A 55278-nucleotide genomic window follows, 5' to 3' on the forward strand; every position below is an offset into this window, starting at 1 on the left:
GATCTGTCTGCCAGGTTCCTGCTAAACCTGAGCCCCTGGCGCACCGCCACAACCTGGCACGTCGCCTTCTCTGGTGGCCTCGACTCCACCGTTCTGCTGCACCTTCTCGTACACCTCGCAAAAACCGAATCCCTGCCGGCGCTAAGCGCCATCCATGTTCATCATGGCCTTCAGGCTGTGGCTGATGCGTGGCCGGATCATTGTCAGTCGGTCTGTGATGCGCTGGGTGTGCCGCTGCAGGTTGTTCGCGTACAGGTTCAACCCGGCGCCAGTCTTGAGCGTGCAGCCCGGGATGCGCGATATGCCGCGTTCATCGAGGCGACTCAGGCCAATGAAGTGTTGATGACCGCCCAGCACCGTGACGATCAGGCGGAAACGTTGTTATTCCGGCTGTTGCGTGGGGCAGGGGTGAGGGGATTGTCGGGGATGCCACGCCAGCGCCCGCTCGGTAAAGGGCAGTTGCTTCGGCCATTGCTCGATGTCACTCGGGCTGAGCTTGAAGCCTATGCGGCGGAGCATCGGCTGAGCTGGATCGAAGACCCATCGAATCAGGATCGGCAATTCTCGCGAAACTACCTGCGCCATCAGGTGTTCCCGGTATTGACCAAGCGTTGGCCGCAAGCGGTAACGACCATGGCCCGCAGCGCTGCGCACCTGAGCGAAGCGCAGGGATTGCTCGATGAGCTTGCGCAAATCGACCTGGCCGGCGCCAGCACTGCCAATGATTTTGATTGGCTGGGATTGCCCTCCCTGGAACTGGGGGCATTTGAAACGATGTCCGCTGCTCGTCAGCGTAATGCCTTAAGTCATTGGCTCGAACCGCTGACGCGACTGCCGGACAGTGACCATTGGTCGGGTTGGGAGAATTTACGTGATGCCACCGGCGATGCCTGCCCGATCTGGCGGCTGGCGGATGGCGAACTGCATCGGGCAGGTGGGCGTATCTGGTGGTTGTCCGGCAGTTGGTTGCGCACGTCGCCCGCCGTCGGAAACTGGCCCGACCCCTCGCTATTGCTGGTGTTGCCGGACAACGGCGTGCTCACGCTCACCGGCCAAATCCCCGATGGCCTGCTGCATATCCGCTATCGTGAGGGAGGTGAGGTGATGAATCTGCCCGGTCGCGGCCATCGCGATCTGAAGCGTTTGCTCAATGAACGTGGTGTGCCGGCGTTCGCCCGTGGCAGATTGCCGCTGCTCTACCGAGACGAGCAATTGCTGGCGGTGGCCAACCTGCAGGGCTTGGACGGCAGTGCAAAGGACCGTTGGAATTTGCATTGGCAGCCACCGCACGAAGATCTAGGTTTGAGCTGAAAGGGGCTTTCCGGTAGACTACGCTCCCTTCTTGATACAACTTCTGTGGATTCGCCTGAATTGCAGGAGTTGCCGATTACCAAGCAGTCTTTGCTGGGCGATTCCAAAAAATGTGTAGCGAGCAACGTACCGGTGTTTCATCTTCCGGTCTGTCCCAACGCGGCGGTTTTTTTGAAAGGTGCACTGTGATTAATGCAGGTGATCGGGGGCTTCGGCCTTCCTTCGCTTTCCCCGGCGGCTCGGACCGCTTTAACGCAGACTTCTAGGGTTTTTCATGACGCGCTACATATTCGTCACGGGCGGTGTTGTTTCTTCATTGGGGAAAGGCATCGCATCGGCTTCATTGGCGGCCATCCTGGAGGCGCGGGGACTTAAGGTCACCATGCTGAAGCTGGACCCGTACATCAACGTTGACCCGGGCACCATGAGCCCGTTCCAGCACGGTGAAGTGTTCGTCACCCACGACGGCGCCGAGACCGACCTGGACCTGGGCCACTACGAGCGGTTCATCCGCACGACCATGACCCAGAACAACAACTTCACCACCGGCCGTGTCTACGAACACGTCCTGCGCAAAGAGCGCCGTGGTGATTATCTGGGCGCCACCATTCAGGTGATCCCGCACATCACCGACGAAATCAAGCGCCGGATCATCAAGGGCGCTGGCGATGCCGACGTGGCCATGGTCGAGATCGGTGGCACCGTGGGTGACATCGAATCCCAGCCGTTCCTCGAAGCGATCCGCCAATTGCGTTTCGAAGTCGGTGCCAAGCGCGCGATGCTGATGCACCTGACGCTGGTGCCGTACATCGCCACTGCCGGCGAAACCAAAACCAAGCCTACCCAGCACTCGGTCAAGGAACTGCGTTCCATCGGCCTGCAACCAGACGTGCTGGTCTGCCGTTCCGATCACCCGATCGACATCTCCTCGCGTCGCAAGATCGCTCAGTTCACCAACGTTGAAGAACGTGCGGTGATTGCGCTGGAAGACGCAGACACCATCTACAAGATCCCGGGCATCCTGCACTCCCAGGGCCTGGATGATTTCGTCGTCGAGCGTTTCGGCCTGCAATGTGGCGGTGCCGATCTGTCCGAGTGGGAAGCCGTGGTCGACGCCAAGCTCAACCCTGAGCATGAAGTCACCATCGCGATGGTCGGCAAGTACATGGAATTGCTGGACGCCTACAAGTCGCTGATCGAAGCGATGAGTCACGCCGGCATCAGCAACCGCACCAAGGTCAACCTGCGCTACATCGACTCCGAAGACATCGAAAACCAAGGCACTGCGCTGCTGGAAGGTGTCGACGCGATTCTGGTACCTGGCGGCTTCGGTCTGCGTGGCGTGGAAGGCAAGATCACCGCCGTTCAATACGCTCGCGAAAACAAGGTTCCGTACCTGGGCATCTGCCTGGGCATGCAAGTGGCCGTGATCGAGTTCGCTCGTAACGTGCTGGGCTGGAAAGACGCCAACTCCACCGAGTTCGATCGTGCCAGTGGTCATCCGGTCGTGGGTCTGATCACCGAGTGGGAAGATGCCACCGGCGCAGTCGAAACCCGTACCGAAGCGTCCGATCTGGGCGGCACCATGCGCCTTGGCGCTCAGGATTGCCTGCTGGAGCCAGGTTCCCTGGTGCACGATTGCTACGCCAAGGACGTGATCGTCGAGCGTCACCGTCACCGCTACGAAGTGAACAACAACCTGCTTCCGCAAATCATGGAAGCCGGTCTGAAAATCACCGGTCGTTCCGGTGATGGCGCCCTGGTGGAAGTGATTGAAGCCCCGGATCATCCATGGTTCGTCGCTTGCCAGTTCCACCCTGAGTTCACCTCGACACCACGCGACGGTCACCCGTTGTTCAGCGGTTTTGTTAAAGCAGCTTTGGTTCAACACCAGAAGAAGGCGTAAATCCAATGGCCCAGAAGATCATCCGCGTAGGCGATATCGAGATTGCCAACGACAAGCCAATGGTGCTTTTCGGTGGCATGAACGTGCTGGAAAGCCGAGACATGGCGATGCAGGTCTGCGAAGAGTACGTGAAGGTCACCGAGAAACTCGGTATCCCTTACGTGTTCAAGGCCAGCTTCGACAAGGCCAACCGTTCCTCCGTGACCTCTTACCGTGGCCCCGGCCTGGAAGAGGGCATGCGGATTTTCCAGGACATCAAGCAAGCGTTCGGCGTGCCGATCATCACCGACGTCCACGAGCCTGATCAGGCCGCGGTCGTCGCTGAAGTCTGCGATATCATCCAGCTGCCAGCCTTCTTGTCGCGCCAGACCGACCTTGTGGTCGCGATGGCCAAGACCGGTGCGGTGATCAACATCAAGAAAGCCCAGTTCCTCGCACCTCAGGAAATGAAACACATCCTGAGCAAATGCGTGGAAGCGGGTAACGATCAGTTGATCCTCTGCGAACGCGGATCGAGCTTCGGCTACAACAACCTGGTCGTCGACATGCTCGGCTTCGGCATCATGAAGCAGTTCGAATACCCGGTGTTCTTCGATGTGACCCACGCGCTGCAAATGCCCGGCGGTCGCTCCGATTCCGCCGGCGGTCGCCGCGCTCAGGTCACCGACCTGGCAAAAGCCGGTATGAGCCAGTCTTTGGCGGGCCTGTTCCTTGAGGCCCACCCGGACCCGGACAACGCCAAATGCGACGGCCCTTGCGCCTTGCGTCTGGACAAACTGGAGCCATTCCTGGCCCAGCTCAAAGCTTTGGACGAACTGGTGAAGAGTTTTCCGACGGTAGAAACCGCGTAATCCTCATTTCTCCGGTAAAGTACCGCACGAATTAATGCTCAGGCCCTCGGGTCTGAGCCTTATCGTCCGCAAGTCTGCCCGCTGCACATCACTTGCCGGCGATACAAGATTTCCTTCAGCTGCGTCGTTTTCGTCAACTTTGGAGTGTTTACAACAATGGCAAAAATCGTCGACATCAAAGGTCGTGAAGTTCTCGACTCCCGTGGCAACCCCACCGTGGAAGCGGACGTGCTTCTCGATAACGGCATCATCGGCAGTGCTTGCGCGCCGTCCGGTGCTTCCACTGGCTCGCGTGAAGCGCTCGAGCTGCGTGATGGCGACAAGAGCCGTTACCTGGGCAAGGGCGTACTCAAAGCCGTCGCCAACATCAACGGTCCGATCCGCGACCTGTTGAAAGGTGCAGACCCAAGCGACCAGAAAGCGCTGGATCACGCGATGATCAAGCTCGACGGCACTGAAAACAAAGGCTCCCTGGGCGCCAACGCGATCCTCGCCGTTTCCCTGGCAGCAGCCAAGGCAGCCGCACAGGACCAGGACCTGCCGCTGTACGCTCACATCGCCAACCTGAACGGCACTCCGGGTGTTTACTCGATGCCGGTTCCGATGATGAACATCATCAACGGTGGCGAGCACGCCGATAACAACGTCGACATCCAGGAATTCATGGTTCAGCCGGTTGGCGCCAAGTCTTTCTCGGAAGGTCTGCGCATGGGTACCGAGATTTTTCATCACCTTAAAGCTGTTCTGAAGGCCCGTGGCCTGAGCACTGCTGTCGGTGACGAAGGTGGTTTCGCCCCTAACCTGGCTTCCAACGAAGACGCTTTGAAAGTGATCTCCGAAGCCGTGGCCAACGCCGGTTACAAGCTGGGCACCGACGTGACCCTGGCACTGGACTGCGCTGCCAGCGAATTCTACGAAGACGGTAAATACAACCTGTCCGGCGAAGGCCAGGTGTTCACCGCTGAAGGTTTCGCTGATTACCTGAAAGGCCTGACCGAGCGTTATCCGATCATCTCGATCGAAGACGGTCTGGACGAGTCCGACTGGGCTGGCTGGAAAATCCTCACCGACAAGATCGGCGAGAAAGTCCAACTGGTTGGCGACGACCTGTTCGTAACCAACACCAAGATCCTCAAAGAAGGCATCGATAAAAAGATCGCCAACTCGATCCTGATCAAGTTCAACCAGATCGGCACCCTGACCGAAACCCTGGAAGCCATCCAGATGGCCAAGGCCGCTGGTTACACTGCTGTTATCTCGCACCGCTCCGGCGAAACCGAAGATTCGACCATTGCCGACCTGGCCGTGGGCACCTCGGCAGGCCAGATCAAGACCGGCTCCCTGTGCCGTTCGGACCGCGTTTCCAAGTACAACCAACTGCTGCGTATCGAAGAGCAGTTGAATGGCAAAGCTAAGTACAACGGTCGCAGCGAATTCCGCGGTTAATCGTTAATTGGTAAAAAGACACCGGATTGTGTCGAAAAAATCGCTACAGCGATGGATTTGCCACTAACCTGATGCCTTATAAGCACAAGCCTGGGTCTTCCAGGCTTCGTGCTATCAGAAGCTTCAAAGTTTTGGCATGGCTGTCTTTTTTCACTGGATACCTGATATTCGATGCGCAGTCCCAATTGGTTGTTCCTCGTTTTGCTCCTGCTGCTGGCTGGCCTGCAATACCGCCTGTGGGTGGGTAATGGCAGTCTGGCGCAAGTGGCCGAACTGACTCAGCAGATCGCAGATCAACACGCTGAGAACGAGGGGCTGCTTGAGCGCAATCGGGTGATGGACGCCGAAGTCAGTGAATTGAAAAAGGGCATGGAGACCGTTGAAGAGCGGGCTCGTCATGAGTTGGGCATGGTCAAGGACGGTGAAACCCTTTACCAGTTGGCTCAATGAACCCCTCGTTACCGGCCTTCTGGGCTGTAATTCCTGCCGCGGGCGTCGGTGCCCGTATGGCCGCGGACCGTCCCAAGCAATACTTGCAACTGGGTGGGCGCACTATTCTCGAACACAGCCTCGGCTGTTTCCTTGATCATCCTTCCCTGAAAGGGTTGGTGGTCAGTCTTGCTGTTGATGATCCTTATTGGCCGAACCTTGCGTGTGCTAGCGATCCGCGAATCCAGCGGGTTGAAGGTGGCTCCGAGCGTTCCGGCTCGGTACTCAATGCGTTGCTGCATTTGCATGCGCAAGGCGCTGACGATGAGGATTGGGTGCTGGTTCACGATGCCGCGCGGCCGAATCTGAGCCGTGATGATCTGGACAAGTTGCTGGGTGAACTCGCAGATGATCCTGTCGGTGGACTGCTGGCGGTTCCTGCACGCGATACCCTCAAGCGGGTCGACAAGCACGGTCGTGTGGTCGAAACCGTGGATCGCAGTGTGATTTGGCAAGCCTATACGCCGCAGATGTTTCGCCTTGGCGCATTGCATCGGGCGTTGGCCGACAGTCTGGTGGCCGATGCAGTGATTACTGACGAAGCATCAGCCATGGAGTGGTCCGGCATGGCGCCGCGCCTGATCGAAGGTCGGTCCGACAACATCAAGGTCACGCGCCCTGAAGACCTGGAATGGCTTCGTCAGCGTTGGGCTAACCGCCGTTAAAAGATCGCAGCCTCGTTTCACTCGACAGCTCCTACACATTGCGGTGAACGCAGGCAATGTAGGAGCTGCCGAGTGAAACGAGGCTGCGATCTTTTGATCTTCAAACGCTGTACTCCGGCCTCAACGCCAACCCCTCCTTCAAATAATCCACCAACTTGCGCACCTTCGGCGACAGATGCCGTTGCTGTGGATAAAGCGCCCAAACGGCCGTGTTGGGCGGTTGATGCGCATCGAGCAGCGAAATCAATTCGCCGTTTTTCAGATGCTCCAGGACGTAATAGTCCGGCAGCTGACACAAACCCACGCCCTGTAATGCCGCATCCAGCACTGCTTGCCCACTGTTGCAGCGCCAGTTTCCCTGTACCCGCTGCGAAAATTCCCGCCCGTTCTGTTCCAGTTGCCAGATGTCCGAGCTGCCGATGAGGCAGTTGTGGCGGCTTAGTTCCGACAAGCTATGCGGGCGACCATACCGTTCCAGGTAGGACGGCGATGCGCACAGGTACATTCGCCGTGGCGCCAGACGTGTCGCCACCAGTCGTGAGTCTTGCAGACGGCCAAGGCGGATCGCCAGATCCAGGCCTTCATGGACCAAATCGAGAGGGCGGTTACTCAGTTCTATGTCAACGCGCAGTTGCGGATACAACCCCATGAATCGCGTCACCAGCGGCACGATGAAGCGCTCGCCGTAAGCCACGGCGCAGGTCATGCGCAGCATGCCTTTAGGTTCGCTGGTAAGGTCGCCGACCGCCCGCAGCGCTTCCTCGCGGCCATCCTGTAGGCGCTGGCAATGTTGCAGAAAGGTTTGCCCGGCCTCGGTCAAGGTGACCCGGCGGGTGCTGCGATAAAGCAGGCGGGTTTGCAGACGCTCTTCGAGGCGTACTATTTGTCGACTGATGTGGGAGGACGAAACCCCGAGGCGTTCCGCGGCAGCCGTGAACTGGCTGCACTCGGCCACGGCGACGAACTCGTCGATACCTTCCCAGCGGTTTTCGGACATCAAGGATTATCCCTGTATGGCAATAATGTTTTGCTTTTGTTCGGATTATTCACCGTCAGGCGGTGTATTACACTCCCTGTCTCGTTTTTATTCACTGGAGAATCCACATGATCAAGTCGCGCGCTGCCGTTGCCTTTGAGGCCAAGAAACCCCTCGAGATCGTTGAAGTCGATGTCGCCATGCCCAAGGCCGGTGAAGTCCTGCTGCGAGTGGTTGCCTCCGGTGTCTGCCATACCGATGCCTACACGCTGTCGGGCGCGGACCCGGAAGGCATCTTCCCGTCGATCCTCGGTCACGAAGGTGGCGCGGTGGTTGAGGCGATTGGTGAGGGCGTGACCTCCGTCGCTGTCGGCGATCATGTAATCCCGCTGTACACCCCGGAATGCCGCCAGTGCAAATTCTGTCTGTCGGGCAAAACCAACCTGTGTCAGGCAATTCGCGCGACTCAGGGCAAAGGCCTGATGCCTGACGGTACTTCGCGCTTTTCCTACAAGGGCCAACCAATTTTCCACTACATGGGGACCTCGACGTTCTCCGAGTACACCGTGCTGCCGGAAATCTCCGTCGCCAAAATCCCAAAAGAAGCGCCACTGGAAAAAGTCTGCCTGCTGGGCTGCGGTGTCACCACCGGCATCGGGGCAGTTCTTAATACCGCCAAGGTAAAACCAGGTGATACCGTCGCCATTTTCGGCCTCGGCGGCATCGGTCTGTCGGCGGTGATCGGCGCCGTCAAAGCCAAGGCTGCGCGGATCATCGCCATCGACATCAACCCGGCCAAATTCGAGATCGCCAAGCAGTTGGGTGCAACCGATTGTGTGAACCCGAAAGATTTCGATCGTCCGATCCAGGAAGTCATCGTCGACATGACCGACGGCGGCGTCGACTTTTCCTTCGAATGCATCGGCAACGTCCAATTGATGCGTGCTGCTCTTGAATGCTGCCACAAGGGTTGGGGCGAGTCGGTGATCATCGGTGTTGCCGGTGCCGGCCAGGAAATCGCCACGCGTCCATTCCAGTTGGTGACCGGTCGCGTCTGGCGCGGTTCGGCGTTCGGTGGCGTGCGTGGCCGTACCGAGTTGCCAAGCTATGTCGAGATGGCTGAAACCGGCGAAATCCCGCTGGATACTTTCATCACCCACACCATGGGCCTGGAAGATATCAACAAGGCGTTCGACCTGATGCATGAAGGCAAGAGCATCCGTTCCGTCATCCATTTCTGAGGTCGGTCATGAGCCTGGAAAATATCTCCTGCCAGAAAAGCTTCGGCGGCTGGCACAAACGCTATCGGCACCGCTCCGATGTGCTCGGCTGCGACATGGTGTTTGCCGTGTACCTGCCGCCGCAAGCGGAGCAGGGCGGCAAACTGCCGGTGCTGTATTGGTTATCCGGCCTGACCTGCACCGACGAAAACTTCATGCAAAAGGCCGGCGCCATGCGCATGGCCGCCGAGCTGGGGCTGATCATCGTTGCCCCGGACACCAGCCCTCGCGGTCCTGATGTGCCGGGTGATCCGGATGGCGCCTGGGACTTCGGTCTCGGTGCCGGGTTTTATCTGAATGCCACGCAGGAACCGTGGTCGCGACACTATCGGATGCATGACTATGTCGTGCAGGAATTGCCCGCATTGGTCGAAGCCCATTTCCCGGCGTCGGACAAGCGCGGCATCAGCGGTCATTCCATGGGCGGCCACGGCGCGCTGGTCTGCGCGTTGCGTAATCCGGAGCGTTATCAGTCGGTGTCGGCGTTTTCGCCGATCAACAATCCGATGGACTGTCCCTGGGGGCAGAAAGCCTTTTCCCGCTACCTGGGGGAAGACCGATCGAAATGGCGCGAGTGGGATGCCTGCGTCCTGATTGCCGAAGCAAACGAGAAGTTGCCGCTGCTGGTCGACCAAGGTGATCGCGACGATTTCCTGGCCACCCAGCTCAAGCCTGAAGCGTTGCAACAGGCTGCCAAACTGGCCGGTCATCCGCTGACGTTGCGCTTGCAACCCGGCTACGACCACAGCTATTTCTTCATCGCAAGCTTCATTGATGACCACTTGCAGCATCACGCACGCGCCCTAGGCGCCTAATGCAGGTAGAATCACGCCCTGACAAAAATCGGGGCGTTTTTTTATGCGTATTGGCCACGGCTATGATGTGCACCGTTTCGCTGAAGGCGATTTCATTACTCTGGGCGGCGTGCGCATTGCACACGGCTTCGGGCTGCTCGCTCACTCCGACGGTGACGTCCTGCTGCACGCCTTGAGCGATGCCTTGCTCGGCGCCGCTGCGCTGGGTGATATCGGCAAACATTTTCCGGACACCGACCCGACATTCAAGGGCGCCGACAGCCGTGTGCTGTTGCGTCATGTCGTCGCACTGATCCACGCCAAGGGCTGGAAAGTCGGCAACGTCGATAACACCATCGTCGCCCAGGCGCCGAAAATGGCCCCGCATATCGAATCGATGCGCGCGCTGATTGCCGCGGATCTTCAAGTTGAGTTGGATCAAGTGAACGTGAAAGCTACCACCACCGAAAAGCTCGGCTTTGTCGGTCGCGAAGAAGGCATTGCCGTGCATTCCGTTGCCTTGTTGCTGCGCGCATGAACGAACTGCAATTGCTCGGCCCGCGGGCTTATGGCCAAGCCCTCGGCACCGCGGTACTGAAAGCCACTGCGGAAGATTTTCAGGTCGATGAAGTCCTCAACATCCCCCTCAGTGGCGACGGCGAACACTTGTGGATCTGGGTGGAAAAACGCGGTCTGAATACCGAAGAAGCGGCACGGCGGATCGCCAAGGCGGCGGGGGTGCCGTTGCGCACCGTCAGCTACGCGGGCCTCAAGGATCGTCAGGCGCTGACTCGCCAGTGGTTCAGCGTGCAGCTGCCGGGCAAGGCTGATCCTGATCTGTCGGCGGCGGAAAACGATACGCTGAAGATCCTCAAGACCGGCCGACACAAACGCAAGCTGCAACGCGGTGCTCACTCGGCCAATGGCTTCACATTGCGACTGACGCAATTCGCTGGCGACAAAGCGGCGATCGACGAGCGACTGCAACTGATCGCCAAGCAAGGTATTCCCAATTATTTCGGCGCCCAGCGTTTTGGGTTTGACGGCGGTAACGTGGTCGATGCCCGTGCCTGGGCGGCGCGTAAAGCCTTGCCGGAACAGCGCAACGTGCGTTCGCGTCTGCTCTCTACGGCGCGCAGTTTTCTGTTTAATCAGGTGTTGGCGGCGCGTATCGCCGATGGCAGCTGGCAGCGTGCCCAGGTTGGCGATTTGCTGGCCTTCACCGACAGCCGCAGCTTCTTTCCGGCAGGTGAAGCCGAGTGCAGCGACCCGCGTCTGGCGATTCTCGATCTGCACCCGACCGGTCCGCAGTGGGGCGAAGGTGACTCGCCGGCCACTGGCGCTGTCCATGAACTGGAGCAGGCAATCGCCACTCGCGAAGCGGACTTGCGTGATTGGTTGATTAACGCCGGTATGAGCCACGAACGTCGCATCCTGCGGCTGCCCATTGGTGGGTTGACGTGGCATTATCCCGAGCCTGACATTCTGCAACTGGAATTCGTCCTCCCGGCCGGATGCTTCGCCACCGTATTGGTGCGCGAGCTCGTTGATCTGGTGCCGGTGGGGCAGACGGACAGCCCATGCGTATTCTGATTTCTAACGACGATGGGGTAACCGCACCCGGTCTCGCCGCGCTTTATGCTGCGCTGGCGGATTACACCGAATGCGTGGTTATCGCCCCGGACCAAGACAAAAGCGGCGCCAGCAGCTCGCTGACGCTCGACCGTCCGTTACACCCGCAAACCCTGGCCAACGGCTTTATCAGCCTCAATGGCACACCGACCGATTGCGTGCACCTGGGCCTCAATGGCTTGCTGGAGCGCGAGCCGGACATGGTGGTTTCGGGCATCAACCTGGGTGCCAACCTGGGTGATGACGTGTTGTATTCCGGCACCGTGGCGGCGGCCCTTGAGGGACGTTTCCTGGCGCGGCCTTCGTTTGCCTTTTCGTTGGTCTCACGGCAAGTGGAGAACCTTCCCACAGCTGCGTACTTTGCGCGCAAACTGGTAGAGGCTCACGCGGACCTTGAACTGCCACCGCGTACGGTACTGAACGTGAACATTCCCAATTTGCCGCTGGATCACATCCGCGGTATTCAGCTGACCCGCCTCGGACATCGCGCACGTGCTGCAGCGCCGATGAAAGTGGTCGATCCGCGCGGTAAATCCGGTTACTGGATTGCGGCGGCGGGGGATGCCGAAGACGGCGGCCCGGGCACCGACTTTCATGCGGTGATGCAAGGCTATGTTTCAATCACCCCACTGCAACTGGATCGCACCTTTAATGATGCCTTCAGAAGTCTCGATGGCTGGCTGGAGGGGCTGAACTAATGGCTCGTGAACAAGACGATATTCTGCGTCGCGGCATCGGGATGACCTCACAACGGACCCGTGAGCGCCTTATTCAGCGCCTGTATGAAGAGGGAATTTGCAACGCCAAGGTGCTGGAAGTCATTCGCCGTACACCGCGTCACCTGTTCGTCGACGAGGCGCTGGCTCACCGTGCCTACGAAGACACGGCGCTGCCGATCGGCAATAACCAGACCATCTCGCAGCCTTATATGGTGGCTCGCATGAGCGAGCTGCTGCTGGAGGCAGGTCCTCTCGACAAGGTGATGGAAATCGGCACCGGCTCGGGCTACCAGACTGCGGTGTTGTCGCAACTGGTCGAGCGAGTATTTTCCGTCGAGCGCATCAAGGTTCTGCAGGATCGGGCCAAGGAACGCCTGGTGGAACTGAACCTGCGCAACGTGGTTTTCCGCTGGGGTGATGGTTGGGAAGGCTGGCCGGCGCTGGCGCCGTACAACGGCATTATCGTGACCGCGGTGGCGACCGATGTACCTCAGGCGCTGCTTGATCAATTGGCGCCGGGAGGGCGGCTGGTGATCCCGGTCGGATCGGGTGAGGTTCAACAATTGATGCTGATCATCCGGGAAGAGCAGGGCTTTTCCAGGCGTGTTCTGGGGGCTGTTCGCTTCGTCCCGTTACTCAATGGGCCGCTCGCCTGAGCATTTGTTTCAGCGCGCTGAATTCTCTTCGATTGCTCCTGTCTTACAGCGGCATCGATCAGTTAAACGGGGTTCATCGTCAGGCAGCAAACGTGTGCGCGAAGCCATTTCGCTTCATTAAAGGTAAAGCCTGCACGGCCCGTTATACTTGCGACATTTCATGCCGGAACACGGCAATCCACATTTTCAGCCACCACAAAGGGAGCGGCGGGTGAGTCTCACAGTCATTGCGCAGCGAATGGGTAAAACGAGCTTTCAGCGCCTGGTGACTGGCCTTGTCTTGAGCACCTTGCTGGTCGGTTGCTCCAGCAACAAGTCGAGTGATGTACGCGTCGTCGATCGCAATAACGCCGTCGCGCAGCGTCCGGCAGTGACCACGGGTCAATACGTCGTTCGACCTAAAGACACCTTGTTCTCCATTGCCTTTCGCTACGGCTGGGACTACAAAGCCCTCGCTGCACGCAACAACATTCCTACGCCTTATACGATCCATCCGGGTCAGACGATTCGCTTTGACGGTCGCACCGGCTCAACGCCGACGCCGGTGGTCAGCGCCACCGATTCAACGCCTTCTTCGTCGCTGAAAACCACGGTTATCCGGCGCCAGGCGAATGGCGCAACTACGAGCACAGCAGTGGTTGCACCGTCCGTCGCCAGCAAGCCGACTCCTGCTACGATGCCTCCTGCCGGTCCGGCCCCGACCGGCTGGGGGTGGCCATCTAATGGCATTCTTATTGGAAAATTCTCTTCAAACGGCAGTTTGAATAAAGGAATTGATATCGCTGGGGATTTGGGACAGCCTGTTTTAGCTGCGTCTGATGGGACGGTGGTATACGCGGGGAGTGGCTTAAGGGGCTACGGCGAATTAGTCATCATCAAACACAGCGATACCTACGTAAGTGCCTACGGACATAACCGCAGGCTGTTGGTTCGGGAGGGGCAGCAGGTCAAAGTCGGACAGACAATTGCCGAAATGGGGTCAACAGGTACAGACCGGGTGAAGCTGCATTTTGAGATTCGCCGACAAGGTAAACCTGTAGATCCGCTGCAATTCCTTCCACGTCGTTGATCGCTTTCCAGCCTGTTCCGTCGCGTAGAGGGAACAGGCTCCAGCGTTGCCAAGGATAAAGGCGCCGCTTGAGCCTGAGGTCGAACTCACCAAAGGACTATAACAATGGCTCTCAGTAAAGAAGTGCCGGAGTTTGACATCGACGATGAGGTTCTCCTGATGGAGACCGGCATCGGTACGGATTCGATGTCGAATGATGAAGGGGCTGCTCCACCTTCCGTTCGTGCCAAATCCAAACACTCCGCCTCGTTAAAGCAACACAAGTACATTGACTACACGCGTGCACTCGATGCCACGCAGCTGTACCTCAATGAGATTGGATTTTCCCCTCTGCTGTCCCCCGAAGAAGAAGTTCATTTTGCGCGCTTGTCGCAAAGTGGAGATCCGGCTGGGCGCAAACGCATGATTGAAAGTAACCTGCGGCTGGTGGTGAAAATCGCCCGGCGTTACGTCAATCGTGGCCTGTCGCTGCTGGACCTGATCGAAGAGGGCAACCTCGGGCTTATCCGGGCAGTAGAGAAGTTCGACCCCGAACGCGGCTTCCGCTTTTCGACCTACGCGACCTGGTGGATTCGTCAGACCATCGAGCGCGCGATCATGAATCAGACCCGGACCATCCGGTTGCCGATTCATGTGGTCAAAGAGCTCAACGTGTACCTGCGGGCTGCACGGGAGCTGACGCAAAAACTCGATCACGAACCCTCGCCCGAAGAAATTGCCAACCTGCTGGAAAAACCAGTGGGAGAGGTCAAGCGCATGCTCGGCCTGAACGAGCGGGTTTCTTCGGTCGACGTCTCGCTGGGTCCGGATTCGGATAAAACCCTGCTGGACACCCTTACCGATGACCGTCCAACCGATCCATGTGAACTGTTGCAGGATGACGACCTGTCCCAGAGCATCGATCAATGGCTCTCGGAGCTGACCGACAAGCAACGCGAAGTGGTGATACGCCGCTTCGGCCTGCGCGGTCACGAGAGCAGCACGCTTGAAGATGTAGGCCTGGAGATTGGCCTGACCCGGGAGCGGGTCAGACAGATTCAGGTTGAAGGCCTGAAGCGTCTTCGGGAGATTCTCGAGAAGAATGGCCTGTCGAGCGAGTCGCTGTTTCAATAAGCAATTTGCTGAGTAAGCCCTATAAAGCCCCGACTGGTTCGGGGTTTTTTATTACCTGGGAAACAGGCTGGGAGTTCCCTCCGTAATCACATCTGCTTTGTAGTCTCTCGCTGTAAGTGTTTGCTTACTCTTTCGTAAGTGTTCGCTAATTCCATGGGTAGCAGCCGTACATATTCCTACGTGAGAGATGATTAAATAATTGATTTATATGCTTATTTTTTAAGATTAATAGCTAGTGACAGCCAGTTTCAGCTAACGGGGGTGATTGCTCTTGGTAGGGAACTCTCTAGTATCTGAACTGTGTCGACGGACAGACACGCCCTTCAAGGATGAGGGGAAAGGACATCGCAGGAAGCGATTCATCAGGACGATGAAAAGGAACACAGGGAATAGGGAAAAAATGTGGGCGGGTCAAACCGCCCCTTTTTTTGCCTGCAGAAAAGCAAAAAGGCCCACAAGGGGCCTTTTCGAGAACTCGGGGGTGATCAGCGTTCGAGATCTTTGATCTTGCCTTTGACGCCATCCCACTCTTCGGCATCGGGCAACGATTCTTTCTTCTCGGTGATGTTGGGCCAGATTTCCGCCAGCTCAACGTTCAGCTGAATGAATTGCTGCATGTCTTCCGGGACTTCATCTTCGGAGAAGATGGCCACGGCAGGGCATTCTGGTTCGCACAGTGCGCAGTCGATGCACTCATCCGGGTGAATCACCAGGAAGTTCGGGCCTTCGTAAAAGCAGTCCACCGGACAGACTTCTACGCAGTCGGTGTACTTGCACTTGATGCAGTTGTCGGTGACGACGAAGGTCATTTCTAATTTTCTCCTCAGGCGGCGGCAGCGGAGCCCCTTCACGTTGGGGTCGCCAGGTTTGGGAGCGATAGTCTGCTGGTCAGGCTATAAGCCAGCAGCATCCCAAACCGCGCGAGATTCTAACAGCTTGCAGGCAAGTGCGTTAGATCCGTGTCTTTAGTGTATAGAGCATTTCTAGCGCCCGACGCGGTGTCATGTCGTCCAGATCAAGTTTGGCCAGATCATCCAGCACCGGATGCGGCAGGCTGGCGAACATGTCGCTCTGCTGCGGCGCGGCCGGTTTGCCTTTGGCCGTCTTGGGGACTTCATGAGGCAGGGCGGTCGCTTCCAACCGGCCCAGGTGTTCGCGAGCGCGCACGATCACTTCGCTCGGCACACCGGCCAACTGCGCAACCGCAAGGCCGTAGCTCTGGCTGGCAGGCCCTGGCAGCACGTGGTGCAGGAACACGATGCGTTCGTTGTGCTCGGTAGCGTTGAGGTGGACGTTCGCCACCAGCGGTTGGGCTTCCGGCAATACGGTCAGCTCGAAGTAGTGGGTTGCGAACAGCGTGTAAGCTCGCAGATGCGCCAGGCGCTCGGCGGCAGCCCACGCCAGGGACAGACCGTCAAAGGTGCTGGTGCCGCGACCGACTTCGTCCATCAACACCAGGCTGCGCTCGGTGGCGTTGTGCAGAATGTTCGCGGTTTCGCTCATTTCGACCATGAAGGTCGAGCGCCCGCCGGCCAGGTCATCGCTGGAACCGATCCGGGTAAAGATCCGGTCCACCAGAGACAACTCGCAACTGGCTGCCGGCACGAAGCTGCCGATGTGTGCCAGCAGCACGATCAGAGCGGTCTGGCGCATGTAGGTGGATTTACCGCCCATGTTCGGACCGGTGATCACCAGCATGCGGGTGTTGTCGTCGAGGCTCAGGTCGTTGGCCACGAACGGCGTGGTCAGCACTTGCTCGACCACCGGGTGACGACCCTGGCTGATGCGCATGCACGGCTCACTGACGAAGCGCGGGCAGTTCAGATCGAGGTTCAGCGCGCGTTCGGCAAGGTTGCTCAGCACATCCAGCTCGGCCAGTGCCGCGGCGGTGTCTTGTAGCGGTGGCAACTGGGCGATCAAATCTTCGAGCAGTGCTTCGTAGAGCATCTTCTCGCGCGCCAGGGCGCGGCTCTTCGCTGACAGCGCCTTGTCTTCGAACGCCTTCAATTCCGGCGTAATGAAGCGCTCGGCACCTTTCAGCGTCTGGCGACGGATATAGTCTGCCGGCGCCGACTCAGCCTGCTTGCTTGGCAACTCGATGAAGTAGCCATGAATGCGGTTGTAACCGACTTTCAGGTGCGACAGACCGGTACGGGCCTTCTCGCGTGCTTCGAGGTCGATCAGGAACTGCCCGGCGTTCTCGCTGAGCGATTGCAAATCGTCCAACTCGGCGTCGTAACCGGTTTTCAACACGCCGCCGTCACGAATGACAGCCGGTGGGTTGTCGATGATGGCTTTTTCCAGCAGGGCCGCCAGGTCCGGGTAGGTGCTGGTGGTCTTCGCCAGTTGAATGATGTGCGGAGCTTCCAGCTCAGTCATTGCCACTTGCAACTCAGGCAAGGCACCGAGCGCATCGCGTAGGCGAGCCAGGTCACGAGGACGGGCATTGCGCAGGCCGATCCGCGCCAGGATCCGCTCGATGTCGCCGATCTCCTTGAGCTGCGGTTGCAGTTTCTCGAAGCGGTAACCGTCGAGCAGGCAGGTAATCGAGGTCTGGCGCGCCAGCAATACGGTCAAATCCCGCAGCGGACGGTTCAGCCAGCGGGTCAGCAGACGGCTGCCCATGGCGGTCTGGCAGCGATCGACCACCGATTGCAACGTGTTGTCGCGACCGCCAGCCAGGTTAGTGTCCAGTTCCAGGTTGCGACGGCTCGCGCCGTCCAGCACCACGGTGTCGTCCAGGCGTTCATGACGCAGGCTGCGCAAATGGGGCAGGGCGGTGCGCTGGGTTTCCTTGGCGTAGCTGAGCAGGCAACCGGCGGCGCCGATGGCCAGGGTCAGGTTCTCGCAGCCGAAGCCTTTCAGGTCTTGGGTCGAGAATTGTTGGCAGAGACTTTTCAGTGCCGAATCACGTTCAAAATCCCACGGCGCACGGCGACGAACCCCACGACGTTTCTCCGCCGGCAGATCCTTCGGCCAGTCGTCCGGGATCATCAGCTCCACCGGATTAACGCGCTCCAGTTCTGCCAACAGGTTTTCCCAACCCTTGATCTCCAACACGGTGAAGTTGCCGCTGGTGATATCCAGCACCGCCAGGCCGAACAGACGCTCGTCACCCAGCACCGCCGCGATCAGGTTATCCCGACGCTCATCCAGCAGCGCTTCATCGCTGACCGTGCCGGGCGTGATGATCCGCACCACCTGACGATCCACCGGGCCCTTGCTGGTCGCCGGGTCGCCGACCTGCTCACAGATCACCACCGACTCGCCGAGCTTGACCAGTTTCGCCAGGTAACCTTCCGCGGCGTGGTAAGGAATCCCACACATGGGAATCGCCTGACCTGCCGACTGCCCACGGGCGGTCAGGGTGATGTCCAGCAATTTGGCGGCTTTCTTCGCGTCTTCGTAGAAGATCTCGTAGAAGTCGCCCATGCGATAGAACATCAGCTGGTCTGGGTGCTGGTTTTTCAGGCGCCAGTACTGCTGCATCATTGGCGTGTGGGAGGACAGATCGGAGAGCGCTTTATTCATCGGATAATCAGGCAAATTCGTTGAAAGGAGTAGGGCAAAGGAGGGGCATCGGCCCGGCTTTTCCGCGATGGGCGCAAGGTTAACATGGGCGGTCCACCCGACGCAGGCATGAAAGCCCTGCGATACATTTCTTCTGTCTATGCACGGCATATGCGCAATTTATGCAATTTGGCATTTGTCTTCCGCGAAAAGAACAAGCACTATGCGCTTTATGCAAAAACGCAATGTTTCTACCGTCTTAAGAGCGCTGCTCGATCAGCACGGGATCTCCCCCACGGAGCTTCACCGTCGCACCGGCGTGCCTCAATCCACTCTCTCGCGGATCCTCGGCGGGAAGATCGTCGATCCCTCGGATAAACACATCTCGAAGATCGCCGAGTACTTCGCCGTGAGCACCGACCAGTTGCGGGGCCGTGCGGATGTCGCGCCGGCAGCCAGCACCGGGCGCGATCAATTGCATTCGGAACTCAAGGACATAAGTCTGTGGGACGACGATACGCCCGTCGATGATGACGAGGTATCAGTCCCCTTTCTTCGCGAGGTTGAATTGGCTGCAGGATCAGGAAGGTTCGTCATCGAAGAGAGCGAACGCTCTAGCCTGCGCTTCGGCAAGCGGAGTCTGCGCCACAACGGCGTTCAATTCGACCAGGCCAAATGCGTGACGGTGCGCGGCAACAGTATGTTGCCCGTACTGCGCGACGGCGCCACCGTCGGCGTTAATGCCGGCAAGTGTGGGATCGGCGATATCGTGGATGGCGACCTTTATGCCATCAACCATAACGGCCAGCTGCGGGTGAAACAGCTTTATCGCCTGCCTACCGGGATACGCCTGCGCAGCTTCAATCGCGATGAACATCCGGACGAGGACTACACCTTTCAGGAAATCCAGGAAGAGCAGATTGTCATCCTCGGTCACGTCTTCTGGTGGGGCATGTACGCCCGTTAACCTCAACATTGTCAGATAAAACCCGCCACCGAGCGGGTTTTTTTTCGCCTGCCGAAAGCCGTCAGCGCCTTTGCCTGCGGGGCTTTCATGCGCCAATGCATTTTCAGCGCATAAATAAATGCGTTTATGCATTGACTGTATATGCATCCATGCATATTCTTTGTCTCAAGCAGCTCAACAAGGCAGCTCGAAACGAAGCTCTTTAGTTCCACCACAAAGGCAGCGATGAACCGGCCTCAACGGTTCAGAGGGTTGGCAACTGACCCGGGTGTGCAGCGTAAAGCACCACAAGCAGTTATCCGGCGGGCAGGGACCGCGGTCGGAAAAACAATTTGAATCGATCCGTACCGCGCCAGTAGCGCCGAAAGGTCAACGCGAAGGACCGCATTACTGAAAAGCCTGGGCGACCGGGCTTTTTGGAATGCCTGTCTACCGTCAGGTATATCAACCCCCCATTGGGGATCGACTGTGCAGCGACCGTTGCGCAATCAAGACATTCCACTTAATAGGTAAAACCATGAACGGACTCAAGAAAATCATTGCCCCGCTGATGTTGGCTTTGGCCCTTGTCGGCCTTGCTGGCAGTGCCACCGCGGCGAACCTCCTGGTCAACGGCAGCTTTGAACAACCCGGCTGCAGCGACAGCTGCGTGCTGGACACGACGGTGAAAGCCAACTTCATCACGGGCTGGACGACCTTTCTGTCGGGTGCCGAGTATTTCAACATGCGCGCTTCGATCCCTGGATCTGCGGCAGCGGAAGGCGCAGTGATCGTCGATCTGGCTAACAACGTTTACAGCAATGGTGGCGGGATTCAGCAGAACTTTGCCACCGTGATAGGGGCCAAGTACCGATTGACTTTCAGCATGGGCAATTCGATGTACGCCAACCGATCCGGCGATGGTGTCGTGCAAGTGAAAGTGGCCGGTCAGACCGCGCTCTTCAACACACCAACGGTCAAGGGTGGCGTCGTCGAGTGGAATACCGTGACTTATGACTTCACTGCTACCACGAATCAAACAACCCTGGCCTTTTCCAACGAGCAGAACCCGTACGTCAACTTCGCTTTCATCGACAACGTGATCGTTGAAAAGCTGTAGTTCTTCGTCGATCAAAACCAGGCGGCTCATTTCCGAGAGGCGCATCTCATCGATCCCCAGGAGGCGTGACATGACAAACGAGCAACAAGCGTTGCTGGACATGCCGATCTGGCTCGTCATCGTCCTCGCCCTGGTGGGCGGGGTGTCCGGCGAAATGTGGCGCGCCGACAAGGAGGGCGCCCGCGGCTGGTCATTGCTGCGGCGTCTGGCCTTGCGATCCGGGGCCTGCATGGTCTGCGGGGTCTCGGCCATCATGCTGCTGTATGCCGCCGGCGTGTCGATCTGGACGGCTTGCGCGTTCGGTTGCCTTACGGCGATGGCCGGGGCAGATGTTGCCATTGGCCTTTATGAACGTTGGGCAGCCAAGCGGATTGGCGTTTGCGAAGTGCCGCCGCGAGATACCCGCCAGGACCACTGAACACAAAGCCCAATGGAATGGCGAGCAGCGGAGCCGACCAGCATCCGACCCGCAAGGACGCGGGTTTCCCAAGGCCAGTACCTTTCACTCAAACCCGCCAACAAGCGGGTTTTTTATTGCCCGGTGAAAACACCATGAAGATCACCCCACTGGTCACCCAACTGCGTGATCACTGCCCAACCCTCGCCGGTCGCGTGGCTGCCGGCATCGACCTTGACACGCTACAAGCCAGCAATCCGCTGCAAACCCCTTGCGCCTATGTCGTACCGCTCGCCGATCTGACAAGTAAAAGCGTTGCGCAAAACCAAACCCTGCAACCGATCCGCGATCGCTTCGAAGTGACCCTGGTGCTTGACACCACCGACGCTACAAAAGCGCTGGATCTGTTGCACGACCTGCGGGCCGAACTGTGGCGGGCGCTGGTGGGTTTCAAGCCCGACAGTGATTACGACGCCATCGCCTACGACGGCGGCGAGCGGGTCTCCATCAACAGCAACCGCGTGCTGTACCGCCTGCGCTTTTATGCCGAGTTCCAGCTCGGCCGCAATCTGCCTGGTCAGCCTGCGGAGAGCTGGCACGAACGTGAACTGGATGGCTTGTCGTCCTTTACCGGGGTCACCGTGCGGCTCGATGCGATCGATCCGGCGGACCCCAATCTGCAACGCCCAGGCCCCGACGGACGCCTGGAACTGACTTTCTCTGGAGACGTAACCCCATGAGCAAACGCATCACCGTGCTGCCGGCCCCAGGCCGCGCCGTGCCGGACCCGGAAGCGGGCGATCTGTTGCCCCTCGAGGGCCGTGAAGTGCCGGACAACGCCTGGTGGCGTCGACGTCTGGCCGATGGCGATATCACTACCAAAGCCGTGAAAGCGGCGAAACCACAGGGAGCCAAATAATGGCGATCGGATTCAGCAACATCCCCGCGGACATTCGTGTTCCGCTGTTCTACGCAGAAATGGACAATTCGGCCGCCAATAGCGCGTCGTCGGCCATGCGCCGTTTGATCGTCGCTCAGGTCAACGACAACATTGCGCCGGCCGAGGTTGGCAAACTGGTGTTGGTGTCCAGCGTCGCGCTGTCCAAAAGCATTGGCGGTCAAGGCTCGATGCTCGCCTCGATGTATGAAACCTGGCGCAAGACCGACCCGATCGGCGAGATCTGGTGCCTGCCGCTGCACAACACCGAAGGCAGCATCGCCAAAGGTGTGCTGAGCCTGACCGGTGCCGCGACCCAGAGCGGTGTGCTCAACCTGTACGTCGGCGGCGTTCGCGTTCAAGCTGCCATCGTCAACGGCGCCACGGCAGCTCAGGCGGCTGCCGCGCTGGCGCTGAGAATCAACGCCTCGGCAGATCTGCCGGTCAGCGCAGCAGCCGTAGAAGGTATCGTGACCCTGAGCGCCAAATGGACTGGCGACAGCGGTAACGACATCAGCCTGCAATTCAATCGCCTGGGCAAGAGCAACGGCGAAGAAACTCCGGCCGGCCTGACCACGGCCATCACCGCCATGACCGGCGGCGCCGGTGTGCCGGATCAGGTCGCTGCGGTAGCGGCGCTGGGCGATGAGCCGTTCGAGTTCATCTGCATGCCATGGTCGGACCTGTCGACCCTCAACACCTGGCAAGCCGTCATGGATGACAGCACCGGTCGTTGGTCGTGGGCCAAGCAATTGTTCGGTCATGTCTACAGCGCCAAGCGCGGCACCATCGGTACTTTGGTCGCTGCCGGCCAGGCGCGTAACGATCAGCACATGACCATCCAGTCGCTGGAACCAGGCGTACCACAACCATTCTGGGTTCAGGCCGCTGCACTCGCTGCGCGCACGTCGGTGTTCATCTCCGCCGACGCCAGCCGTCCGACCCAAAGCGGCAGCCTGCCAGGTCTCGACCCGGCACCGGCCAGCGAGCGTTTCACCCTGACCGAGCGTCAGTCGCTGCTCAACTACGGGATCGCCACCGCGTACTACGAAGGCGGCTACGTGCGCATTCAGCGTTCGATTACCACCTATCAGAAGAACGCCTACGGCCAGGCAGACAGTTCCTACCTGGACAGTGAAACCATGCACCAGTCGGCGTTCATCGTGCGTCGTCTGCAAAGTGTGATCACCAGCAAATACGGTCGCCACAAACTGGCCTCTGACGGCACCCGTTTCGGCGCCGGCCAGCCGATCGTGACCCCGAGCACTATTCGCGGTGAGCTGATCGCCCAGTACGCCAAGCTCGAACTGGAAGGTCACGTAGAAAACGCCGAGCTGTTTGCCGAGCACTTGATCGTCGAGCGCGACGTGCAGGACCCGAGCCGGGTCAACGTGCTGTTCCCGCCGGATTACATCAACGGTCTGCGCGTGTTCGCGCTGCTCAACCAATTCCGTCTGCAGTACGACGACGCAGCCTGATCGCTGCCTTTGACTGTGTGATTTCAGCCCACCTCGCGTGGGCTTTTTATTTGAAGGGAGAAACACCATGGGTCAACTGATTGCGGGCACCTGCTACGTCAAAGTGGACGGCGCTCAACTGACTATCAATGGCGGCTGCGAAGCGCCGTTGATGGCTGTGAAACGGGAAACCGTCGTACCGGGTTTCTACAAGGAAACTGACATTTCCCCGTCGTTCAAAGTGACGGCGCTGCACACCGCGGACTTCCCGCTCAAGCAACTGATCGCCGGTTCCGACATGACCGTCACCTGCGAATTCAGCAACGGCAAAGTCTACGTACTGGCCGGCGCCTACCTGGTGGAAGAGCCGGTATCGAAAGGCGATGACGCCACCATCGAACTGAAGTTCGAAGGCATCAAGGGGACCTGGCAATGACTGGCGCCGTGAAGCTTCAGGTTGCGATCGAAGCTCACGGCGAGCCCTTGACCGAACTCAACCTGCGCCGTCCAACGGTGCAGGAAGTTCGAGCGATCAAGGCGCTGCCGTACAAGATCGACAAGAGCGAAGAAGTCAGCCTCGACATGGACGTCGCGGCCAAATACATCGCCGTGTGCGCCGGCATCCCGCCGTCGTCGGTCAATCAGTTGGATCTGGCTGACCTCAACGCGCTGAGCTGGGCTGTCGCGAGTTTTTTCATGAGTGCGGCGTCGGAGCCATCACCGACCTGATTTCAGTCGCCTATGACCTGGCCTGGTTCTGGAAGGTTGACCCCGAACAGATGATGGCCAGGCCTTTGGATGTGCTCCGCGAATCGCTGGAGCATGCGCAACGGATCAATGCGATGCAGCAGGTGCAGTGATGGCAGACATGGAAAAGGAAGATAAAAAGTCGGTCCGGCTGACGGGGATCGATGAACTGACCCCCAAGCTCGCCGGCCTTCGAGCGAGGATCGAGGGCTTCAGAACACATCTTGAACAGACGGGGCTGGGCAAGCTGGATATCAGCGGTCTGTTCAAGGGCGGCAGCGTGATCACACCCTTCGTGGACGGGATCAAGGCGTCCGCTGCGTTCAAGGGCCAATTGACCGAGGTCAATGAGGCCGCCAAAGGTGTCGATGTGCCGAGCGTGCCGACCACCGCTGCGCAAACCCTGAATGTGTTCAGTCGGTCGCTGGAGCAGGTGTCGGGTGCCGCAAACACCGCTTTACAACCCGCCGTCGCGACCGTCACGGCAGGGCTTCAGCCGCTGCTCATTGGCTTTGGCAATCTGCTCAATGACAACCCGAAGCTGGTCGAGGGACTGGCGGCCGGTGCCATTGCGTTTTCGGCGATGCAAACCGCCGTGACCGGCGCGACCCAAGTGTTCGATCTGATGAGCATGGTGCTCAAGACCCATCCCATCGTTTTAATTGCCACGGGCATCGCCCTGGCAGCCGGTTTGATCGTAGCCAACTGGACACCCATTTCGGCGTTCTTCGCCGGGCTCTGGCAAAAGATTTCTCCGGTCGTGATGCCCATGGTCGAGTTCTTCAGGACGATGTTTGCGTTCACGCCGCTGGGACAAATCATCAGCCATTGGGGACCGATCACCGCCGTGTTCGCGGCGATCTGGGACGTCATCAAAGCGGCGGCCACGCCGGTAATCGGTTTTTTCCAGACGCTTTTTTCCTGGTCGCCACTGGGTTTGATCATCAGCAACTGGACTCCGTTGACAGGTCTGTTCTCGGCCATCTGGGACTTGCTCAGAGCGCTGTCGGTGCCGGTCATGGACGTTCTGCACGGCCTGTTCGACTGGTCGCCGCGGGAGATGATCATCGCTGGTTGGGGCGCGCTCACCGAACTGTTTTCCGGGATCTGGGACAGCATCAAGGCCCCGGCACTGGTGATGTATGACACGCTGCGCAGCCTGTTTGACTGGTTTCCGCTGGAAGAGATCAAAAAGCGTTGGGAGCCGATCACCGAATGGTTCAGCCAATGGTGGGACAAGCTGCAAGAGGTCGTGGCGCCGATCAAGGAATTCTTTGCCGGTGGTTTCGGCAGCCTTGTCACCAGCGTGACCGGCAAGGTCGAAGGACTGACCGAGGCTCAAGAAAAAACCAATGCCGAAGGCAACGGTAAGTTTGCGCCGGCGTTTTTTGGCGCGGACCCAGAGCAACCACAAAGCCTGTCAGTGCTGCCCGGCAATCTGCCGCACAAACCCTCGATGCAGCCTGGCTCCCTGACACAAAACTCCAGCGCCCTGATTCAGCAAAGCGCCGCCAACAGCCGCACACAACTCGAAGGCGGCCTGACCGTGCGCTTCGAAAATGCGCCGGCCGGCATGCGCACCGATCAGCCGCAAACCAATCAACCGGCGCTGGCGCTCAATTCGCGCATCGGCTACCGCACATTGTCCCTTGGAGGTTCCAATGAGCTGGCGTGATCGTTTGATGCCGGCGTCGTTTCGCGGCGTCCAGTTCTGGGTCGATCAGGCGAAAAACCCGGTCGGCCAAAAGGGCCAGTTGCACGAGTACCCGCAGCGCGATCTGCCGTATTTCGAGGGCCTTGGCCTGCAGGCGAAGATTCACGATTTGACCGCATTTATCGTCGGCCCCGATTGCCTGGAGCAGCGCGACAAGCTGCTCAAGGCGCTGGAGCAGGGCAGTGGTGAACTGGTTCACCCGTGGCTCGGACGTCTGCAGGTCAAGGTCGGCGAATGCGACATGACCCACACCCGCCAGGACGGCGGGCTGGTGACCTTTACGCTGAAGTTTTACCCCGATCAACCGGTGCCGTTTCCGACGGCGGCGGTCAGCACGCAGAAGTTATTGCTGGTGTCGGCCGACAGCCTGCTGGGCTCCGCGGTGAAGCGCTTCGAAGACGCGATGACCTTGATCAAGGCGGCGCGGATCGGCATTGCCAACCTGCGCAACAGCATCAAGGAGGCTTACGAGGTGATTCAGCAGCACCTTCAGCCGTTGATCGATGAGTACCAGCAGATCAGCGATCTGGTCAAAGCCGTCAAGGAACTGCCCAAGGACGTGGCAGCGGAATTCAAGGGACTGATCGGCGACATCAACGAACTAAAGGACTTCGCCCGTGAAGGTTATCGTGGCGTGATTGCCAACGTCTCCCAACAGGTCGAAGCCATCAAGAAGGCCGACGCGCCGAAGCTGACCACTGGCAAGGACACCACCGCCGCGGCCCAGGCGCTGACCAACCTGGTGCAAGACACCTTGATTGTGCAAGTGGCCCAGTGGGTCGCGTCGATGCCGGTGGCTTCGCAGGCAGTCAAGCGGGTTACCAACCTGCCGGTCGGGCATCAGGCTGTGCAACCGACCACGCACCAGGACGTTCCGGTGGTCGACGATTTAGACGCCCTGCGTGCGGCACTTGAGGAAGTGTTCAAGCTGCCCGAGGCCAAGGCGGACCCCGCGCACTATCTGGCGATGAGCAATCTGCGCCAGGCGCTCCGGGCGCATTTGAAGGCGGTCGCATCGTCCGGCGTTCGACTGGTCAGCAAGTCTTTCAAGCAAAGCCTTCCGGGGCTGGTCGTGATCTATCAGCAAAGTGGAGACGCCACGCGAATCGCTGAAGTACTACAGCGCAACGGCATTATTCATCCGGGTTTTCTCCCGCTGGACGACATCAAAGTCCTGGGGGAATAGACCATGAATGAACTCGACAACCGCGTGTTGCTGGCCGTTGACGGTCTGGAGTATGGCGGCTGGAAAAGCGTTGAAATCACTGCGGATCTCGAGCGTCAGTTCCGCACCTTCAAGCTCGACATCACCTGGCAATGGCCGGGGCAGACGGTCGACCGCCCGATCCGCCCGGGGGCGCCGTGCCAAGTGCGAATCGGCTGCGACCTGGTGCTCAGCGGGTATGTGTTCAAGGCGCCGATCAGCTATGACGGGCGGCAGATCAGCCTGAGCATCGAAGGCAGTTCGAAGTCTCAGGACCTGGTGGACTGCGCCGCGATCAACACGCCCAACCAATGGCATCAGCAATCGTTACTCAGCATCGTCGAAGCGCTGGCCTCGCCTTATGCCGGGAAAGTGGTCAGTGAAATCCCCGAAACCGCGCGACTCGGCAGCCACACCATCGTGCCGGGGGAAACGGTCTTTCAATCGATCGACCGCTTGCTCACGCTGTTTCGGGTGTTTTCCACCGATGACGCCGAAGGTCGGGTGGTACTGGCCCGACCGGGCAGCGGTGGGCGAGCCAGTGATGTGCTTGAGCTGGGCAAGAACATTCTGTCGGCCAACGCGCCGATGGACTTCAGTCAGGTGTTCTCCGAGTACCGGGTGATCGGTCAGCACAAGGGCGGCGACGAGAAGAGCGGTGCGGCCGTGAGCGAAGTGTCCGGGGTTTCCACCGACCCGATTATCGGGCGCAAGCGGATCACCGTGATCAGCGAAAGCGCGCAATTGACCCCGGAACTGGCGCAGCAACGTGCCGATTGGGAAAGCGGTATTCGCGTCGGAAAGGCTGGCACCACGACCTATCGGGTACAAGGCTGGCGGCAGTCCAACGGTGATTTGTGGAAGCACAACACCTTGGTGCGGGTGATCGACAAAGTATTGGGTTTTGACCACGACATGCTGATCTCCAAGGTGACTTACTCGCTGTCCGAACAGGGCTCGGTCACCACGCTGCAAGTGGCGCCGCCTTACACATTCGATGCAAATCCGGCGCCACCCAAGAAAACCTGAGGTTGACACTAAACCTGTGGGAGCGGGCTTGCCCGCGAAGACGGCGGTTGATTCGACATCTATCTGACAGATTCACCGCCATCGCGGGCAAGCCCGCTCCCACAGTGTTCTGTGTTTGGCCCGACTCCTGAGGAAACCCAATGAGCCTACTGACACGCCTCCTGGCGCGCGGCACTGTCGTGCTCGCCAACTCGGCTACCAAGCTTCAATCCCTGCAAATGCGCCTCACCGCCGGCGAAGTGAATGACGACATGGAGCACTTCGAACCCTACGGTTTCACCAGCAATCCGCTGGCCGGCGCTGAAGGCATCGCCACGTTTCTGGGCGGTGATCGCTCTCACGCCATCGTGCTGGTGGTCGCCGACCGCCGCTATCGCCTCAAGGCACTGGCCCAGGGCGAAGTCGCGATCTACACCGACGAAGGCGACAAGATCCACTTCAAGCGTGGACGGATCATCGATATCGAAACCGCCACCCTGAACATCCGCGCCAGCGCCGCCGTAAACATCGACACACCGACCCTGACCCAGACCGGCAAGATCGTCTCGCAAGGCGATCAGATTGCCGGTGGCATCAGCCAGATCAAGCACGTGCACATCGGCGTGCAGGCGGGCAACGGCCAGACCGGCGTGCCGGCGGGAGGCCAGTGATGTTCATCAGCCAAAATCTCCACGCCGCACTGACCCGTTCAGTGCTGATCAGCCTGTTCACCTGGCGCCGCGCCGCCGATGACGATGCCCTCGATGACGAAGAACGTTTCGGCTGGTGGGGTGACACCTTTCCTACGGTCGCGGACGACCGTATCGGCTCACGCCTGTGGCTGCTGCGACGGGTCAAGCTGACCCGACAGACCCAGATGGACGCCGAGTTCTATGCCCGCGAAGCCTTGCAATGGCTGATCGACGACGGCCATTGCAGCGCCATCGACATCATCAGCGAACGCCTCGACGCCCAGCGCCTGAACCTGCGCACGGTCCTGACCCTGGCCGACGGCGAGCGCCTGGACATCAACCCTGATAACAGTTGGCAGGTGATCTATGCCGTTTGAAACCCCTTCGCTGCCGGTGCTGATCAAGCGCACCCAAAGCGACCTGGCCAGCGATTCTCTGCGCCAGTCCGATGCTCAAGTGCTGGCCCGCACCCTCGGTGGCGCCGCCTATGGCCTGTATGGCTATCTGAACTGGATCGCCGAGCAGATCCTCCCGGACAAGGCCGATGAGTCGACCCTGGAACGGATCGCCGCCCTGCGTCTGAACCAGCCGCGCAAAGCCGCACAATCGGCCAGTGGTAGCGTCAGCTTTACCGCCAGCGCTGGCGCTGTGCTGGACGGCGATACGCTGCTGCAATCGAACGACGGTCGCATTTACAAAGTCACTTCCGACCGCACCACCAGCAATGGCTTGAACAGCACCACCATCGCCGCCCTCGACGCCGGCAGCCTCGGGAATGCCGACGCCGGCATGACGCTGATTCCGGTGCAGCCGATTCTGGGCATTATCGGCAACAGCTTCACGGTGCTGGCGCCGGGGTTGACCGGCGGTATCGCTCGGGAAAGTCTGGAATCCCTGCGGTCCCGGGTGATTCGTTCTTACCGGATCATTCCTCACGGTGGTTCGGCGCAAGACTACGAAACCTGGGCGCTCGAATGTCCGGGAGTGACCCGTGCATGGTGTCGCGGCAGCTATCCCGGCCCCGGCATTGTCAGTCTGTACATCATGCGGGACGACGATGCGCAACCCGTCCCCAATCCCGAGCAACTGGCTGAAGTCCAGGCCTACATCGAACCTCTGCGCCCGGTCACCGCCGAGTTGCGTGTGCTGCCACCGGTACAAGTACCGGTCGTTTACCGACTGAGCCTGAAGCCCGACACCACGGCCGTACGCGCTGCCGTTGAGGCGCAACTGCGCGATCTGCATAACCGCGAAGGCGGCCTGGGCGACACCTTGCTGGTGAGTCACATCCGTGAAGCCATCAGCAGCGCGACCGGTGAAAGTGATCACGATCTCAAGTCGCCTACCGCCGACGTCGATGCTGCGAGCAACCAGTTGCTGACCTTCGGAGGTTGCGTATGGCAGTGATCAGAACCGCCGCGCAATACCAGGCCCAACTGCGCAGCCTGCTACCCAGCGGTCCCGCGTGGGACCCCGAGCGGGTCCCGGAACTCGAAGAAGTCCTTGAAGGCGTCGCCCAGGAACTGGCCCGCCTCGACGCTCGCGCCGCCGACCTGCTCAACGAAATGGACCCGGCCGGCGTCAGCGAACTGGTGCCGGATTGGGAGCGGGTGATGAACCTGCCCGACCCGTGCCTGGGCGCAACGCCACTGTTCGATGACCGTCGACTTGCCGTGCGCCGGCGACTGCTCGCTGTTGGCAGCCAAGCCATCAGCTACTACGTCGAAATTGCCAAGAGCCAAGGTTATCCGAACGCCACCATCACCGAGCTTGAAGTCCCGCGAATGGGGCGGGCCCGGTTTGGCCAGGCGCACTTCGGAACATGGCAGGCGCATTTCATGTGGACGCTCAACACCGGTGGCCGCCTGCTGCTGGGCCGACGTTTCGGCGCGAGTTACTGGGGAGAGCGCTTCGGCATGAACCCGGGTTCTGCGCTGGAATGCCAGATCCATCGCAGCGCACCGGCGCATACAAAGGTGCACATCAATTATGACTAGGGAGTAGAGGAATGGATTATCCGAAAAGTGTGCCCAGCGCCGGGTTGGTGAATGGGAAGTTTGTGGATGAGAACCCGTTGACCGGGACGCCGGGGTCGTTGATTCCGGCGGACTGGGGAAATGGGGTGACGCAGGAAATCATTAATGTCATCAAGGCCGGGGATCTGACTCCGGACGAGACCAGATTCGATCAACTGCTACAAGCCATCCAGAGCGTATCGGCCAAGGGCTGGAATCTGGATTCGGCATTGCCGATCGGCTCGCTGCCGCCGGCCACCGTGGCGACGGCGGATGGGCGTTTGCCAGTGACTCTGGCGGCAGTTTCGACCAGCGGGGGCCGGGTGTCGATTCCGGCGGGGGTGTTGGTCAGCATTGGCCAGGAAGTCGTCGCGGGGCAGTTGGGCAGGGCGCGGACGTTTACCACCCAAGCATGGAGCAGTGCGGATTTGTTGCCGACCTCCAGCTACTTTCTGCGGGCGCAGGTGATCGGTGGTGTGCTGACCTTCTACATGCAACGAGGAACAATCTATGACGCCGCGCCCGAAGGTTTGAAGGGCACTGTCAATGGCGGGGCGGGGGGCGGTTTTCAGTCCACATCGCTGGACATCTGCATTGCCTGGGTGGTGACGGCGGCGCCGGGTTCCGTGCCGGTCATCAGGCCGATCTACAACCGTAACCGGTTGGCATGGACGCAAACCGTCAACGGCAACGGTGTGGTTTACCTGCCTCTGGATCCTCATGCCCGGGCGGCACGTCTGGTGGTGGGGAACCCGACACCTTCGGCGACGGAGATCTCCGGGGTGTCGTTTGCGCCAACGGGTTGGGTTGGCGGCAACTACTGCTTTCTCTCACCGGCGCTGACCACCAGTTCCAATCACGATGGTGGTTGGACGAACCCGATGCCGTGCGTGATCTTTACCAATAACTTTGTCAACGACGCCACGGTCACGACCCTGACCGCCAGTTTCGACCATTCGCAATTGCGCTCGTTGTGGCAGTCCTATCAGGCCGAACACATGCTCGGTTCGACCAGCGCCGTCAGCGATGAATTGCTGTTCAGTATGGGGATCAAGAACCACCCCGTGTCTGATTACGCCACTGGAATCGCGGTCAACTTCTCGGCGGCAGTCAATGTCAGTCTTTCTTGGGAGTTGATTCGATGAACGTTATTCAAGAGCTTCATCAGTTCGAGGACGGACTACGTCCTGCACAGCCTTCTGCCGCCCATGATTGGGACGGTGACAAATGGTTTCTGGACGCCGCGAAAGTCGCCCAGCTGGAACAACAGGAAACCGAACGCCTGTGCGCCAAAGTCGATGCCGCTGCAGACAAAGCACGCACTGCTCTGGCCGGTGATCCACTCAAAGCAATGGAATATGCCCAGGCCGCCGTTGCCGCCCAGGCCTACAAGGACGTGGGCTACCCGAAAAAGGATGTGCCGATGGCCGTCTCCGCATGGGTCGTTAAAGGCCGGACGGCCAAGCAGGCCGCTGAGCAGATCCTGAGCAAAGCCGCACAGCTCAGCGACAATCTGCTGACCCTGCGCACCTTGCGCCTCAAGGCCAAAATGCAAATCCGCGCGCATGCGGTCAAGGGCAAGATAGATCTGGCCCGCAGCGCTGGCGATGAAGCATTGGTGGCTATTCGTGAGTTCGTCAGCGGTCTGGCTGACTAGACAAACGCCATTCAATTCCCCTGTTCAGGCCCACGTACTTGTGGGCCTTTTTCTTTCTTGAAAAACCGTGGGCGCTATTGCACCGCTAACTGCGTCGACACGGACCATTTGTTATTTCTGAGGAACGAAAGACGTATGGATTATCCAAAAAGCGTCCCCAGCGTCGGGCTGGTCAATGGCCGGTTTGTCGATGAAAACCCCGTGGCCGGGACGCCGGGATCGTTGATTCCGGCTGTCTGGGGCAACAACGTTACCCAAGAGATTGTGAGTGTGATCGAAGGCGGCGGACTGGTTGCCTCTGAAGTGGATACCAGCCAGTTGCTCAAGGCCATTCAGGCGATTGTCGGCAGGTCCAGCCCGACCCGTTCGGTGGTGACTCGGCTCAGTACATCCAAGCCACTGAGTGAGCAAGAACTCGGTTTGGTGCTGATCGACGGCAGCCCCGGTGCCATGACGGTCACTCTGCCCGCGGCCGATGCCGGACTTGGTGTGCGCGACGTCATTCTGCGTCGCTTGGATAACAGCGGCAATCGCCTTGTCGTCCGGGCCGTCGGCACGGATCGCATTCGATTCCATACCCAACTCTCGCCGTCCGGCTATCCCTTTCTGGTATTGATGGGAAGCGGTGACTGGTGGCATTTGCGCAGTACTGGTGATGGCAACTGGTGGCCGGTCGGGCGGCATGATGCCACCCCTCTCGGGCGGCAGGTGTTGGACACGACTGTGCTGATCAGTCCGGGCGGTTATGGCGCGCTGAATGGCAGTCTGTTGTTGCGCAGCGAATGGCCCTGGCTGTGGGACTTCGCCCTGTCGTCCGGGGCACTGATTACCGAAGCCGGTCGCGCGGGCAGGGAGGGCGGATGGACCAGTGGCGATGGCGCGCTGAACTTTCGCATTCCGGAAGTGCGTGGCGAGTTTCTGCGTGTGCTTGATGAGTCCAGAGGTCTGGATGTCGGGCGCGCAGCGGGCAGCCTTCAGGGGCATTCCCTACAAAGCCATAACCACTATCTGCCAACCAGTACGGGTTCTTCCTTTCGTCCGGCACCTGCGATTCCGGATGGCATCTGGAATGTTTCAAGTGACGTCAATTTTTACCCAACCAGTGGAACGATCGCAACGACGTACCCCAATCCGGCGTTCGATTCCGATACCTACATCGGCAACATCGGCAATTTTTCGGGAGAAACCCGCCCGCGAAACATCGCTTATCCCGGCCGTATCAAACTGATCTGAGGTACACATGTTCAATTATCTTATGGACGACAGCGGTGCGCTGTCCGGGCCTGTCGAGTTTCCGGTCGTGCCGGGTGTCGGCGTGCAACTGCCGAGCAATGCTATGGCATTGAGTATCGAACTTTCTCCACCGCCCGGCGGATTTGCCTGGGCTTATGTCAAGGGTGCCTTGCAACAGCAAGCTGACTTTCGCGGTGATGTCTATTGCACCGACACGGGTCTCAGGGAAACCTGGACAACGTTGGGAGAGTTGCCGGAAGGTTTTACCGCGCAGCCGTGGCCGGGCGGTTTTCACAGGTGGATCGATAACGCGTGGCAAGTCGATGAAGCGGCCCGGTTGATGGATCTCAAAAAAGTTATTCTCGCCCAACGCGATACTCTTCTTCGTGACGCTGTAGTGCGCATTACGCCCCTCCAATACGCCGAAGACATCGGCGATGCCAGTCATGAAGAGCAACTGCAATTGCTGGAATGGAAACTCTACAGCGTGGAGTTGAATCGCATCGAACAACAGGCCAGTTTCCCCAGTGAGATCACTTGGCCTGTTGTGCCTGGCTCGGCGGAACAAGCCTGAGTTCTACACAAGGAAAAGTGCAATGGATTATCCAAGAAGTGTACCCAGCGCCGGGTTGGTGAATGGGAAGTTTGTCGATGAAGACCCTGTGACAGGTGCGCCTGGGTCTTTAATTCCGGCAAGTTGGGGTAATGGAATAACCCAGGAAGTAGTAAGTGTTATCCAGGCCGCTGGAATAACTCCTGCGGAAGGGATCAATAATCAGCTTCTTACAGCATTGCGGGGCAGTGGTCTGTTTGTCACTGCCCCGCAATTCGACAATGACAATACCGTCGCAACAACTGAGTTTGTAACCCGTAGCGGGCTGCAATATTCAGGTTTTGCGTCTTATGGCGTGGGTACTGCGCTGACAGCGTCCAATGTGGGGGGAGTTGCCAGCTTCTCCAGTGCCGCACCGATAACGACGACGTTACCTGCGACCACCGGAATTGCGCATGCGAGTACCCTGCATGTCATCAATGCCGGGTCGGGAGCGCTGACAGTAACGACTGCTGGCGGTGCGGACATCATCAAGCTATCCAACGGGGCGACCGGCCCCATCATTCTGGGGCTGGGAGATACGGCGGAGTTCATCAAGCTGGACAATCAGTGGCGTCTGGCAGGTGGCACGATCAGCCTGAGATATTCGCCGTTGTTCTCGGGTATGACCGGCAACCCCGGTTACCAGAAGTACTCCAGCGGCAATATCGATCAATGGGGTTACGGTACGACAGATGCCAACGGGGAGGTATTTGTCAGTTTTCCGATTTCGTTTCCAACCGCCTTTGTTTCTGTCGTTGCTACACATGTCGGCGGTGATGGCGCGATGGTCATCATGTTGGCTAATACAGCCACGAAACAGGGCTGCCGATTGAAGGTTCGGGACATGGGTGGCTCTGTCAGGGCCGGATGGGGTGTCACGTATTTTGCCAAGGGCTACTAAATGAACGAGTTCAATGTTTTGTTTAGCGCGAGTACTTGCGGTGTTTACGTTCCAGGAATCAATACGTCGGATATTCCTTCCGATGTCATTGAGATTCCACAGGCGTACTGGGTTTCGCTCCTGCAGCAACTGGCAGTAACCCCGAAGTTGATTTCGGTGCGGGCCGATAATGGCTATCCCGTTCTTGTGGATACACCGCCTCTTGTGTCGGAGGAAGCAGCGAAGGCCGAGCGCCTTTGGCGCGATACTCAGTTATCGGCCAGCGACAGTTTGGTCGCCCGCGACAGGGACGAACTGGAGGACGGCGGTGGCACGACGCTGACCACCGAGCAATACGCCGAGTTGCAGGCCTATCGCCGTGCACTTCGGGAGTGGCCGCAAGGGTCGTTTTTCCCTTTCACTGAACATCGACCCACCACGCCACTTTGGCTGGCTGGATATCTTTGACACGAACCAGACGCTCATCAGGGCCTGGGGGCTATATGACCGTTACGCAGCAACAACTACAGATCGTTATGCCCAACGCCCGCTCACAAGCGGGCGTTTTCATTTCCGTCCTGAACACAGCCATGGCTCACCGCAACATCAACACCCCCAAACGCATCGCCGCCTTCCTCGCGCAAATCGGTCACGAATCGGGGCAGTTGCAGTACGTACGTGAGTTGGGCAGTACTCAATACCTGAGCAAATACGACACCGGCACCCTGGCCGCCCGTTTGGGTAACACTCCGGAACCCGATGGCGACGGCCAAAAGTACCGTGGCCGAGGCCTGATTCAGATTACTGGTCGCGACAATTACTATCAGTGCAGTCTCGGACTCTTCGGTGATGATCGTTTACTATTTTTGCCGGAACTACTGGAACAACCCCAATGGGCCGCCGAATCGGCAGCCTGGTTCTGGGACCAGAACGGCCTGAACGAACTGGCCGACCGCGACCAGTTCAACAGCATCACCCGCCGCATCAATGGCGGTCTGAACGGTTTGCAGAATCGACTTCAACTCTGGGCGCGGGCGAGGGCGGTGTTATGCCAGCCTTCGGTTTGATCCCGATGTCTTACCGCGTCATTGGTGTTGTTGTGTTTCTGGCTGTGTTGGCCGGTGGCTCGGCGGCGCTGGCCTGGCGGTTTCAGGATTGGCGTTATGGCCGGCAACTGGCGGAGCTGACCAGCGTGCAAGCTGAGACTCTGAATCAACTGACGCTGGCAGCCGCAACGCAGCAACAGACCGAGCAGGACAAGCGCCTGGCACTGGAGCAGCGTCTTTCGACCAGCGAACAAACCCATTACCGAGCGCTTAGCGATGCCCAACGTGATCAAGGTCGCCTGCGCGATCGTCTTGCCACTGCTGATGTGCGCCTGTCAGTCCTCCTCGATGCCCATGACGCTGCCTCTGTCTGTGCAGTGCCAACCGCCTCCGGAGCCAGCCGCGTGGATCATGGAGCAGCGCGCGCCCGACTTGACCCGGCGCATGCTCAACGAATTGTCGCCATCACCGACGCCGGCGACCGCGGACTGATTGCCTTGCAGGCCTGTCAGGCTTATATCAGAGCCCTCGCTCGCTAACATTTTGATCGATCCTGCGCCTTGCAAGCGCTATCCGCTCGTGTACGGTAGTTCTCATTCCGCTTGCTCAGGAGATGACCGTGAAAGAAATCACCCAACTGGCCGCTGAACTTGGCAGGCGCTTGCAGGTTCTCAATGCCCACGTCACTGCCGCCGAGTCCTGTACCGGCGGCGGGATCAGCGAGGCGATCACCCGGGTTCCGGGGAGTTCGGCATGGTTCGAGGCCGGTTATGTCACCTATTCCAATCGCCAGAAAACCGAGCAATTGAATGTCCCGGTCGAGTTGTTTGCGACGGTGGGGGCGGTCAGTCGCGAGGTGGTCGAGGCCATGGTCCGCGGCGCGCAGGAGAAAAGCCGGGCGCGATTTGCCGTGGCGGTCAGCGGTGTGGCGGGACCGGATGGCGGTTCGCCGAGCAAGCCGGTGGGCACCGTGTGGCTGGCCTGGGGCGTTGGAGAACAGGTGTTCAGCGAGGTGCAGTACTTTCCCGGCAACCGTGACGAGGTCCGCCGACAAACGGTGAAGGCCGCGCTAGAGGGGCTGCTGCGCCATGCCGCAGGAGAAATCTCAAATCAGGGGTAGGCGATCCTGAAACGCTGTGGAATAATACTGGCTACTTATACAGGTGTTGGCCGTCAGGCCTTATTGATTACGTGAGGACTTTAATGGACGACAACAAGAAGAAAGCCTTGGCTGCGGCCCTGGGTCAGATCGAACGTCAATTCGGCAAGGGTGCCGTAATGCGTATGGGCGATCAGGACCGTCAGGCGATCCCGGCTATCTCCACTGGCTCTCTGGGTCTGGACATCGCGCTCGGCATTGGCGGTCTGCCAAAAGGCCGTATCGTTGAAATCTACGGTCCAGAATCCTCCGGTAAAACCACGCTGACACTGTCGGTGATCGCCCAGGCTCAAAAAGCCGGCGCGACCTGCGCATTCGTCGATGCTGAACACGCCCTTGACCCTGAATACGCCGGCAAACTGGGCGTCAACGTCGACGACCTGCTGGTTTCGCAGCCGGATACCGGCGAGCAAGCCCTGGAAATCACCGACATGCTGGTGCGTTCCAACGCGGTTGACGTGATCATCGTCGACTCCGTGGCGGCTCTGGTTCCAAAGGCTGAAATCGAAGGCGAAATGGGTGACATGCACGTGGGCCTGCAAGCCCGTCTGATGTCCCAGGCGCTGCGTAAAATCACCGGTAACATCAAGAACGCCAACTGCCTGGTTATCTTCATCAACCAGATCCGTATGAAAATCGGCGTGATGTTCGGCAGCCCGGAAACCACCACCGGTGGTAACGCGCTGAAGTTCTACGCTTCGGTTCGTCTGGATATCCGCCGTACCGGCGCGGTGAAAGAAGGTGACGAGGTTGTCGGTAGCGAAACCCGCGTCAAGGTTGTGAAGAACAAGGTGGCTTCGCCGTTCCGTCAGGCCGAGTTCCAGATTCTTTACGGCAAGGGTATCTATCTCAATGGCGAGATGATCGACCTAGGTGTTCTGCACGGTTTCGTTGAGAAGTCCGGCGCCTGGTATGCCTATGAAGGCACCAAGATCGGTCAGGGCAAGGCTAACTCGGCCAAGTTCCTGGCAGACAATCCGGAAATCGCCGCCAAGCTCGAAAAGCAACTGCGCGACAAGTTGCTGACTCCAGCGCCGGACGTTAAAGCATCGCCAGTCAAAGAGACGGCTGATGACCTGGCTGACGCTGATATCTGATTGATCCGATGACCGCCGTACTCGATACACTCGTCGCGGTGCGGCGAACCGCAATGGACCTGCTCGCGCGACGCGAGCACGGTCGAGTCGAGTTGACGCGTAAACTGCGTCAACGCGGCGCCCTCCCTGAAATGATCGACACGGCACTCGACCGTTTGACGGAAGAAGGCCTGCTGTCCGAATCCCGTTATCTCGAAAGCTTTGTTTCCTACCGGTCCCGTTCCGGTTATGGCCCTTTGCGTATTCGTGAAGAGTTGAGCCAGCGCGGCCTGCAACGTACCGACATCGAACTTGCTTTGCGCGAGAGCGGTATCAACTGGCAGGAACAACTGGAAGACACCTGGCGGCGAAAGTTTTCCGGGCATTTACCGATAGACGCCCGGGAACGTGCCAAACAGGGCAGGTTCCTGAGTTATCGGGGATATTCCATGGAAATGATCAGCCGCTTGTTCAGCGGCCGAGGGATGGACGATTGACTGACGGCTCGCTATTTCGATAGCGGGCCGTTTTTTTATCTACGTAACCTTGGACGGTTCCCGCGAGCGCTGTTGCGCCTGGGGTTGGGATTGCGCCCAGTTTTCCGGCAGGTTGATGTAGTCCACCAATTCCCGCAGGCGTCCATGATCACGGGCGTTGAAGGTGAAGGCGAGTCGTGCAAGGTGGCTGAACTGCGGTTCGTCGTGTTCCTCTCCGCTGTAGGCATGTTGATGGAAATGATCGCTCAGACACAGGTCGGCAAATGCCTCCTGCATGTGTTCGAGCGCCTGGTCGCTGAGCTTGTGATTCATGCGAATCACGAATTGATGCTTGAGCCAGCGGCTGGAGTGGAAGTTGCTGTAGAACTGATTGATCTGCTCCACAGCCTCTTCCGCGCTGTAGACCAGACTGACGAGTTTCATATCGGTCGGCAGGATGTAGCGATTCTCCTCCAGTTGATGGTGGATGAAATCCAACGCGCCTTGCCAGAACTTACCGCCGGGAGCGTCCAGCAATATCACGGGCACCAGCGGGCTTTTGCCAGTCTGGATCAGTGTCAGCACTTCCAGCGCTTCATCCAGGGTACCGAAACCGCCAGGGCACAAGACCAGCGCATCAGCTTCCTTGACGAAGAACAGCTTGCGGGTGAAGAAGAAGTGGAAGGGCAGCAGGTTGGTGGTGCCATTCACGGTGGGATTGGCATGTTGCTCGAAGGGTAGTGTGATGTTGAATCCCAGGCTGTGTGCCAGGCCAGCACCTTCGTGGGCCGCCGCCATGATGCCGCCACCGGCACCGGTGATGACCATCAGGTCTGAGCGCGCCAGCGCGGCACCAAGTTCTCGGGCCAGACCATACAGCGGATGTTCTATCGGTGTTCGGGCCGAGCCAAAAACGGTGACCTTGCGGCGCCCCCTGAATTGCTCCAGAACACGGAAAGCGTGCTCCAGTTCACGCAGGGCTTGAAGGGTGATCTTGGCATTCCAGCGGTTGTGATCTTCCTGGGCCATGCGCAGCACGGTCAGGATCATGTCGCGGTAGATCGGGATGTTCGGGCTGTTGGGTGAAACCAGGTTGAGTTGCTCTTCGACCTTGCTGATGAGGTCGTGGCCGCTTTCTTCAAAATGACGGCTCAGGAGGTCATTCGGTTGGTAAGGCATCAACTTCTCCTTCCATACAGGCTCTGTTTTTCCCTTGGATGAAGGAAACATTCGCACTACAAGACGTGCAATGGGCAGCCCTTTCCTGCCCTGAAAATTGAACGTGAACACTATGAATCTAGACCCTCGCGGAGATTTCCGCTGATTTGATCATTGCGCCGCAAAGTCTTTCCTGGCAACCGCTTATTGGCGATTTGCAAGGTGCTTTCACCGCTCGTCTGAACGCAAGGCGAGTGTCTGACAGTCTGATTTACTAAATTACAGGCATGGCACGACAACTTTGTTGCGTCAAAGGCAGGACGCACGGTACAAGCGGTTCAAGGATTTTTCGCTCAAGCAAGGGCGAGGTGCAGGGAGGCGGGAAGCTATGACCAGAGTCATTCTGGAGATCGATACGCAACTGTATCGATTGCTGAAATCATCAGCCGAGACCAATCATTTGAGTCTCGAAGAAGAGTGCTGCCGGCGTCTGGAGGGGGCCGACCGACGTTCACGTTATTTGCAGGCGTTGTTGGCAGAACTGCGCGCCGAGGATGAACAGCGGCGCGCCACTTCCCGATGATTACTTCTTCTTGGCCGGAGCCGCTTTCGGGCAGTCCGATTCCTGATAGCTGGCCGAGCCGACTGAGCGGTTGGTCTTCACCTCAGTGAAGTCGTAACGCATGACCGCGCCCTTGGCCATCAGTTTGCGGAACGATGGGTTGTTGCATACAGAGGCGCCAAGCTGGAAATACACGGCTTTCGGGTCGGCACGCATCTTGTTGGCGTGGCTGCTTTGTACGCTTAGATGGTTGATCAGCGTGTTGCCTTCGACGGTGTAGCCCTGATCAAGAATGTCTTCGTTGATCGCCCGTGGAGTACCAACACTGCTTTGTGTGGCGACGTTTCGCAGCTCTCTGTTGAGATTCTGCTCACTCAAGGACGCAGCCTGAGCGCTGAAGGACGACGCCAGCAAAATGGCAGCGGTGGGAACGATAAGGCGCAGCATGAAACTCTCCTGGTTCAGTGACTGGTGGTTCGACCCGTCACATGACTGTGCGTTCAGTGGCGGCGAATTATAGGGGACGAGGCCTGGGCGGTACAGGCTTGCGCCGGCTGCTCTGATAAACTGCCGCTACTTTCTGCCCTGCCGAGTGTTTTTCGTGTCGATTTTCTTCCCCTGCCGGCGTTGCCTGCGATGAACCCTGCAACCCCACGCTTTGCTGCCAACGCAGTCGCCCGCTTGCGCGATGAGCGAGAGGAAGAGGGCATCAAGCCGATTCAGGCCCGAGGCTGGAGGGCACCGCGTTGCCGAGCCTGCCGCGTGATCGAGAGTCACTGTCTGTGCGCCTGGCGCCCGCAAGTCGAGGCCCGCTCTGGCGTGTGCCTGATCATGACCAACAAGGAAGTGTTCAAGCCGAGCAACACCGGTTGGCTGATCGCCGATGTGGTGCGCGACAACCATGCATTCATCTGGTCGCGTACGGAGGTTGATGAGCAATTGCTGGCGCTGCTGGCCGACCCGCAATGGCAACCTTATCTGGTGTTTCCGGGTGAGTACGTCGAACCCGAACGTGTCACAAACAGCGTCGATGCCGATAATTCGAAGCGTCCGCTGTTCATTCTCCTGGATGCCACCTGGACAGAAGCCCGGAAGATTTTCCGCAAAAGCCCCTACTTTGATCGGCTTCCGATCCTGAGCCTGTTGCCCGAGAAGTTGTCGCGGTACCGGTTGCGCCGATCGACCCGCAGCGAGCATTTATGCACAGCCGAAGTGGCGGCGTTGTGTCTCGATCTGGCGGGTGATACCGAGGCCGCGTCGGCACTGGACGCTTATTTCGACGTGTTCAGCCAACATTACCTCGATGCCAAACATCAGCTTGAAATGAATGTTTCAACACCGGCACACGCCGAGCTGATGCCTTTTGTGTAAATCGGCGCCCCTGTCACGCGCTGATTGTCGCCCATACTGCAAAAAACTGTACTGGCCATGCACCTTGACCACCCCGGCTTCGCTGGGCATGCTTGGCGCCGATTAGGGCGCGGCCAAAGTTTGATACGCCGTATTCTTTACGTGGATAGCCACGTGATTGGCGTTGAACGTGCCCTGTTGGTACAGCTCCGTGGCTGTACTTCGAGTTGTTTGAAAAACAGGATCATTTGAAAAATGGCCACATACGAAATCCTGATTGCCGATGACCACCCTCTTTTTCGTAGCGCCCTGCATCAAGCGTTGACCCTGGGTCTGGGCCCGGAAGTCCGTCTGGTGGAAGTGGCAAGCATTGCCGAGCTGGAAACCCGTCTGGACGAGAAGTCCGACTGGGATCTGGTGCTGCTGGACCTGAACATGCCGGGGGCCTACGGTTTTTCAGGGCTGGTGCTGCTGCGCGGTCAGTATCCGCAGATTCCGGTGGTCATGGTGTCGGCCCAGGAAGAAGCCTCGATCATGGTCAAGTCCCGTGAGTTCGGCGCCAGTGGCTTCATCCCCAAGTCCAGTGATCTGAGCGTCATCCAGAAAGCCGTACGCGCGGTGCTCGATGGTGATGTGTTCTGGCCGCCCCAGGCGTTCGAGGCGGTCAGCGTTTCCGCCGAAGCCAAGGCCGCGAGCGAAGGCCTTGCGAGCCTGACGCCTCAGCAGTTTCGTGTCCTGACCATGGTCTGTGAAGGCTTGTTGAATAAGCAAATTGCCTACGAGCTGAGCGTTTCCGAAGCGACGATCAAGGCCCATGTGACGGCGATTTTTCGCAAGCTGAATGTGCGGACCCGGACCCAGGCGGCGTTGCTTTTGCAACAACTTGAGTCAATTTCGAACTAATAAGGCGCGGCGCGTTCACGCTTTTTTGACTGTGCTTAATCTAGCCTTCCCACTTCATTTTTTGGTCAGTTGCCTACTTTATGTCACCTTTCAAAGGCCAAACCGGCCTAAAACGCATCCTCAACGCCTCCGGCTATTCGCTGGACGGTCTGCGTGCAGCCTTCACCGGCGAAGCGGCCTTTCGGCAACTGGTGTGGCTCAACGTGATATTGATTCCGCTGTCGTTCTTCCTGAACGTCAGTCGTGTCGAGCAGGCGTTGTTGATTGCAGTCTGCCTGTTGGCGTTGATTGTCGAATTGCTCAATTCGGCAGTGGAGGCGGCCATCGACCGCATTTCCCTTGAGTTGCACCCGTTGTCCAAGAACGCCAAGGACATGGGCAGCGCCGCTCAGTTTGTAGCCTTGAGCATGATCGCGCTGGTCTGGGCGGTCATCCTGCTTTAAGCGATGGTGGGCAGAACGATCTCGTCGCTGCGCTGAACCCCGGCGGTGAAAGCGCGGCACAGGTCGAGGAATTCACGCATCGCCGACGTCTGATATTTCTGTTTGTGCCAGATGAAATAGAACTGCCGCGCCAGATCCAGATCCGGCGTCTCCACGGGCACCAGGCTGCCGCGGCGGAATGCATCGCGCAGTGCCAGGCGAGAAATGCAGCCAATCCCCAATCCGGACTCCACCGCACGCTTGATCGCTTCGGTGTGTTCCAGTTCCAGTCGGATATTCAGCGAGCTGCGATGGTGACGCATGGCCTGGTCAAAGGTCAGACGCGTGCCAGAGCCCTGTTCACGCAGAATCCAGGCCTCGTGGGTCAGCTCTTCCATGGTCGCCGTGCCGCGCTTGGCCAGTGGATGCTGGGGCGCGCAGAACACCACCAATTCATCCTCGACCCAGCTCTGCACTTCTATGTCTGGATGACTACAGTCGCCTTCGATTAGACCCAGATCAATTTCATAGTGGGCGACCTGCTGCACAATGTTGGCAGTGTTCTGCACGTGCAGCTTCACCTGGCTTTCCGGATGGCGCTGCATGAAGCTGCCGATCAGCAAGGTGGCCAGGTAATTACCGATGGTCAGTGTCGCGCCGACCGCCAGAGAGCCGAATCCCGACTTGCCATTGAGCAAGTCTTCGATTTCTTTGGACTGGTCGAGCAGCGCCACCGCTTGCGGCAGCAGCTGTTTGCCGAGGGCGTTGAGGCTCAGCCGTTTGCCGGCGCGGTCGAACAGCTGACAGCTGGACTGACGCTCTAGCTCGGTGATCGAGGTGCTCGCCGCCGATTGCGAGAGGTTGAGCAGACCCGCAGCACGGGATACGCTTTCCTGCTGGGCGACGGCGACGAATACTTGAAGTTGACGGAGAGTAAATCGCATATCTATATAACCGATAACCCTTATCTTAATAATCCAGTTAACAGATATTGTGGCTGCCATTAGAATGCGATGCAATTGCGCACAGCAGCTCATTTTTTGCAGAGCAGGCGCAGAGCATGCGCAGACAAAATCTCCAGGAGTCCCACGTACATGAGCAACATGAACCACGAGCGTGTCCTCAGTGTTCACCACTGGAACGACACTCTGTTCAGCTTCAAGTGCACCCGCGATCCGGGCCTGCGCTTCGAGAACGGTCAGTTCGTGATGATCGGCCTGCAACAGCCCAACGGCCGGCCGCTCATGCGCGCTTACTCGATTGCCAGCCCGAACTGGGAAGAGCATCTTGAGTTCTTCAGCATTAAGGTGCCTGATGGCCCGCTGACTTCCCAACTGCAGCATCTGAAGGAAGGCGACGAAATCATCATCAGCAAAAAGCCTACCGGCACGCTGGTGCTGGATGACTTGAAGCCAGGCAAACATTTGTACCTGCTCAGCACCGGTACCGGTCTGGCGCCGTTCATGAGCGTCATCCAGGACCCGGAAACCTACGAGCGTTTCGAAAAAGTGATCCTGTGCCACGGCGTGCGTTACGTCAACGAAGTCGCTTACCGCGAGTTCATCACCGAGCACTTGCCGCAGAACGAGTTCTTCGGCGAGGCCTTGCGTGACAAGTTGATCTACTACCCGACTGTGACCCGTGAGCCGTTCGAGAACGAAGGTCGCCTGACCGACCTGATGCGCAGCGGCAAGCTGTTCAGCGACATCGGTCTGCCACCGATCAACCCGCAAGACGACCGCGCCATGCTGTGCGGCAGCCCGAGCATGCTCGACGAGACCAGCGAAGTGTTGAACAGCTTCGGCCTGAAAGTGTCGCCGCGGATGCGCGAGCCGGGTGATTACCTGATCGAGCGAGCGTTCGTCGAGAAGTAAGCACACCGCATCACTGAAAAGCCCCCATTGCCTGTGCAGGCAATGGGGGCTTTTTTATGCCCAATGCAAACCTTGTAGGAGCTGTCGAGTGAAACGAGGCTGCGATCTTTTGATCTTGTTTTTTAAAAGCAACATCAAAAGATCGCAGCCTCGTTTCACTCGACAGCTCCTACAGGTTGGAGGCGGGAATGACTTCAAGGACGCGAATTACACCCGCCTCGGGATAATGCCAGCGTACGTCCAGGTCCCAGAACTGCGCGCCGTATTCCCGTTCGGGTGTAGGAATCTGATACGCCGGACGTGGGTCTTGTGCCAGGCATTGCTCGATCAGCGCCACCAGCGGTTCTTCAAGGCGCTGAGCATGGCTGTGAGCCTGTTGCAGCGCTGAGTCCGTCCACTGCACGGGAATCAGCTGCGGCGCAGCGCTGGCGATGCTGTTGGAGGCCGTATCGATGATGTCGGCGTAAGGCACGTAGGGTTTGATGTCGAGAATCGGTGTGCCGTCCAGCAGGTCGATGCCGGATATCCACAGGCGATTGGCTTCAACCTTGTCCAGTTTGACCACTGACTGGCCGATGCCATTGGGGCGATGCGTCGCGCGGGTGGCGAACACGCCCATGGATTTGTTACCGCCGAGGCGAGGAGGGCGGACTTTCAGCCGTGGCTTTTCTTCCAGTGCCTGATGAAACAGGAACAGCAGCCACACGTGGCTGACCTGTTCCAGACCTTGCACCGCATCGCCCTGATCGAACGGCGCCACCAGTTCCAGTACGCCGCGAGCGGCCGGGGCCAGTTGTGGCTGGCGCGGGATGGCGAACTTCTCCTTGAAGCAGGAGCGCACAAAGCCGATGGGGGAGACGCTGTAGGTCATGGTCTGGGGTCGAGGCGGGGTGAGGGCGGGCATGATAACCCGAGCGACCGTCGGACCGGTGGTGCCTGTCTATCCGTCATCGCGAGCAAGCTCGCTCCCACAGGGAAACGCGGTCAAATGTGGGAGCGAGCTTGCTCGCGATGGCCGCACCGCCGACTTTAGAGACTGAACCCGCCATCCAAAGGGATGATATTGCCGGTCATGTAGGCGCCGGCCGTACTCGCCAGACTGATCGCCAGCGCCGCCATCTCTTCCTCCCGGCCCCAGCGTTTCATTGGAATCAACGCCGTGTCGTCGGCCAACGCCTGCTCATCATTGCCAATGTGCTGAGTCATCTTGCTCGGAAAACGCCCCGGTGCGATGACGTTGACATTGATGTGCTGGCTCACCAGCTCCCGCGCCAGAATCCGCGACAGTTAATGCAGGGCCGCCTTACTCGGTCCATAGGCATATGCCTGCTCGCCAAAAGATGAAATTCCCGCCACTGAACCGATATTGATAATTCGCGCCGGATTCGCTGCCGAACCGGCCTTGCGCAGCAGCGGCAAAAACTGCTGAATGCAGTTGAACACCGAGGCCACGTTCAGCTGCATGACCTTTTCCCAGCCCTTGACCGGGTAGCTCTCCAGCGGCGCACCCCACGTAGTGCCGGCGTTGTTCACCAGAATATCCAGATGAGTGATCAGCTCGCCCAGTCGCGTAGCCAGCTCAAGTACGCCTTCTTCGGTGGCCAGGTTGGCCGTCACTCCGTGGCAACGACCGAATGCGCTCAATTCATCGGCCGTTTGCTGACAGGCTTCGGCATCCCGGGCGCAGACGTATACGGTGGCGCCAGCCTCGACAAAAGCCTTGGCGATCATTTTGCCGATACCGCGGGTGCCGCCGGTCACCAGAGCGGTGCGGCCTTGCAGGGAAAAATACGGGTGCATGGCGAATCCTGAGAGCTGAGGGTCAATACACCCTAGTCGTCAGCCGCGGGAAGCGGAGCCACTATTTTTGCGAGGAATGAGGGTCTATACGGTCTTGTAGGTGCTGTCGAGTGCAACGAGGCTGCGATCTTTTGATCTTGTTTTTTAAAATCAAAGTCAAAAGATCGCAGCCTCGTTGCTCTCGACAGCTCCTACACAGTAGATCCGTCTCGCACGTTATTGCGGGCGAACGCGCAGGGTCAGGCCCTTGAGGAAGTTGCGCAGCAACTGGTCGCCGCACGGACGGTAGTTGGTGTGGCCGAACTTGCGGAACAGCGCGCTCAGCTCAGGCTTGGACACCGGGAACTCGGAGGCCTTGAGGATGGCGTGCATGTCGTCTTCTTTCAGTTCGAAAGCCACACGCAGTTTCTTCAGGATGATGTTGTTGGTCACCGGCACTTCGATCGGCTGTGGCGGACGGCTTTCGTCCTTGCCGCGCTTGAAGATCACCAGGCCATCGAGGAAATGCGCAATGACTTCATCCGGGCAGCGTACGAAGCCTTCCTCGTCTTCCTCTTTCTTGTCGAGGTACGTCACCAGGTCTTCCAGGGCCACGTCCATGCCGCCGAGCTTGATGATCTCGATGACTTTCTTGTCGCTGATGTCGAGCATGTAGCGCACGCTGCGCAGTACGTCGTTATGAATCATGGTGTGCAGTCCTGATATTCAGCAGTGGGCGCCGCATAAACAGCGGCGCCAAAATGTATGGCGGCGTGAAAAGTCTTAGAACTTCTCTTTGCCGGACAGGTAGCGCCATTGCCCCAACGGCACTTTGCCGATGGACACGCCGCCAATGCGGATGCGGCGGATGGCGACGACCTTCAGGCCTACGGCCTGGCAGAACAGGGCGATGACGCCCGGTTGTGGGTTCTTCATCGCAAAACGCAGGCGGTTTTCGTTCTGCCAGCTGGCTTTGACCGGCGGCAGTTCCTTGCCCTTGTAGGTCAGGCCGTGGTTCAGGCGGTTGAGGCCGTGAGCCACCATGTCACCTTCAACTTCGACCACATACTCTTGCTCGATCTTGGCGGAGTCGGCAGTGAGTTTGCGCAGGATCTTCCAGTCCTGGGTGAACACCAAAAGACCGCTGGCGTTGGCCTGCAGGTCGGTGCTGGCGGTCAGCCGCAGGAAGTGGCCCTTGAGCGGACGTTTGCTGAAGCGGTGTTCTTCGCTCAAGGTCTCGGCGCTGATCGTTGCCATGGCCGTTTCCGCATCCATGCCCACGGGCACGTTCAGCAGGATGGTCACCGGTTCCGGCGCCGTGGCCTTGGCTTCTGGATCAAGCTCGACTTTCTGGTTCTCGACCTTGAACTGCGGCTCGTCGATGACTTCACCGTCCACGGTGACCCAGCCGCCCTCGATGAACAGCTCAGCCTCCCGACGGGAACAGCCGACGAGTTCGATGAGGCGTTTGGAGAGACGAATCGGGTCAGTCATGACAGGGCCGTAACAAAAAAGGGGTGGGCATTGTACCTGCGTGGCGCCGGTTAATCCCGGCTCCATTTGCCGCATTTGCTTTTAATGTGGGAGCGGGCTTGCTCGCGAATGCGGTAGATCAGTCAATTTATCTGTTGAATGGCACACTGCATTCGCGAGCAAGCCCGCTCCCACATTGTTCGATGTTGTGTCAGCCATTGCGTGTCAATTGTTGTGCCCGACGCAAACGCATATGCAGCAGCGGATAAGGCTGGCCCATGCCATCGACTTCCGAGCGACCGATCACCTCAAAGCCTTGCTTGAAGTAGAACCCCAGCGCCTGCGGGTTCTGTTCGTTGACGTCCAGTTCATCGGCATTCAGGTGTTCCATCGCATAGCGTAGCAACTGCTTGCCCAGGCCCTGACCACGGTGAGCAGGGTCGATGAAAAGCATTTCGATCTTGCCCGCTGCGATCCCGGCGAACCCGGTGATGCGCTGGCGCGGGTCTTTGGTGCAGATCAGCATCACCGCATCGAGGTAGCGCGTCAGCACCAGGTTCTTCAGCAGTTCAATGTAGCTGTCCGGCAGAAAGTCATGGGTGGCGCGCACCGAGGCTTCCCAGACCTGAGTGAGTTCTTCGTAGTCGCTCTGTTTCGGCGTGTGGATGACCGAATGTTGGCGCATGGCCGGCTGCCCCTTTTGCAGTTGATGATGCGAATCCTTTCTCCTACAAAACGATAGACGTAAAAAAGCCCCGCATCTCGTCAAGAGAGCAGGGCTTTTCGTATTTTTTGCGTTTAGATCTGTTCAGCCCACAGGTCGTATTCGTCGGCGTCGGTCACTTTGCACCAGACTTTATCGCCTGGTTTGAGGTTGCTGCCGTTGTCGATGAACACATTGCCGTCGATTTCCGGGGCATCGAAGAAGCAGCGGCCGACTGCACCTTGCTCGTCGACTTCGTCGACCAATACTTCGATTTCACGGCCGACGCGCATTTGCAGACGAGCCGAACTGATCGCTTGCTGGTGCGCCATGAAGCGATCCCAGCGGTCTTGCTTGACGTCGTCCGGCACGATGGCCGCGTCCAGCAGGTTGGCCGGTGCGCCTTCGACCGGCGAATACTGGAAGCAGCCGACGCGATCGAGTTGCGCTTCGGTCAGCCAGTTCAGCAGGTACTGGAAGTCTTCTTCGGTTTCGCCAGGGAAGCCGACGATGAAGGTCGAACGGATGATCAGGTCCGGGCAGATTTCGCGCCAGTTCTTGATGCGCGCCAGGGTCTTGTCTTCGAAGGCCGGGCGTTTCATCGCTTTCAGGACTTTCGGGCTGGCGTGCTGGAAGGGGATGTCCAGGTACGGCAGGATTTTCCCGGCGGCCATCAGCGGAATCAGCTCGTCGACGTGCGGGTACGGGTAAACATAGTGCAGACGAACCCAGACGCCGAGGGTGCTCAGGGCTTCACAGAGTTCGGTCATGCGGGTTTTCACCGGCGCGCCGTTCCAGAAACCGGTGCGGTACTTCACGTCAACACCGTAAGCGCTGGTGTCTTGCGAGATCACCAACAGCTCTTTGACGCCGGCCTTGACCAGGCGCTGGGCTTCGTCCAATACATCACCGACTGGACGGCTGACCAGTTTGCCGCGCATCGACGGGATGATGCAGAAGCTGCAGCTGTGGTTGCAGCCTTCGGAAATTTTCAGGTAGGCGTAGTGGCGCGGGGTCAGCTTGATGCCTTGCGGCGGCACCAGGTCGATCAGCGGGTTGTGATCCTGACGCGGTGGCACGGCGTCGTGCACGGCGTTGACCACTTGCTCGTATTGCTGCGGGCCGGTCACGGCCAGCACACTTGGGTGCACCTTGCGAATGTTGCCTTCTTCGACGCCCATGCAGCCGGTCACGATGACCTTGCCGTTTTCCTTGATGGCTTCGCCGATCACTTCCAAAGATTCAGCCTTGGCCGAGTCGATGAAGCCGCAGGTATTGACCACCACGACGTCAGCGTCCTGATAAGTGGACACAACGTCATAGCCTTCCATGCGCAGCTGGGTAAGGATGCGCTCGGAGTCGACCAGTGCTTTGGGGCAACCCAGGGATACGAAGCCAACCTTTGGATTGGCCGGCGCAGAAGTGGTGGACATGTCTAACCTCGGTATTTGTGACGCCTCCAGCCGAAGACGGCAAGGCGACAGACGGGCGCTTTGCTGCGCCTCTGATCAAAAAGTGCGCAATTCTAGCGATGAGAGGCGCACTTGACCAGCTTTATGCAGGGAAATACGACGAGTGCTGCGCTATGCTTCGCGCCGTTACGCTTTACCGATTTTTTACAGCCAACAAAACGTCTGTAACCTTAAGTAAAACAGCGCATGCTGCACGGCAAAGCATAGTGCTTCTTATAAGAAGTCCGGGTCTGAGTAGTAGGAGTTTTGGATGGGGCAGGCAAGTAGTCAGACGGCGGGCTCTGAGCATTCGGCGGCAAAGCCGATCGGCATGCTGGTCGCGGCGGTCGGGGTGGTTTATGGCGATATCGGCACGAGCCCGCTATACACCCTCAAAGAAGTGTTTTCCAGTGCCTATGGCGTGCCCGTCAATCATGACGGCGTGCTGGGGATTCTGGCGCTGATCTTCTGGTCGCTGATCTGGGTCGTGTCGATCAAGTACATGATGTTCGTACTGCGCGCCGACAACCAGGGCGAAGGCGGGATCATGGCCTTGACCGCTTTGGCTCGACGGGCCGCAGCGGGGCATCCGAAGTTGCGTAGTTTGCTGGTGGTCTGCGGGCTGATCGGCGCGGCGTTGTTCTACGGCGACAGCATGATCACCCCGGCGATTTCCGTGCTCTCGGCGATTGAAGGCCTGGGGCTGGCATTCGACGGCATCGACCATTGGGTGGTGCCGCTGTCGTTGGTCGTGCTGGTGGCGCTGTTCCTGATTCAGAGTCACGGTACCGCGCGGATCGGCATTCTGTTCGGGCCGATCATGGTCACCTGGTTTGTGGTGCTGGGGGCGCTGGGTGTCTATGGCATTCTGCAGCACCCGGAAGTGTTGCACGCGATGAACCCTATGTGGGGCGTGCGCTTCTTCATGGACCACCCGGGCATGGGCGTGACGATCCTCGGCGCGGTGGTGCTGGCGTTGACCGGTGCCGAAGCGCTGTACGCCGACATGGGCCACTTCGGTCGCAAGCCGATCGCCCGTGCATGGTTCATCCTTGTGCTGCCGGCACTGGTGCTGAACTACTTCGGCCAGGGGGCGCTGCTGCTCGGTGATCCGGAAGCCGCGCGCAACCCGTTCTATCTGTTAGCACCGAGCTGGGCGCTGATTCCATTGGTGGGATTGTCGACCATGGCCACGGTGATTGCCTCCCAAGCGGTGATTTCCGGTGCGTTCTCCCTGACCCGTCAGGCGATCCAGCTCGGCTACATTCCGCGCATGCACATTCGACACACCTCCAGCGCCGAACAAGGCCAGATCTACATTGGCGCGGTGAACTGGGCGCTGATGGTCGGCGTGATTCTTCTGGTGTTGGGTTTCGAATCCTCCGGCGCGCTGGCCTCGGCCTATGGCGTGGCGGTGACTGGCACCATGCTGATGACCAGCATTCTGGTATCGGCGGTGATATTGCTGCTGTGGAAATGGCCTCCGGTCCTCGCGGTTCCGCTGTTGCTTGGTTTCCTGTTTGTGGACGGTCTGTACTTCGCTGCCAACGTGCCGAAAATCATTCAGGGCGGGGCGTTCCCGGTGATCGCCGGTATCGTGCTATTTGTGCTGATGACCACCTGGAAACGCGGCAAGCAACTGCTGGTCGATCGTCTCGACGAGGGTGGCTTGCCGCTGCCGATCTTCATCAGCAGCATCGCCGTGCAACCACCGCATCGCGTTCAGGGCACTGCCGTGTTCCTGACCGCTCGCCCGGATGCCGTGCCTCATGCCCTGTTGCACAACCTGCTGCATAACCAGGTGCTGCACGAGCAAGTGGTGCTGCTGACGGTGGTGTACGAAGACATCCCGCGTGTGCCTGCATCCCGGCGTTTTGAGGTGGATGCCTACGGCGAAGGTTTCTTCCGGGTGATCCTGCACTTTGGCTTCGTCGACGAGCCGGACGTGCCGCAAGCGCTGAAGCTGTGTCATCTCGATGACCTGGACTTCAGCCCGATGCGCACCACCTACTTCCTTAGCCGCGAGACGGTTATCGCCTCCAAACTCGAAGGCATGGCGCGCTGGCGCGAGGGGCTGTTCGCCTTCATGTTGCAGAACGCCAACGGTAATCTGCGCTTCTTCAATTTGCCGTTGAACCGGGTGATTGAGCTGGGGACGCAGGTAGAGATGTAAGCCACAACAAAAAGCCCCCGTGCCATTGAGGTAGCGGGGGCTTTTTTGTGGGCGGCGCATTTCCCTGAAGGCAATGAAGATCCCTTGTGGGAGCGAGCTTGCTCGCGATGGCGATCTGTCAGTCGACATCGATTGTGATTGCTAGTCCGTCATCGCGAGCAAGCTCGCTCCCACAGGGGATGTGCGGTGTTTGCACGTATTCCGTCTCTGCTCCTTTACTTGCTTTCGGGCAGCTATTTTTTAGATTCGGCTTTTGTCCGGGCAGGTGGCGCTAGCGGCGTCAGTACCTTCACCACATCATCAATCACGGCCTTACTCATTGCCGTCAGGTAATGCGCGGCCCAGGCGTGTCGGTCGGTGTCGCGGGCGTAGGCAGCATCTTTAGTCAGCTCCTTGGCAAGGAACAGAAAATCAGAGGCCATGGCTAGCGCATCGCCGAGGGGTACGTCTCGACTGACACGGAACAGTGCCTGGTTCGAGCAGTAGATGAAGGGGGTGAGGCCGATGGTTTTCAGATCTGTGGGTGTGGACGGATTTGTTTTGCTCATTGTTTCGCTCCTTAAAACGAGGAGCTGCCGCATTCGTTACCACACGAATGGGTGGCAGCTGTACGCAGGGTGGTAAACCGGAGGAGCAAAGGAGCCGGCAGACCCGAAGGTCTCCCACGCACAGCCGCCATAACACAGGATTACAGACGTAAAAACGCACGAAATCGTGATGGGAGCGGTGTTGCACTTTGCCTAACCGGGTTACCACACCCGATCGCTGAATGGTCAGCGACGTCCGGAGAGTATCCCGTCGAAGAAAAGCGCAACAAGGCATCAAAGTGCCCAAACGCGAGATTCGGAGTTTGCCTACAAGGTCTGCGGGCGTCATCCGATATTGCGACACCTTAAGTAAACGAAGTTAAACATGGCGAGAGGATTTAGAAATTGTTCGGTTCGCTTTTTTTGTAGGCGTGAAACACGCAGGTTGATCAGTTCGCGTTTTTTGCAGCTTGCCGTATGTCGAATTCGACGCAATACTCTGCGTAGAACTGTGTGTTCAAATTTGCATGATTGTGTAGAGAGGTGAGTATGACGGCATTACTGGAACGTGCTGACCAAGCGATATCGGTGACTGCAATGGTCAGGGGGTTCAGCGCAAGGCTCAAAGAGATTTCCAGCCGAGCCACCGAGCGGCTGGTCATTTTCAAGGACAATCAGCCCGCAGCGGTCATTATCAATGTCGATGCGTATCAGGAAATGCTCGATGAACTTGAAGATCTGAGGGTTGAAGCGGCCGCTCGGGAGCGACTGATCGGTTTTGATCAGAGCAAGGCAGTCAGCCACGACGATTTGCGGGCGCGGTACGCCAGGAAAGACTAAAGGAGCTGTGGATGGTTTGGGGCGTTATCTATCATCCGGAGGTTCAGAAGGATCTGGATCTGTTGGGAGCTGTGGCAGCGAACCGCATTCTTGATGTCATCGAAGAGCGGATTATCAATGGTGAGCCGGACAAGAGCGGCAAACCCCTAAGAGCCAGTCTTGCAGGCTGTAGACGGATCCGAATAGGCGACACGCGAATTGTTTATCGAGTCGATGGCAAGGCGATTCAGGTATTGATCGTTGCCGTTGGTGCTCGACGTGACGAAGAGGTCTACGGCGCGGCAGAGCGTCGTCTCTAACCAAAAAGCCCCCGCTACCGTAAGGTAACGAGGGCTTTTTCAGCAGGACTCAGATCACTCCTGAGCCGCCGTCTCCTTCGCTTGACGCTTCTCGATCACATCAACCAACCGCTGAGCCAGCGCCGGATAGTTCTCGTCGAAGTGGTGACCACCCGGCAGTTTCATCGCCTCGCCAACCGCGGTCTTGTCGGTACAGCCGCTCTCGTCGACTTCCTCTTCGCCGTAGATGCATACCACTTTCTCCGGCGGCAGTTTGGCCATTTCCGGGCCGGTGGCGGCTTCTTTGCCGGCGTTGCCGAGCCAACCCTCGACTTCGATTTCGAAGCTGCCGGTGCGGGCGAAGGCCAGCAGGATGATTGCGTCGACACGCTGCTGTTCCGATGCCTCCAGGCGGTTGTAGATCGCTGGCAGGACGTCGGCGCCGAACGAGTAACCGGTCAGGATGAAGCGCTTGGAGCCCCATTTCTGCCGGTAGTGCTGCATCAGCTCGGCGAGGTCCAGGGCGCTTTGCTCGGGGCTCTTGTGCTGCCAGTAGTAGCGCAGGGTGTCGATGCCGACCACCGGGTAGCCGATCTTCGCCATCTCGCCCGCTACGTCGCGGTCCAGGTCGCGCCAGCCGCCGTCACCGGACAGGAACAGGGTCACGGTGTCCTTGGCTTGGCCGGCGGGCACTTCGACCACCGGGATCTGCAAGCCGCCAGCGGCTTTATCGCCGCCAACGAGGATCTTGCGCAGTTCGTTGTTCAGCACTTGCGGCAGGTTGATGTCGTAGTCACTGATGCTGGTTTCGGCATTGGGTTGGTCGCGTACGAAGCCGGCGCTGGTGTCGTCCGGGTTGTCGTTCCAGGCCACCAGCCAGTGCCCGTGAGCGGCGCTTTTCGGTAGCAGGTGAGTGCAACCGGGTCTTTCCAGGGCCAGGTCCACCGAAACGGCCTGGGCCTTGTCACTCTTCTGCTCGGACAACCAGCGCCATGCCAGCACGGCGCCA

General features: G+C 58.7%; 61 protein-coding genes and 1 pseudogene (2 of these 62 running past the window's edge). 48 read left to right on the plus strand and 14 right to left on the minus strand.

What is annotated here, in order from left to right:
* The 6 genes from tilS to ispD form a co-directional block, all read left to right on the plus strand.
* Positions 1–1311, plus strand: partial view of a tRNA lysidine(34) synthetase TilS gene (gene tilS / locus E3W21_RS05750; protein ID WP_134418757.1) — the 3' portion only. It extends 18 nt beyond the left edge of the window; only the last 1311 of its 1329 coding nucleotides appear in the window; its start codon lies beyond the left edge, outside the window; its stop codon occupies positions 1309–1311.
* A gap of 274 nt (positions 1312–1585) precedes the next feature.
* A complete protein-coding gene (locus E3W21_RS05755) occupies positions 1586–3217 on the plus strand; it encodes a CTP synthase (protein ID WP_129441639.1) in 1632 nt (543 codons plus the stop codon).
* Positions 3218–3222: 5 nt separating this feature from the next.
* Positions 3223–4068, plus strand: coding sequence for a 3-deoxy-8-phosphooctulonate synthase (kdsA, locus tag E3W21_RS05760; RefSeq protein ID WP_046054578.1), 846 nt, complete (start codon positions 3223–3225; stop codon positions 4066–4068).
* Between the two features lie 156 nt (positions 4069–4224).
* Positions 4225–5514, plus strand: coding sequence for a phosphopyruvate hydratase (gene eno, locus E3W21_RS05765; RefSeq protein WP_033059918.1), 1290 nt, complete (start codon positions 4225–4227; stop codon positions 5512–5514).
* Between the two features lie 171 nt (positions 5515–5685).
* Positions 5686–5964 (plus strand): cell division protein FtsB, encoded by a 279-nt coding sequence (gene ftsB, locus E3W21_RS05770; RefSeq protein WP_008028992.1) that lies wholly within the window; start codon positions 5686–5688, stop codon positions 5962–5964.
* Positions 5961–6668 carry a 2-C-methyl-D-erythritol 4-phosphate cytidylyltransferase gene (gene ispD, locus E3W21_RS05775; protein ID WP_134418758.1) on the plus strand — a complete coding sequence of 236 codons (708 nt, stop codon included), beginning with the start codon at positions 5961–5963 and terminating at the stop codon, positions 6666–6668. The genes ftsB and ispD overlap by 4 nt, the downstream gene beginning before the upstream one ends.
* Positions 6669–6768: 100 nt before the next feature.
* On the opposite strand, the gene E3W21_RS05780 is transcribed toward ispD, so the two are convergent.
* Positions 6769–7665: a LysR substrate-binding domain-containing protein gene (locus tag E3W21_RS05780; protein ID WP_129441643.1), complete on the minus strand. Its 897-nt coding sequence runs from the start codon at positions 7663–7665 to the stop codon at positions 6769–6771.
* A 107-nt stretch (positions 7666–7772) separates the two neighbouring features.
* Here E3W21_RS05780 and E3W21_RS05785 point away from each other — a divergent pair, with 107 nt between their 5' ends.
* From E3W21_RS05785 to rpoS, 8 genes are all read left to right on the plus strand, one after another.
* Positions 7773–8885, plus strand: a complete 1113-nt coding sequence (locus E3W21_RS05785) for an S-(hydroxymethyl)glutathione dehydrogenase/class III alcohol dehydrogenase (protein ID WP_129441645.1) — start codon at positions 7773–7775, stop codon at positions 8883–8885.
* Between the two features lie 8 nt (positions 8886–8893).
* Complete coding sequence (gene fghA, locus E3W21_RS05790; RefSeq protein WP_134418759.1) at positions 8894–9739, plus strand: S-formylglutathione hydrolase; 846 nt, start codon at positions 8894–8896, stop codon at positions 9737–9739.
* A 43-nt stretch (positions 9740–9782) separates the two neighbouring features.
* Complete coding sequence (gene ispF, locus E3W21_RS05795; protein WP_010462780.1) at positions 9783–10256, plus strand: 2-C-methyl-D-erythritol 2,4-cyclodiphosphate synthase; 474 nt, start codon at positions 9783–9785, stop codon at positions 10254–10256.
* Positions 10253–11311, plus strand: coding sequence for a tRNA pseudouridine(13) synthase TruD (truD, locus tag E3W21_RS05800; protein WP_134418760.1), 1059 nt, complete (start codon positions 10253–10255; stop codon positions 11309–11311). The genes ispF and truD overlap by 4 nt, the downstream gene beginning before the upstream one ends.
* Positions 11299–12048 carry a 5'/3'-nucleotidase SurE gene (gene surE / locus E3W21_RS05805; RefSeq protein ID WP_129441651.1) on the plus strand — a complete coding sequence of 250 codons (750 nt, stop codon included), beginning with the start codon at positions 11299–11301 and terminating at the stop codon, positions 12046–12048. Before truD ends, surE begins: the two co-directional genes overlap by 13 nt.
* Before the next feature lie 41 nt (positions 12049–12089).
* Positions 12090–12725, plus strand: coding sequence for a protein-L-isoaspartate(D-aspartate) O-methyltransferase (locus E3W21_RS05810; RefSeq protein WP_177327881.1), 636 nt, complete (start codon positions 12090–12092; stop codon positions 12723–12725).
* A gap of 211 nt (positions 12726–12936) precedes the next feature.
* Positions 12937–13794 (plus strand): peptidoglycan DD-metalloendopeptidase family protein, encoded by an 858-nt coding sequence (locus tag E3W21_RS05815; RefSeq protein WP_134418761.1) that lies wholly within the window; start codon positions 12937–12939, stop codon positions 13792–13794.
* A 105-nt stretch (positions 13795–13899) separates the two neighbouring features.
* On the plus strand, positions 13900–14907 hold the full coding sequence (gene rpoS, locus E3W21_RS05820) for an RNA polymerase sigma factor RpoS (RefSeq protein ID WP_008154012.1): 1008 nt from the start codon (positions 13900–13902) through the stop codon (positions 14905–14907).
* Positions 14908–15392: 485 nt separating this feature from the next.
* Here rpoS and fdxA read toward each other — a convergent pair whose 3' ends face one another.
* Both fdxA and mutS read right to left on the minus strand, forming a co-directional pair.
* Positions 15393–15716: a ferredoxin FdxA gene (gene fdxA / locus E3W21_RS05825; protein WP_008154011.1), complete on the minus strand. Its 324-nt coding sequence runs from the start codon at positions 15714–15716 to the stop codon at positions 15393–15395.
* Positions 15717–15858: 142 nt separating this feature from the next.
* Positions 15859–18438 carry a DNA mismatch repair protein MutS gene (gene mutS, locus E3W21_RS05830; RefSeq protein WP_134418762.1) on the minus strand — a complete coding sequence of 860 codons (2580 nt, stop codon included), beginning with the start codon at positions 18436–18438 and terminating at the stop codon, positions 15859–15861.
* A 211-nt stretch (positions 18439–18649) separates the two neighbouring features.
* On the opposite strand from mutS, the gene E3W21_RS05835 reads away from it, so the two are divergent.
* The 26 genes from E3W21_RS05835 (at position 18650) to recX (ending at position 38797) form a co-directional block, all read left to right on the plus strand.
* Positions 18650–19384, plus strand: coding sequence for an XRE family transcriptional regulator (locus E3W21_RS05835; RefSeq protein ID WP_134418891.1), 735 nt, complete (start codon positions 18650–18652; stop codon positions 19382–19384).
* A gap of 517 nt (positions 19385–19901) precedes the next feature.
* On the plus strand, positions 19902–20483 hold the full coding sequence (locus E3W21_RS05840; RefSeq protein ID WP_129441657.1) for a DUF642 domain-containing protein: 582 nt from the start codon (positions 19902–19904) through the stop codon (positions 20481–20483).
* Positions 20484–20553: 70 nt separating this feature from the next.
* On the plus strand, positions 20554–20901 hold the full coding sequence (locus tag E3W21_RS05845; protein WP_056739181.1) for a phage holin family protein: 348 nt from the start codon (positions 20554–20556) through the stop codon (positions 20899–20901).
* 134 nt (positions 20902–21035) lie between these two features.
* A complete protein-coding gene (locus E3W21_RS05850) occupies positions 21036–21620 on the plus strand; it encodes a hypothetical protein (RefSeq protein WP_134418763.1) in 585 nt (194 codons plus the stop codon).
* Entirely contained in the window at positions 21617–21799 is a 183-nt protein-coding gene (locus E3W21_RS05855) for a DUF2635 domain-containing protein (protein ID WP_003198311.1), read from the plus strand. The genes E3W21_RS05850 and E3W21_RS05855 overlap by 4 nt, the downstream gene beginning before the upstream one ends.
* A complete protein-coding gene (locus E3W21_RS05860; RefSeq protein ID WP_134418764.1) occupies positions 21799–23295 on the plus strand; it encodes a phage tail sheath subtilisin-like domain-containing protein in 1497 nt (498 codons plus the stop codon). The genes E3W21_RS05855 and E3W21_RS05860 overlap by 1 nt, the downstream gene beginning before the upstream one ends.
* A gap of 67 nt (positions 23296–23362) precedes the next feature.
* Entirely contained in the window at positions 23363–23710 is a 348-nt protein-coding gene (locus tag E3W21_RS05865; protein ID WP_129441663.1) for a phage tail tube protein, read from the plus strand.
* A complete protein-coding gene (locus tag E3W21_RS05870) occupies positions 23707–24003 on the plus strand; it encodes a phage tail assembly protein (protein ID WP_046054588.1) in 297 nt (98 codons plus the stop codon). The genes E3W21_RS05865 and E3W21_RS05870 overlap by 4 nt, the downstream gene beginning before the upstream one ends.
* Before the next feature lie 130 nt (positions 24004–24133).
* Positions 24134–25696 (plus strand): phage tail protein, encoded by a 1563-nt coding sequence (locus E3W21_RS05875; RefSeq protein ID WP_134418765.1) that lies wholly within the window; start codon positions 24134–24136, stop codon positions 25694–25696.
* The gene (locus E3W21_RS05880; protein WP_134418766.1) at positions 25683–26921 is read left to right on the plus strand and encodes a DNA circularization protein; all 1239 of its coding nucleotides are present in this window, start codon (positions 25683–25685) and stop codon (positions 26919–26921) included. Before E3W21_RS05875 ends, E3W21_RS05880 begins: the two co-directional genes overlap by 14 nt.
* Before the next feature lie 3 nt (positions 26922–26924).
* Positions 26925–27968, plus strand: a complete 1044-nt coding sequence (locus E3W21_RS05885; protein ID WP_134418767.1) for a phage baseplate assembly protein — start codon at positions 26925–26927, stop codon at positions 27966–27968.
* A gap of 140 nt (positions 27969–28108) precedes the next feature.
* The gene (locus E3W21_RS05890; protein ID WP_129441671.1) at positions 28109–28618 is read left to right on the plus strand and encodes a phage baseplate assembly protein V; all 510 of its coding nucleotides are present in this window, start codon (positions 28109–28111) and stop codon (positions 28616–28618) included.
* A complete protein-coding gene (locus E3W21_RS05895; protein WP_038979177.1) occupies positions 28618–29016 on the plus strand; it encodes a phage GP46 family protein in 399 nt (132 codons plus the stop codon). Before E3W21_RS05890 ends, E3W21_RS05895 begins: the two co-directional genes overlap by 1 nt.
* Positions 29006–30046: a baseplate J/gp47 family protein gene (locus tag E3W21_RS05900; protein WP_134418768.1), complete on the plus strand. Its 1041-nt coding sequence runs from the start codon at positions 29006–29008 to the stop codon at positions 30044–30046. Before E3W21_RS05895 ends, E3W21_RS05900 begins: the two co-directional genes overlap by 11 nt.
* Positions 30037–30636 carry a YmfQ family protein gene (locus E3W21_RS05905; RefSeq protein WP_134418769.1) on the plus strand — a complete coding sequence of 200 codons (600 nt, stop codon included), beginning with the start codon at positions 30037–30039 and terminating at the stop codon, positions 30634–30636. Before E3W21_RS05900 ends, E3W21_RS05905 begins: the two co-directional genes overlap by 10 nt.
* A gap of 11 nt (positions 30637–30647) precedes the next feature.
* On the plus strand, positions 30648–31799 hold the full coding sequence (locus E3W21_RS05910; RefSeq protein WP_134418770.1) for a phage tail protein: 1152 nt from the start codon (positions 30648–30650) through the stop codon (positions 31797–31799).
* Positions 31796–32311 (plus strand): phage tail protein, encoded by a 516-nt coding sequence (locus E3W21_RS05915; RefSeq protein ID WP_134418771.1) that lies wholly within the window; start codon positions 31796–31798, stop codon positions 32309–32311. Before E3W21_RS05910 ends, E3W21_RS05915 begins: the two co-directional genes overlap by 4 nt.
* Positions 32312–32446: 135 nt before the next feature.
* Positions 32447–33544, plus strand: coding sequence for a phage tail protein (locus tag E3W21_RS05920; protein ID WP_134418772.1), 1098 nt, complete (start codon positions 32447–32449; stop codon positions 33542–33544).
* 7 nt (positions 33545–33551) lie between these two features.
* The gene (locus tag E3W21_RS05925; RefSeq protein ID WP_134418773.1) at positions 33552–34118 is read left to right on the plus strand and encodes a tail fiber assembly protein; all 567 of its coding nucleotides are present in this window, start codon (positions 33552–33554) and stop codon (positions 34116–34118) included.
* Between the two features lie 22 nt (positions 34119–34140).
* A complete protein-coding gene (locus E3W21_RS05930) occupies positions 34141–35040 on the plus strand; it encodes a phage tail protein (RefSeq protein WP_134418774.1) in 900 nt (299 codons plus the stop codon).
* Positions 35041–35487 carry a phage tail assembly chaperone gene (locus E3W21_RS05935; protein ID WP_134418775.1) on the plus strand — a complete coding sequence of 149 codons (447 nt, stop codon included), beginning with the start codon at positions 35041–35043 and terminating at the stop codon, positions 35485–35487. It abuts the gene before it with no gap.
* A 35-nt stretch (positions 35488–35522) separates the two neighbouring features.
* Positions 35523–36086: a glycoside hydrolase family 19 protein gene (locus tag E3W21_RS05940; RefSeq protein WP_134418776.1), complete on the plus strand. Its 564-nt coding sequence runs from the start codon at positions 35523–35525 to the stop codon at positions 36084–36086.
* Positions 36068–36604 carry a lysis system i-spanin subunit Rz gene (locus E3W21_RS05945; protein ID WP_134418777.1) on the plus strand — a complete coding sequence of 179 codons (537 nt, stop codon included), beginning with the start codon at positions 36068–36070 and terminating at the stop codon, positions 36602–36604. The genes E3W21_RS05940 and E3W21_RS05945 overlap by 19 nt, the downstream gene beginning before the upstream one ends.
* A gap of 80 nt (positions 36605–36684) precedes the next feature.
* The gene (locus E3W21_RS05950; RefSeq protein ID WP_134418778.1) at positions 36685–37185 is read left to right on the plus strand and encodes a CinA family protein; all 501 of its coding nucleotides are present in this window, start codon (positions 36685–36687) and stop codon (positions 37183–37185) included.
* Positions 37186–37268: 83 nt separating this feature from the next.
* Positions 37269–38321 carry a recombinase RecA gene (gene recA / locus E3W21_RS05955; RefSeq protein ID WP_007907270.1) on the plus strand — a complete coding sequence of 351 codons (1053 nt, stop codon included), beginning with the start codon at positions 37269–37271 and terminating at the stop codon, positions 38319–38321.
* 8 nt (positions 38322–38329) lie between these two features.
* A complete protein-coding gene (gene recX, locus E3W21_RS05960) occupies positions 38330–38797 on the plus strand; it encodes a recombination regulator RecX (RefSeq protein ID WP_046046277.1) in 468 nt (155 codons plus the stop codon).
* A gap of 39 nt (positions 38798–38836) precedes the next feature.
* Here recX and E3W21_RS05965 read toward each other — a convergent pair whose 3' ends face one another.
* On the minus strand, positions 38837–39955 hold the full coding sequence (locus tag E3W21_RS05965) for a TIGR00730 family Rossman fold protein (RefSeq protein ID WP_056739214.1): 1119 nt from the start codon (positions 39953–39955) through the stop codon (positions 38837–38839).
* A 367-nt stretch (positions 39956–40322) separates the two neighbouring features.
* On the opposite strand from E3W21_RS05965, the gene E3W21_RS05970 reads away from it, so the two are divergent.
* Positions 40323–40517 (plus strand): hypothetical protein, encoded by a 195-nt coding sequence (locus tag E3W21_RS05970; protein ID WP_123365876.1) that lies wholly within the window; start codon positions 40323–40325, stop codon positions 40515–40517.
* On the opposite strand, the gene E3W21_RS05975 is transcribed toward E3W21_RS05970, so the two are convergent.
* Positions 40518–40943, minus strand: coding sequence for a PA3611 family quorum-sensing-regulated virulence factor (locus E3W21_RS05975; protein ID WP_008153984.1), 426 nt, complete (start codon positions 40941–40943; stop codon positions 40518–40520).
* Positions 40944–41132: 189 nt separating this feature from the next.
* Here E3W21_RS05975 and E3W21_RS05980 point away from each other — a divergent pair, with 189 nt between their 5' ends.
* From E3W21_RS05980 to E3W21_RS05990, 3 genes are all read left to right on the plus strand, one after another.
* Positions 41133–41867, plus strand: a complete 735-nt coding sequence (locus tag E3W21_RS05980) for a tRNA-uridine aminocarboxypropyltransferase (protein WP_129441701.1) — start codon at positions 41133–41135, stop codon at positions 41865–41867.
* 234 nt (positions 41868–42101) lie between these two features.
* Entirely contained in the window at positions 42102–42749 is a 648-nt protein-coding gene (erdR, locus tag E3W21_RS05985; RefSeq protein ID WP_033053926.1) for a response regulator transcription factor ErdR, read from the plus strand.
* 80 nt (positions 42750–42829) lie between these two features.
* Positions 42830–43192 (plus strand): diacylglycerol kinase, encoded by a 363-nt coding sequence (locus E3W21_RS05990; protein ID WP_129441703.1) that lies wholly within the window; start codon positions 42830–42832, stop codon positions 43190–43192.
* Here the strand turns inward: E3W21_RS05990 and E3W21_RS05995 are convergent.
* Positions 43189–44115 carry a LysR family transcriptional regulator gene (locus E3W21_RS05995; protein ID WP_008153977.1) on the minus strand — a complete coding sequence of 309 codons (927 nt, stop codon included), beginning with the start codon at positions 44113–44115 and terminating at the stop codon, positions 43189–43191. The genes E3W21_RS05990 and E3W21_RS05995 overlap by 4 nt on opposite strands.
* Positions 44116–44265: 150 nt before the next feature.
* Here E3W21_RS05995 and fpr point away from each other — a divergent pair, with 150 nt between their 5' ends.
* Positions 44266–45045: a ferredoxin-NADP reductase gene (fpr, locus tag E3W21_RS06000; protein ID WP_003443014.1), complete on the plus strand. Its 780-nt coding sequence runs from the start codon at positions 44266–44268 to the stop codon at positions 45043–45045.
* Between the two features lie 169 nt (positions 45046–45214).
* On the opposite strand, the gene tsaA is transcribed toward fpr, so the two are convergent.
* The 6 genes and pseudogenes from tsaA to rimO form a co-directional block, all read right to left on the minus strand.
* Positions 45215–45916: a tRNA (N6-threonylcarbamoyladenosine(37)-N6)-methyltransferase TrmO gene (gene tsaA, locus E3W21_RS06005; RefSeq protein ID WP_129445120.1), complete on the minus strand. Its 702-nt coding sequence runs from the start codon at positions 45914–45916 to the stop codon at positions 45215–45217.
* 158 nt (positions 45917–46074) lie between these two features.
* A pseudogene (locus tag E3W21_RS06010) lies at positions 46075–46845 on the minus strand (SDR family oxidoreductase).
* A 216-nt stretch (positions 46846–47061) separates the two neighbouring features.
* Positions 47062–47532 (minus strand): DUF1456 family protein, encoded by a 471-nt coding sequence (locus E3W21_RS06015; RefSeq protein WP_008153972.1) that lies wholly within the window; start codon positions 47530–47532, stop codon positions 47062–47064.
* 75 nt (positions 47533–47607) lie between these two features.
* On the minus strand, positions 47608–48318 hold the full coding sequence (locus E3W21_RS06020; protein ID WP_008153970.1) for an rRNA pseudouridine synthase: 711 nt from the start codon (positions 48316–48318) through the stop codon (positions 47608–47610).
* Positions 48319–48508: 190 nt separating this feature from the next.
* Positions 48509–48982, minus strand: a complete 474-nt coding sequence (locus tag E3W21_RS06025) for a GNAT family N-acetyltransferase (protein WP_129441707.1) — start codon at positions 48980–48982, stop codon at positions 48509–48511.
* 113 nt (positions 48983–49095) lie between these two features.
* Entirely contained in the window at positions 49096–50433 is a 1338-nt protein-coding gene (gene rimO, locus E3W21_RS06030; RefSeq protein ID WP_134418779.1) for a 30S ribosomal protein S12 methylthiotransferase RimO, read from the minus strand.
* A gap of 289 nt (positions 50434–50722) precedes the next feature.
* Here rimO and E3W21_RS06035 point away from each other — a divergent pair, with 289 nt between their 5' ends.
* Positions 50723–52624, plus strand: coding sequence for a potassium transporter Kup (locus tag E3W21_RS06035; RefSeq protein ID WP_129441709.1), 1902 nt, complete (start codon positions 50723–50725; stop codon positions 52622–52624).
* A 233-nt stretch (positions 52625–52857) separates the two neighbouring features.
* Here the strand turns inward: E3W21_RS06035 and E3W21_RS06045 are convergent, their stop codons facing one another.
* Positions 52858–53172, minus strand: coding sequence for a DUF3077 domain-containing protein (locus tag E3W21_RS06045; protein ID WP_134418781.1), 315 nt, complete (start codon positions 53170–53172; stop codon positions 52858–52860).
* Between the two features lie 528 nt (positions 53173–53700).
* On the opposite strand from E3W21_RS06045, the gene E3W21_RS06050 reads away from it, so the two are divergent.
* Positions 53701–53991, plus strand: a complete 291-nt coding sequence (locus E3W21_RS06050) for a type II toxin-antitoxin system Phd/YefM family antitoxin (protein ID WP_134418782.1) — start codon at positions 53701–53703, stop codon at positions 53989–53991.
* Between the two features lie 11 nt (positions 53992–54002).
* Positions 54003–54290, plus strand: coding sequence for a type II toxin-antitoxin system RelE/ParE family toxin (locus E3W21_RS06055; RefSeq protein ID WP_134418783.1), 288 nt, complete (start codon positions 54003–54005; stop codon positions 54288–54290).
* Positions 54291–54344: 54 nt separating this feature from the next.
* On the opposite strand, the gene E3W21_RS06060 is transcribed toward E3W21_RS06055, so the two are convergent.
* Positions 54345–55278, minus strand: the 3' portion of a protein-coding gene (locus E3W21_RS06060) for a virulence factor family protein (protein ID WP_129441715.1). 362 nt of this gene lie beyond the right edge of the window; only the last 934 of its 1296 coding nucleotides appear in the window; the start codon falls outside the window, past its right edge; its stop codon occupies positions 54345–54347.

The sequence above is a fragment of the Pseudomonas sp. F01002 genome (assembly GCF_004402115.1).
GTDB lineage: Bacteria > Pseudomonadota > Gammaproteobacteria > Pseudomonadales > Pseudomonadaceae > Aquipseudomonas > Aquipseudomonas frigoris.

Bases quoted from the DNA above. Each gene is read 5' to 3' on its own strand.
- E3W21_RS05755 (WP_129441639.1), top strand. From the start codon at position 1,586: ATGACGCGCTACATATTCGTCACGGGCGGTGTTGTTTCTTCATTGGGG.
- kdsA (WP_046054578.1), top strand. From the start codon at position 3,223: ATGGCCCAGAAGATCATCCGCGTAGGCGATATCGAGATTGCCAACGAC.
- eno (WP_033059918.1), top strand. From the start codon at position 4,225: ATGGCAAAAATCGTCGACATCAAAGGTCGTGAAGTTCTCGACTCCCGT.
- ftsB (WP_008028992.1), top strand. From the start codon at position 5,686: ATGCGCAGTCCCAATTGGTTGTTCCTCGTTTTGCTCCTGCTGCTGGCT.
- ispD (WP_134418758.1), top strand. From the start codon at position 5,961: ATGAACCCCTCGTTACCGGCCTTCTGGGCTGTAATTCCTGCCGCGGGC.
- E3W21_RS05780 (WP_129441643.1), bottom strand. From the start codon at position 7,665: ATGTCCGAAAACCGCTGGGAAGGTATCGACGAGTTCGTCGCCGTGGCC.
- E3W21_RS05785 (WP_129441645.1), top strand. From the start codon at position 7,773: ATGATCAAGTCGCGCGCTGCCGTTGCCTTTGAGGCCAAGAAACCCCTC.
- fghA (WP_134418759.1), top strand. From the start codon at position 8,894: ATGAGCCTGGAAAATATCTCCTGCCAGAAAAGCTTCGGCGGCTGGCAC.
- ispF (WP_010462780.1), top strand. From the start codon at position 9,783: ATGCGTATTGGCCACGGCTATGATGTGCACCGTTTCGCTGAAGGCGAT.
- truD (WP_134418760.1), top strand. From the start codon at position 10,253: ATGAACGAACTGCAATTGCTCGGCCCGCGGGCTTATGGCCAAGCCCTC.
- surE (WP_129441651.1), top strand. From the start codon at position 11,299: ATGCGTATTCTGATTTCTAACGACGATGGGGTAACCGCACCCGGTCTC.
- E3W21_RS05810 (WP_177327881.1), top strand. From the start codon at position 12,090: ATGACCTCACAACGGACCCGTGAGCGCCTTATTCAGCGCCTGTATGAA.
- rpoS (WP_008154012.1), top strand. From the start codon at position 13,900: ATGGCTCTCAGTAAAGAAGTGCCGGAGTTTGACATCGACGATGAGGTT.
- fdxA (WP_008154011.1), bottom strand. From the start codon at position 15,716: ATGACCTTCGTCGTCACCGACAACTGCATCAAGTGCAAGTACACCGAC.
- mutS (WP_134418762.1), bottom strand. From the start codon at position 18,438: ATGAATAAAGCGCTCTCCGATCTGTCCTCCCACACGCCAATGATGCAG.
- E3W21_RS05835 (WP_134418891.1), top strand. From the start codon at position 18,650: ATGCAAAAACGCAATGTTTCTACCGTCTTAAGAGCGCTGCTCGATCAG.
- E3W21_RS05840 (WP_129441657.1), top strand. From the start codon at position 19,902: ATGAACGGACTCAAGAAAATCATTGCCCCGCTGATGTTGGCTTTGGCC.
- E3W21_RS05845 (WP_056739181.1), top strand. From the start codon at position 20,554: ATGACAAACGAGCAACAAGCGTTGCTGGACATGCCGATCTGGCTCGTC.
- E3W21_RS05850 (WP_134418763.1), top strand. From the start codon at position 21,036: ATGAAGATCACCCCACTGGTCACCCAACTGCGTGATCACTGCCCAACC.
- E3W21_RS05855 (WP_003198311.1), top strand. From the start codon at position 21,617: ATGAGCAAACGCATCACCGTGCTGCCGGCCCCAGGCCGCGCCGTGCCG.
- E3W21_RS05860 (WP_134418764.1), top strand. From the start codon at position 21,799: ATGGCGATCGGATTCAGCAACATCCCCGCGGACATTCGTGTTCCGCTG.
- E3W21_RS05865 (WP_129441663.1), top strand. From the start codon at position 23,363: ATGGGTCAACTGATTGCGGGCACCTGCTACGTCAAAGTGGACGGCGCT.
- E3W21_RS05870 (WP_046054588.1), top strand. From the start codon at position 23,707: ATGACTGGCGCCGTGAAGCTTCAGGTTGCGATCGAAGCTCACGGCGAG.
- E3W21_RS05875 (WP_134418765.1), top strand. From the start codon at position 24,134: ATGGCAGACATGGAAAAGGAAGATAAAAAGTCGGTCCGGCTGACGGGG.
- E3W21_RS05880 (WP_134418766.1), top strand. From the start codon at position 25,683: ATGAGCTGGCGTGATCGTTTGATGCCGGCGTCGTTTCGCGGCGTCCAG.
- E3W21_RS05885 (WP_134418767.1), top strand. From the start codon at position 26,925: ATGAATGAACTCGACAACCGCGTGTTGCTGGCCGTTGACGGTCTGGAG.
- E3W21_RS05890 (WP_129441671.1), top strand. From the start codon at position 28,109: ATGAGCCTACTGACACGCCTCCTGGCGCGCGGCACTGTCGTGCTCGCC.
- E3W21_RS05895 (WP_038979177.1), top strand. From the start codon at position 28,618: ATGTTCATCAGCCAAAATCTCCACGCCGCACTGACCCGTTCAGTGCTG.
- E3W21_RS05900 (WP_134418768.1), top strand. From the start codon at position 29,006: ATGCCGTTTGAAACCCCTTCGCTGCCGGTGCTGATCAAGCGCACCCAA.
- E3W21_RS05905 (WP_134418769.1), top strand. From the start codon at position 30,037: ATGGCAGTGATCAGAACCGCCGCGCAATACCAGGCCCAACTGCGCAGC.
- E3W21_RS05910 (WP_134418770.1), top strand. From the start codon at position 30,648: ATGGATTATCCGAAAAGTGTGCCCAGCGCCGGGTTGGTGAATGGGAAG.
- E3W21_RS05915 (WP_134418771.1), top strand. From the start codon at position 31,796: ATGAACGTTATTCAAGAGCTTCATCAGTTCGAGGACGGACTACGTCCT.
- E3W21_RS05920 (WP_134418772.1), top strand. From the start codon at position 32,447: ATGGATTATCCAAAAAGCGTCCCCAGCGTCGGGCTGGTCAATGGCCGG.
- E3W21_RS05925 (WP_134418773.1), top strand. From the start codon at position 33,552: ATGTTCAATTATCTTATGGACGACAGCGGTGCGCTGTCCGGGCCTGTC.
- E3W21_RS05930 (WP_134418774.1), top strand. From the start codon at position 34,141: ATGGATTATCCAAGAAGTGTACCCAGCGCCGGGTTGGTGAATGGGAAG.
- E3W21_RS05935 (WP_134418775.1), top strand. From the start codon at position 35,041: ATGAACGAGTTCAATGTTTTGTTTAGCGCGAGTACTTGCGGTGTTTAC.
- E3W21_RS05940 (WP_134418776.1), top strand. From the start codon at position 35,523: ATGACCGTTACGCAGCAACAACTACAGATCGTTATGCCCAACGCCCGC.
- E3W21_RS05945 (WP_134418777.1), top strand. From the start codon at position 36,068: ATGCCAGCCTTCGGTTTGATCCCGATGTCTTACCGCGTCATTGGTGTT.
- recA (WP_007907270.1), top strand. From the start codon at position 37,269: ATGGACGACAACAAGAAGAAAGCCTTGGCTGCGGCCCTGGGTCAGATC.
- recX (WP_046046277.1), top strand. From the start codon at position 38,330: ATGACCGCCGTACTCGATACACTCGTCGCGGTGCGGCGAACCGCAATG.
- E3W21_RS05965 (WP_056739214.1), bottom strand. From the start codon at position 39,955: ATGCCTTACCAACCGAATGACCTCCTGAGCCGTCATTTTGAAGAAAGC.
- E3W21_RS05970 (WP_123365876.1), top strand. From the start codon at position 40,323: ATGACCAGAGTCATTCTGGAGATCGATACGCAACTGTATCGATTGCTG.
- E3W21_RS05975 (WP_008153984.1), bottom strand. From the start codon at position 40,943: ATGCTGCGCCTTATCGTTCCCACCGCTGCCATTTTGCTGGCGTCGTCC.
- E3W21_RS05980 (WP_129441701.1), top strand. From the start codon at position 41,133: ATGAACCCTGCAACCCCACGCTTTGCTGCCAACGCAGTCGCCCGCTTG.
- erdR (WP_033053926.1), top strand. From the start codon at position 42,102: ATGGCCACATACGAAATCCTGATTGCCGATGACCACCCTCTTTTTCGT.
- E3W21_RS05990 (WP_129441703.1), top strand. From the start codon at position 42,830: ATGTCACCTTTCAAAGGCCAAACCGGCCTAAAACGCATCCTCAACGCC.
- E3W21_RS05995 (WP_008153977.1), bottom strand. From the start codon at position 44,115: ATGCGATTTACTCTCCGTCAACTTCAAGTATTCGTCGCCGTCGCCCAG.
- fpr (WP_003443014.1), top strand. From the start codon at position 44,266: ATGAGCAACATGAACCACGAGCGTGTCCTCAGTGTTCACCACTGGAAC.
- tsaA (WP_129445120.1), bottom strand. From the start codon at position 45,916: ATGACCTACAGCGTCTCCCCCATCGGCTTTGTGCGCTCCTGCTTCAAG.
- E3W21_RS06015 (WP_008153972.1), bottom strand. From the start codon at position 47,532: ATGATTCATAACGACGTACTGCGCAGCGTGCGCTACATGCTCGACATC.
- E3W21_RS06020 (WP_008153970.1), bottom strand. From the start codon at position 48,318: ATGACTGACCCGATTCGTCTCTCCAAACGCCTCATCGAACTCGTCGGC.
- E3W21_RS06025 (WP_129441707.1), bottom strand. From the start codon at position 48,982: ATGCGCCAACATTCGGTCATCCACACGCCGAAACAGAGCGACTACGAA.
- rimO (WP_134418779.1), bottom strand. From the start codon at position 50,433: ATGTCCACCACTTCTGCGCCGGCCAATCCAAAGGTTGGCTTCGTATCC.
- E3W21_RS06035 (WP_129441709.1), top strand. From the start codon at position 50,723: ATGGGGCAGGCAAGTAGTCAGACGGCGGGCTCTGAGCATTCGGCGGCA.
- E3W21_RS06045 (WP_134418781.1), bottom strand. From the start codon at position 53,172: ATGAGCAAAACAAATCCGTCCACACCCACAGATCTGAAAACCATCGGC.
- E3W21_RS06050 (WP_134418782.1), top strand. From the start codon at position 53,701: ATGACGGCATTACTGGAACGTGCTGACCAAGCGATATCGGTGACTGCA.
- E3W21_RS06055 (WP_134418783.1), top strand. From the start codon at position 54,003: ATGGTTTGGGGCGTTATCTATCATCCGGAGGTTCAGAAGGATCTGGAT.